Source organism: Acinetobacter sp. ANC 5054, from assembly GCF_002135295.1.
Lineage (GTDB): Bacteria > Pseudomonadota > Gammaproteobacteria > Pseudomonadales > Moraxellaceae > Acinetobacter.
On sequence record NZ_NEGG01000013.1, the window covers coordinates 1 to 57,671 of the forward strand.

The 57,671-nt window shown below is 39.7% G+C and carries 51 protein-coding genes and 1 tRNA gene; 21 read left to right on the forward strand and 31 right to left on the reverse strand.

The genetic code is table 11. The features are described from left to right. Positions 1-261: transposase family protein (locus tag B9T33_RS16400; RefSeq protein WP_143224016.1), on the forward strand; the 261-nt coding region annotated here is incomplete at its 5' end. Between the two features lie 102 nt (positions 262-363). Here the strand turns inward: B9T33_RS16400 and B9T33_RS12860 are convergent. The 8 genes from B9T33_RS12860 to B9T33_RS12895 all read right to left on the reverse strand — a co-directional run bounded on the left by B9T33_RS12860 (position 364) and on the right by B9T33_RS12895 (position 10,051). Further along, positions 364-951, reverse strand: a complete 588-nt coding sequence (locus tag B9T33_RS12860; protein ID WP_228145826.1) for a TetR/AcrR family transcriptional regulator — start codon at positions 949-951, stop codon at positions 364-366. Between the two features lie 147 nt (positions 952-1,098). Further along, entirely contained in the window at positions 1,099-2,442 is a 1,344-nt protein-coding gene (locus tag B9T33_RS12865) for a DcaP family trimeric outer membrane transporter (protein WP_086179306.1), read from the reverse strand. 136 nt (positions 2,443-2,578) lie between these two features. Next, positions 2,579-4,216 carry a cyclohexanecarboxylate-CoA ligase gene (aliA, locus tag B9T33_RS12870; protein ID WP_086179307.1) on the reverse strand — a complete coding sequence of 546 codons (1,638 nt, stop codon included), beginning with the start codon at positions 4,214-4,216 and terminating at the stop codon, positions 2,579-2,581. 143 nt (positions 4,217-4,359) lie between these two features. Continuing rightward, positions 4,360-5,517 carry a cyclohexanecarboxyl-CoA dehydrogenase gene (gene aliB / locus B9T33_RS12875; protein WP_086179308.1) on the reverse strand — a complete coding sequence of 386 codons (1,158 nt, stop codon included), beginning with the start codon at positions 5,515-5,517 and terminating at the stop codon, positions 4,360-4,362. A gap of 13 nt (positions 5,518-5,530) precedes the next feature. Then, complete coding sequence (gene badI / locus B9T33_RS12880) at positions 5,531-6,313, reverse strand: 2-ketocyclohexanecarboxyl-CoA hydrolase (RefSeq protein ID WP_086179309.1); 783 nt, start codon at positions 6,311-6,313, stop codon at positions 5,531-5,533. Between the two features lie 94 nt (positions 6,314-6,407). After that, positions 6,408-7,175, reverse strand: coding sequence for a 2-hydroxycyclohexanecarboxyl-CoA dehydrogenase (gene badH / locus B9T33_RS12885; protein ID WP_086179310.1), 768 nt, complete (start codon positions 7,173-7,175; stop codon positions 6,408-6,410). Positions 7,176-7,675: 500 nt separating this feature from the next. Beyond that, positions 7,676-8,872 (reverse strand): acyl-CoA dehydrogenase, encoded by a 1,197-nt coding sequence (locus B9T33_RS12890; protein ID WP_086179311.1) that lies wholly within the window; start codon positions 8,870-8,872, stop codon positions 7,676-7,678. 24 nt (positions 8,873-8,896) lie between these two features. Then, positions 8,897-10,051 (reverse strand): acyl-CoA dehydrogenase family protein, encoded by a 1,155-nt coding sequence (locus tag B9T33_RS12895; protein WP_086179312.1) that lies wholly within the window; start codon positions 10,049-10,051, stop codon positions 8,897-8,899. Positions 10,052-10,305: 254 nt separating this feature from the next. On the opposite strand from B9T33_RS12895, the gene B9T33_RS12900 reads away from it, so the two are divergent. The 4 genes from B9T33_RS12900 (at position 10,306) to B9T33_RS12915 (ending at position 14,901) form a co-directional block, all read left to right on the forward strand. Continuing rightward, complete coding sequence (locus B9T33_RS12900; RefSeq protein ID WP_086179313.1) at positions 10,306-11,085, forward strand: enoyl-CoA hydratase; 780 nt, start codon at positions 10,306-10,308, stop codon at positions 11,083-11,085. A gap of 55 nt (positions 11,086-11,140) precedes the next feature. Next, positions 11,141-12,661, forward strand: coding sequence for a 3-hydroxyacyl-CoA dehydrogenase (locus B9T33_RS12905; protein ID WP_086179314.1), 1,521 nt, complete (start codon positions 11,141-11,143; stop codon positions 12,659-12,661). Between the two features lie 35 nt (positions 12,662-12,696). Then, positions 12,697-13,905: a 3-oxoadipyl-CoA thiolase gene (locus B9T33_RS12910; protein WP_086179315.1), complete on the forward strand. Its 1,209-nt coding sequence runs from the start codon at positions 12,697-12,699 to the stop codon at positions 13,903-13,905. Positions 13,906-14,046: 141 nt separating this feature from the next. Continuing rightward, complete coding sequence (locus B9T33_RS12915) at positions 14,047-14,901, forward strand: IclR family transcriptional regulator (protein ID WP_086179316.1); 855 nt, start codon at positions 14,047-14,049, stop codon at positions 14,899-14,901. Positions 14,902-15,078: 177 nt separating this feature from the next. Here B9T33_RS12915 and B9T33_RS12920 read toward each other — a convergent pair whose 3' ends face one another. The 3 genes from B9T33_RS12920 to B9T33_RS12930 form a co-directional block, all read right to left on the reverse strand. Next, positions 15,079-16,011, reverse strand: a complete 933-nt coding sequence (locus tag B9T33_RS12920) for an electron transfer flavoprotein subunit alpha/FixB family protein (protein ID WP_086179317.1) — start codon at positions 16,009-16,011, stop codon at positions 15,079-15,081. A 17-nt stretch (positions 16,012-16,028) separates the two neighbouring features. Then, entirely contained in the window at positions 16,029-16,781 is a 753-nt protein-coding gene (locus tag B9T33_RS12925) for an electron transfer flavoprotein subunit beta/FixA family protein (protein WP_086179318.1), read from the reverse strand. 512 nt (positions 16,782-17,293) lie between these two features. Then, on the reverse strand, positions 17,294-17,899 hold the full coding sequence (locus B9T33_RS12930; protein ID WP_086179319.1) for a LysE family translocator: 606 nt from the start codon (positions 17,897-17,899) through the stop codon (positions 17,294-17,296). Positions 17,900-18,015: 116 nt separating this feature from the next. Between B9T33_RS12930 and B9T33_RS12935 the strand changes: the two genes are divergently transcribed. Beyond that, positions 18,016-18,510 (forward strand): Lrp/AsnC family transcriptional regulator, encoded by a 495-nt coding sequence (locus B9T33_RS12935; protein WP_086179320.1) that lies wholly within the window; start codon positions 18,016-18,018, stop codon positions 18,508-18,510. A gap of 56 nt (positions 18,511-18,566) precedes the next feature. Here B9T33_RS12935 and B9T33_RS12940 read toward each other — a convergent pair whose 3' ends face one another. From B9T33_RS12940 to B9T33_RS12970, 7 genes are all read right to left on the reverse strand, one after another. Further along, the gene (locus tag B9T33_RS12940; RefSeq protein WP_416202601.1) at positions 18,567-18,938 is read right to left on the reverse strand and encodes a hypothetical protein; all 372 of its coding nucleotides are present in this window, start codon (positions 18,936-18,938) and stop codon (positions 18,567-18,569) included. 285 nt (positions 18,939-19,223) lie between these two features. Then, on the reverse strand, positions 19,224-20,150 hold the full coding sequence (locus B9T33_RS12945; RefSeq protein ID WP_086179322.1) for a tyrosine recombinase XerC: 927 nt from the start codon (positions 20,148-20,150) through the stop codon (positions 19,224-19,226). 81 nt (positions 20,151-20,231) lie between these two features. After that, a complete protein-coding gene (locus B9T33_RS12950; RefSeq protein WP_086179323.1) occupies positions 20,232-21,056 on the reverse strand; it encodes an enhanced serine sensitivity protein SseB C-terminal domain-containing protein in 825 nt (274 codons plus the stop codon). Between the two features lie 75 nt (positions 21,057-21,131). Further along, complete coding sequence (gene dapF, locus B9T33_RS12955; RefSeq protein WP_086179324.1) at positions 21,132-21,977, reverse strand: diaminopimelate epimerase; 846 nt, start codon at positions 21,975-21,977, stop codon at positions 21,132-21,134. A gap of 13 nt (positions 21,978-21,990) precedes the next feature. After that, positions 21,991-23,235, reverse strand: coding sequence for a diaminopimelate decarboxylase (lysA, locus tag B9T33_RS12960; protein WP_086179325.1), 1,245 nt, complete (start codon positions 23,233-23,235; stop codon positions 21,991-21,993). Positions 23,236-23,259: 24 nt separating this feature from the next. Further along, positions 23,260-23,469, reverse strand: coding sequence for an LPS translocon maturation chaperone LptM (gene lptM, locus B9T33_RS12965; RefSeq protein WP_416202602.1), 210 nt, complete (start codon positions 23,467-23,469; stop codon positions 23,260-23,262). A 379-nt stretch (positions 23,470-23,848) separates the two neighbouring features. Continuing rightward, on the reverse strand, positions 23,849-25,252 hold the full coding sequence (locus B9T33_RS12970) for an amino acid permease (protein ID WP_086179327.1): 1,404 nt from the start codon (positions 25,250-25,252) through the stop codon (positions 23,849-23,851). 334 nt (positions 25,253-25,586) lie between these two features. Here B9T33_RS12970 and B9T33_RS12975 point away from each other — a divergent pair, with 334 nt between their 5' ends. Beyond that, positions 25,587-26,942 carry an alanine/glycine:cation symporter family protein gene (locus B9T33_RS12975; RefSeq protein WP_086179328.1) on the forward strand — a complete coding sequence of 452 codons (1,356 nt, stop codon included), beginning with the start codon at positions 25,587-25,589 and terminating at the stop codon, positions 26,940-26,942. A 136-nt stretch (positions 26,943-27,078) separates the two neighbouring features. Here B9T33_RS12975 and B9T33_RS12980 read toward each other — a convergent pair whose 3' ends face one another. Continuing rightward, positions 27,079-27,573 carry a hypothetical protein gene (locus tag B9T33_RS12980; protein WP_228145827.1) on the reverse strand — a complete coding sequence of 165 codons (495 nt, stop codon included), beginning with the start codon at positions 27,571-27,573 and terminating at the stop codon, positions 27,079-27,081. Between the two features lie 183 nt (positions 27,574-27,756). On the opposite strand from B9T33_RS12980, the gene radA reads away from it, so the two are divergent. From radA to B9T33_RS13010, 6 genes are all read left to right on the forward strand, one after another. Continuing rightward, a complete protein-coding gene (radA, locus tag B9T33_RS12985) occupies positions 27,757-29,145 on the forward strand; it encodes a DNA repair protein RadA (protein WP_086179329.1) in 1,389 nt (462 codons plus the stop codon). A gap of 123 nt (positions 29,146-29,268) precedes the next feature. Continuing rightward, complete coding sequence (locus B9T33_RS12990) at positions 29,269-30,258, forward strand: Tim44 domain-containing protein (RefSeq protein ID WP_086179330.1); 990 nt, start codon at positions 29,269-29,271, stop codon at positions 30,256-30,258. Between the two features lie 222 nt (positions 30,259-30,480). After that, the gene (locus tag B9T33_RS12995; protein ID WP_086179331.1) at positions 30,481-30,828 is read left to right on the forward strand and encodes a hypothetical protein; all 348 of its coding nucleotides are present in this window, start codon (positions 30,481-30,483) and stop codon (positions 30,826-30,828) included. A 1-nt stretch (position 30,829) separates the two neighbouring features. Further along, positions 30,830-32,575 (forward strand): PepSY-associated TM helix domain-containing protein, encoded by a 1,746-nt coding sequence (locus tag B9T33_RS13000; protein ID WP_086179332.1) that lies wholly within the window; start codon positions 30,830-30,832, stop codon positions 32,573-32,575. Next, positions 32,572-32,910, forward strand: a complete 339-nt coding sequence (locus B9T33_RS13005) for a DUF3325 domain-containing protein (RefSeq protein ID WP_086179333.1) — start codon at positions 32,572-32,574, stop codon at positions 32,908-32,910. The genes B9T33_RS13000 and B9T33_RS13005 overlap by 4 nt, the downstream gene beginning before the upstream one ends. Positions 32,911-33,004: 94 nt before the next feature. Continuing rightward, positions 33,005-33,526, forward strand: a complete 522-nt coding sequence (locus tag B9T33_RS13010) for a tetratricopeptide repeat protein (RefSeq protein ID WP_086179334.1) — start codon at positions 33,005-33,007, stop codon at positions 33,524-33,526. A gap of 66 nt (positions 33,527-33,592) precedes the next feature. Here B9T33_RS13010 and B9T33_RS13015 read toward each other — a convergent pair whose 3' ends face one another. From B9T33_RS13015 to B9T33_RS13025, 3 genes are all read right to left on the reverse strand, one after another. Further along, positions 33,593-34,117, reverse strand: a complete 525-nt coding sequence (locus tag B9T33_RS13015) for a cysteine peptidase family C39 domain-containing protein (protein ID WP_086179335.1) — start codon at positions 34,115-34,117, stop codon at positions 33,593-33,595. A gap of 67 nt (positions 34,118-34,184) precedes the next feature. Then, entirely contained in the window at positions 34,185-35,093 is a 909-nt protein-coding gene (locus B9T33_RS13020) for a DUF4424 family protein (protein WP_086179336.1), read from the reverse strand. A 67-nt stretch (positions 35,094-35,160) separates the two neighbouring features. Then, positions 35,161-35,841, reverse strand: a complete 681-nt coding sequence (locus B9T33_RS13025; RefSeq protein ID WP_086179337.1) for a hypothetical protein — start codon at positions 35,839-35,841, stop codon at positions 35,161-35,163. A 219-nt stretch (positions 35,842-36,060) separates the two neighbouring features. On the opposite strand from B9T33_RS13025, the gene ahcY reads away from it, so the two are divergent. From ahcY to B9T33_RS13055, 6 genes are all read left to right on the forward strand, one after another. Then, positions 36,061-37,443, forward strand: a complete 1,383-nt coding sequence (gene ahcY, locus B9T33_RS13030; RefSeq protein ID WP_086179338.1) for an adenosylhomocysteinase — start codon at positions 36,061-36,063, stop codon at positions 37,441-37,443. A 192-nt stretch (positions 37,444-37,635) separates the two neighbouring features. Then, positions 37,636-38,472: a methylenetetrahydrofolate reductase [NAD(P)H] gene (gene metF / locus B9T33_RS13035; RefSeq protein WP_086179339.1), complete on the forward strand. Its 837-nt coding sequence runs from the start codon at positions 37,636-37,638 to the stop codon at positions 38,470-38,472. A gap of 32 nt (positions 38,473-38,504) precedes the next feature. Continuing rightward, positions 38,505-39,218: a 16S rRNA (uracil(1498)-N(3))-methyltransferase gene (locus B9T33_RS13040; RefSeq protein WP_086179340.1), complete on the forward strand. Its 714-nt coding sequence runs from the start codon at positions 38,505-38,507 to the stop codon at positions 39,216-39,218. A gap of 187 nt (positions 39,219-39,405) precedes the next feature. Beyond that, positions 39,406-42,282 (forward strand): EAL domain-containing protein, encoded by a 2,877-nt coding sequence (locus B9T33_RS13045; RefSeq protein ID WP_086179341.1) that lies wholly within the window; start codon positions 39,406-39,408, stop codon positions 42,280-42,282. A gap of 142 nt (positions 42,283-42,424) precedes the next feature. Next, a complete protein-coding gene (locus tag B9T33_RS13050) occupies positions 42,425-44,704 on the forward strand; it encodes an NADP-dependent malic enzyme (protein ID WP_086179342.1) in 2,280 nt (759 codons plus the stop codon). 81 nt (positions 44,705-44,785) lie between these two features. After that, complete coding sequence (locus B9T33_RS13055; RefSeq protein WP_086179343.1) at positions 44,786-46,021, forward strand: multifunctional CCA addition/repair protein; 1,236 nt, start codon at positions 44,786-44,788, stop codon at positions 46,019-46,021. Positions 46,022-46,085: 64 nt separating this feature from the next. On the opposite strand, the gene B9T33_RS13060 is transcribed toward B9T33_RS13055, so the two are convergent. From B9T33_RS13060 to B9T33_RS13080, 5 genes are all read right to left on the reverse strand, one after another. Continuing rightward, the gene (locus B9T33_RS13060) at positions 46,086-47,240 is read right to left on the reverse strand and encodes a winged helix-turn-helix domain-containing protein (RefSeq protein WP_086179344.1); all 1,155 of its coding nucleotides are present in this window, start codon (positions 47,238-47,240) and stop codon (positions 46,086-46,088) included. 102 nt (positions 47,241-47,342) lie between these two features. Then, complete coding sequence (epmA, locus tag B9T33_RS13065) at positions 47,343-48,320, reverse strand: EF-P lysine aminoacylase EpmA (protein ID WP_086179345.1); 978 nt, start codon at positions 48,318-48,320, stop codon at positions 47,343-47,345. Next, the gene (locus B9T33_RS13070) at positions 48,317-49,384 is read right to left on the reverse strand and encodes a 4-phosphoerythronate dehydrogenase (protein WP_086179346.1); all 1,068 of its coding nucleotides are present in this window, start codon (positions 49,382-49,384) and stop codon (positions 48,317-48,319) included. Before B9T33_RS13070 ends, epmA begins: the two co-directional genes overlap by 4 nt. A gap of 106 nt (positions 49,385-49,490) precedes the next feature. After that, complete coding sequence (locus tag B9T33_RS13075; RefSeq protein WP_086179347.1) at positions 49,491-50,243, reverse strand: class II aldolase/adducin family protein; 753 nt, start codon at positions 50,241-50,243, stop codon at positions 49,491-49,493. 164 nt (positions 50,244-50,407) lie between these two features. Continuing rightward, positions 50,408-50,497: transfer RNA gene (locus B9T33_RS13080), tRNA-Ser, on the reverse strand. 370 nt (positions 50,498-50,867) lie between these two features. Here B9T33_RS13080 and hutC point away from each other — a divergent pair. Next, positions 50,868-51,623 (forward strand): histidine utilization repressor, encoded by a 756-nt coding sequence (gene hutC / locus B9T33_RS13085; RefSeq protein WP_086179348.1) that lies wholly within the window; start codon positions 50,868-50,870, stop codon positions 51,621-51,623. Next, positions 51,620-52,210, forward strand: coding sequence for a HutD family protein (locus B9T33_RS13090; RefSeq protein ID WP_086179349.1), 591 nt, complete (start codon positions 51,620-51,622; stop codon positions 52,208-52,210). Before hutC ends, B9T33_RS13090 begins: the two co-directional genes overlap by 4 nt. Before the next feature lie 66 nt (positions 52,211-52,276). Here B9T33_RS13090 and B9T33_RS13095 read toward each other — a convergent pair whose 3' ends face one another. The 4 genes from B9T33_RS13095 to hutU all read right to left on the reverse strand — a co-directional run bounded on the left by B9T33_RS13095 (position 52,277) and on the right by hutU (position 57,536). Further along, positions 52,277-53,548: a Glu/Leu/Phe/Val family dehydrogenase gene (locus B9T33_RS13095; RefSeq protein ID WP_086179350.1), complete on the reverse strand. Its 1,272-nt coding sequence runs from the start codon at positions 53,546-53,548 to the stop codon at positions 52,277-52,279. A gap of 27 nt (positions 53,549-53,575) precedes the next feature. Next, positions 53,576-54,511 (reverse strand): formimidoylglutamase, encoded by a 936-nt coding sequence (gene hutG / locus B9T33_RS13100; RefSeq protein ID WP_086179351.1) that lies wholly within the window; start codon positions 54,509-54,511, stop codon positions 53,576-53,578. Positions 54,512-54,567: 56 nt separating this feature from the next. Further along, positions 54,568-55,773, reverse strand: a complete 1,206-nt coding sequence (gene hutI, locus B9T33_RS13105; RefSeq protein WP_086179352.1) for an imidazolonepropionase — start codon at positions 55,771-55,773, stop codon at positions 54,568-54,570. Between the two features lie 86 nt (positions 55,774-55,859). Beyond that, positions 55,860-57,536: a urocanate hydratase gene (gene hutU, locus B9T33_RS13110; RefSeq protein WP_086179353.1), complete on the reverse strand. Its 1,677-nt coding sequence runs from the start codon at positions 57,534-57,536 to the stop codon at positions 55,860-55,862. Positions 57,537-57,671 lie beyond the last annotated feature (135 nt).

The window sequence follows — 57,671 nt, forward strand, 5'->3', positions numbered from 1 at the left end:
GATAAAGGTTATCAAGGAATTTATATGATTTATCCACATAGCCTATTACCGTTAAAAGCAAAAAAACGTTGTAAACTAGATCCTGAGCTAAAAACTTATAATCAAGAAATCAATAAAAGACGAATCGGCATTGAGCATGTATTTGGCAGCTTAAAAACCTTCAAAATCCTTGCAGAGCGTTATCGAAATAGAGGAAAAAGACTGGGTTTGAGATTCAATTTAATTGCTGGGATCTATAATTTGGAACTGAGCAAAAAATGATTTATGAAAGAGGTCTAATAATTTTAAATTTAGTTTAATAGGCTTTGTTGTACAAACCTAGCATAGACAACTAATTCAGCAATATACTTTCAAATTGAATAATTAAATACTTACAACCAACTCAATATAACTTTTGATTAATGTGTCTTTCTGTTTTGTCGAAAGCGTATTGTGACTAGAATTTAAATATAATGCAGCACCATACGTTATGCTCCAAATATAAGAAAAATAGTCACTCACTGATAGTAGGCTTTTTCGCAATTTTAGATGTGTCATTGCAATGCGTCGAATTGCCAAAATCCTTTTTTCACGTATTACATATAGCTCTTGAAACAAGGCTTTCAGATTTCTTTCTGTATTGGTAATTTTTTCTTCCAATTGGTGGAATTTAATTGTACGCAGGGCATCATCCAAATGAAATTTCATATATTTAGACAAATAGTTATGCATATCCCCATCATGTTGCATGGATATTTCAAGCAACCTTTTTTCATTTTTTATTAATATTTCAAGATATAACTGGTTTTTGCTTTTAATGTATTTATAGACAGTGCCTTTTGCCATACTCACTTGTTTGGCAAGGTCTGAAATCACAAGTTCGTGCTCATTATCAATGATGATTTGTTCTGCTACCTCTAAAATATGATGAATATTGGTCAAGTGTTTTTGCTGTTTATCTAAATTCATCATGAATAAACCACAATATTTATATAGGATTTTTTTCAGCAATTATATGTTTCAAACTCATTGATATATCCACCCTGCCATAAACCAGATATAAGCCTCAAACTTATAAGATTTATAGCAAGATGGATCATTTAATGAATAAAAGACCTATTAGAAATCATAAATTGCTGTGAAGTTAAGTCGGTTATCGATACCTGTTTTATCGTTGAAGGTTTTTCGCTCACCGTACATATATTCCAGACCAAAATTGACTGGTTTCACTGGGTTGTAGAATAAGTTAATCCAACCTTCTTTTAACTCAGCATTTTGAGTTTCATCATTATGTACAAGACGAGAGAATGCATTGTTATCATCTGCTTTCATATAGCCAAAACCTAAAGTTGAACGGATTTTAGGTGTGAGTTTTTGCGTTAAACCCACTGTAATGGCATCAAATTGATTGGCACGCATTTTATTATTATCATCAAACACATATGCCATGTTTGACCAAAGTAGATTTTTGGTATCGCCTTTTATGTGGTTATAGTCAACACGAACAAGGGTATTTTCTGTAGCTTGATATTTACCACCTAGCCCAACACCCCATGCCAAGAAATCATCACTTCCTGCATGGTTTGTCGCTTTTTGCGTGACAAAAGTACGTCCTGAAACGGCTGAACCATTATCAAACTTATAATTGATACGCCCCGTCGCTGATGGCAGTTTTAATTTTGCATCTGGGTCTGTTGTAAAATTCTGAGTACCTGTACGAGTTACCGTTTCGGCTTTAGAGTCTTCCAAACTAAATGCCAAATTCACATTTGGATTTACGGGAACCGAATATTTAATTTGTGGTACACGGGTCAGTGAGCCACCCACAGAAAGTGATGCATCCACCGTTTCAGGATAATATTCAACAGCGTTAAAGTTTGACCAAGTTTGACCCAATAACCATTGATCATAAGTCATATAAGCATGACGTATACGGAAAGTATCGCGACCCGCGCCACCGAAAAAATCCATTTCCACTTTACCGCCAACAGCATGATCACCCAGCTGTGGTGTTTTAAAATTAAAGCCGAAACGCGTGGCATTTAATGTACTTTGGAATTTATCTGAATTTTTACGCTCCTCAGCAGTGCCCTCTAACGGTACGCCGCTAATGAGGTTATACATAGTGCTTGGACCTTTCATTTGATAACTCATGTCAGCACGTACATTGCCATATAGTTCAAATTCAGCACCACCTTTTGTCGTATGTTGTAGTACAGGTGACGGCGCCTTTTGTGGTGTGACACTTTCAACCACTACAGGTGCAGTTGCTATTTTCTGCTCATTTAACTTTTGATCATAAACTTTTTGCTGTTGCTGTACTAACTCTTGCAAGGCTTGAACCTGTTGCTGCAATTGATCAACTTGCTGTTGCAAACTCAACTCTGCATGTGTCATTGATGTCAAAACCAACATTGACAAAGTGAGTGTGCTTTTAGCAAAAAACTGTACATTTTTTTTCATGGTAAAAATCCTTTTCTTCCCCAAATGATTTATTTCAGATATCCACGTTTTTCAGACCGAACAAAGCTATCGATAAACTCATTACAATTATTTATCGAATGGCAATGTTCGGTTTTTTAATACATCTTTTTAAGTATTAATTCGCCAATAATTCACGAATTTTGAATTTTTGAATTTTGCCTGATGGCGTCATTGGAAGCTCATCCCAAACTTCTAAGCGCTCTGGTAAATACTGATTGGCCAATTGGTGCGTCTTCAAAAATTCCAACAGTGATGGCAATGTCAGCTCATGCTCTGGATTTTTCAATTTCACAACTGCACATGCTTTTTCACCCATGCGTTCATCTGGATATGGAACCAAGGCAACAGTTGCGATCTCAGGATGTAAATAAATTAATGATTCCACTTCAGCGACTGGGATATTCTCCCCACCACGGATAATGACGTCTTTTTTACGACCTGCAATGCGGATATAACCTTGCTCATCCTGATAGGCAATATCACCAGTATCAAACCAATCCTCAGCATCGGTTTCATTCAAATGAGGACGTTTTAAATATCCGCCAAAATTTGAACAGCAACGAATCATCAGTGTGCCAGATTGCATAGGTGCAAGTGTTTCACCGTCATCACCAACAATTTTCACTTCAACTCCGGGCAATGGCAGACCATCGGTATTGAATGAGCGTTCGTCATCATCTTCTGGACAGGTCATGGTCACAGCACCGCACTCAGTCATCCCCCAAGCTGATATAACTTTAACCCCCATGTTTTGACGCGCTTTTTGCACCAAAGTACTTGGAATTGGCGCTCCAGCACATAAAAATAATTTCAAGCTATCGAGTGATTGATGCGATTCCATTACCGCTTCAGAAAGATCATTTAGAAATGGCGTAGAAGCCATGGTAAATGTCGCTTGGTGCTTATGAATCAAATCAATCGCAACATTGACATCCCAAACATCCAAGAGCACGGCTTTTGCTTTCAGCAGTACAGGCATAATTAAGCCATACATAAAGCCAGTCTGATGAGCCATTGGCGAACCCATTAAGATCACATCATCTTTATCTAAATGCAGACGTTTCGCATAAGGTACAATGTTGGAAAATAAAGTATTTGCCGTATGCATTACGCCTTTAGGTTCACCCGTTGTACCTGAGGTAAAGATTAATTGAGCAATATCATCTGCTGTAATCGTGACATCATTCAGTGTATTGAGAATTTGCGGATCTTTGTCTAAACCATGATTGAGCAGTAGTTTGTCAAAGCTGTTTTCACCTTCTCCACCAATGATAACAACATGCTCAAGGCTTGGTATATTACTTTGTAGCTGATTGGCTAATTTTTCATAATCAAATTTACGGAAAATTTTAGGCACAATAAACACTTTACTTTCTGAATGTTTCAACATAAATGAAAGTTCGCGCTCTCTGAAAATTGGCATCAGTGGATTCAGTACAGCACCAATACGTCGGCAAGCAATATACAGCAGTGTAAATTCCCACCAGTTTGGCAATTGGCAAGAAACGATATCTTGCTTTTGCACACCTAGTCGCTTTAAACCCAAAGCAATACGATTGACTGTATGCAGCATTTCCCGATAAGTAAAGCTGGTTTCAGACTGATTTTCCGTTTTATAGCTCACCAAACCAATTTTATCTGGATGCTGGTGTACTGCTTCATTTAATGATTGCAAGATGGTTCTATTTAACCAATAACCTGCTTGAATCATTTTTTCCCTGCGAGGGGGTAAAAGAACCGCATCGAAATCCATTCCGTAACTCCAATTTATAATTATCCAACCGTTTTACTTTAAACTATTTAACTGCAAGCTTTATGACAGCCTTTTTCTTTCAAACGTTGTCTATTAGCCAAAATAAACTTAGCTAATAGACATGTAACGCCTTTTGCTCTGCTTTATGCAGGAACAGCCTTACGACCTGCTTTATGTCGCGCAATAATGGTTTTCATAATTTGTGCAGTACCATCGCCAATTTGGAAACCGAGTACATCTCGCATACGTTGTTCCATTACACCGCGGTCATAACCTGCATGACCAAAGGTCAATAAGCATTGATGCACAACATCATACGCTAATTTTGGTCCCCACCATTTACACATCCCTGCTTCTACAGTATGTGGTAAGTGGTTGTCTTTCAACCATAAAGTTTGCAGACAAAGTAAACGTGCTGCTTCAACTTGGGTTTCATAGTCTGCCAATGGGTGAGAAACACCTTGGAACGCTGTTAAAGGTTTACCAAAAGCCTCACGCTGTGCCGCATATTCCCAAGCCTCGTCCAATGACACACGTGCGACTGCGAGTACTTGCAAACCAATCAATGCACGGGAAAAGTCAAAGCCTTGCATCACTTGAACGAAGCCCTTATTTTCCTCACCTAAACGGTGATTGACTGGTACACGTACGTTGTCAAAGAATATAGAACCTCGTCCAATGGCACGCTGCCCATGACAGTCAAAACGTGTTGTTGTAATACCTGGTAAATCCATAGGCACTAAAACTGCGGTTACTCCATGTGCACCAGATTCAATCGTACCAGTACGACCAAAGATGACTGATGCATCAGCCTGATCAGCCGCCGAAATGGAGGTCTTTTCCCCATTTAATACGTATTCATCGCCATCACGTTCTATTTTTAAACGCAGATTTCCTGCATCTGAACCGCCACGAGGCTCTGTCAATCCAATGGCAAAAATAGCTTCGCCCGCAGTCAATTTACGTAGCCAAGGCTCAACTACTTCAGGATCGCCATGTTCCGCCAAGATTTGACCATTTAAGGAAGCAAGCAAATTGATGTATGAAAAACTTAAATCTGCTTTGGCAACGGCTTCATGAATGATACCTGCCGCCAAACGTCCCATGCCTTGACCACCATATTGCTCTGGTAGCTCTGGAGCAATAAAACCCATTTCACCCATTTTTTTGACCAAATCACGATCAAAAATTCGGCTTTGATCACGCTCTAAAAAACCCGGTGCAATATATTTTTGCGCAAATTTTTCAGCAGTTTCGGCTAAGAATTCTAAATCTTCAGTGATGTAAGGATTTTTACTCATGGCGTATTCCTCCTTATTTAAAGAATTTACGGAATTCAGGTTTACGTTTTTCTTTCAACGCATTCACACCTTCACGCGATTCTTCTGTGTCGTAATACAATTTCAATGCATACATGCCCATGCCAGCAATACCCGCTTGATGTGCGGTATCCATGTTGAAGCTACGTTTAGCAATAGCAATAGCAGTCGGACTACGTTCACAAATTTCTTCTGCCCATGCTTGCACTTCTGCATCTAACTGATCTGCTGGTACACATTTGTTAGCTAGGCCAATATCAACAGCCTCTTGGCCTTTATAGCGGCGACATAAATACCAAATTTCACGCGCTTTCTTTTCACCCACAACACGTGCTAAATAAGCCGTACCAAAGCCCGGATCGACAGAACCCATTTTTGGACCAACTTGACCAAAAGTTGCATTTTCAGAACAAATGGTTAAATCACAAATCGTCGCTAAAACGTTACCACCACCGATTGCATAACCTTGTACGCGTGCAATGACTGGTTTAGGTACATCACGAATCGCCGTATGTAGTTCTTCCATTGGCAAACCAATCGTGCCACGACCATCATAATTACCATCATGTGCAGATTGATCTCCGCCTGTACAGAATGCTTTTTCACCTGCACCTGTCAGAACAATTGCACCAATTTGACGGTCATAGCCTGCTTTGTTTAGTGCACGGATAATTTCATCACAGGTTTGTCCACGAAAAGCATTCATTTTTTCTGGGCGGTTGATTGTGATCCATGCAACACCATTTTTTACTTCGTATAAAATATCTTCAAAATTCATGATCTTTTCCTTTCCTTGAAAACTACATTTAACTTTTACTGCATATTTTTGAGCGACTGAGAATGTTCTTCTTCCATCGTCCACAACAACTCACTTAACCATTCATGGTTAAACCGCCTGAAACGCTGAGTACTTGTCCCGTAATAAAGCTGGCATCATCACTTAAGAAAAATGCAATAGATGAAGCAAGATCATCTGGTTGACCTAAACGACCAAGCGGGATAGCACGAGTAAATGCTTCGCGAAGTTTTTCAGGGTTTGATGCACCTTCCGTAACACCTGCTAAAAGCGCGGTATCCGTTGGGCCTGGGCAAATTACATTTACAGTAATATTGTTGCGTGAATGCTCACGTGCTAGCGTTTTTGAAAATGCAAGTAGTCCGCCCTTACACGCTGCATAGACTGCTTCGCCAGATGAACCTACACGTGCTGCATCCGATGCGATATTGACGATACGCCCTTGGTTGCGTTCAACCATCCCTTTAAGCACTGCATGGTGCATATTCAACATGCCAACCAAGTTAATTTGGATCAGTTTTTCCCATTCTTCTGGTACTGATTTAATAAATGGCTTAAAGATATCCCAACCTGCATTGTTCACAAGACCATCGATTGGACCTAGCTCAGCTTCTGTTTTCTCAATCGCCTGATCGACGACTTGTTTATTGGTAATGTCGCACTGCACTGCAAATGCTTTACCACCCGCGTTTTGGATCTCTGTAACTAGTTTCTGTGCAGTGTCCATATTCATATCAAACACAGCGACTTTTGCGCCTTCTTGCGCTAAGCGTTTACAAGTCGCACTGCCGATACCACCAGCACCACCAGTTACAATAATGACTTTATCCTTTAGGCCTTTCATACCAGTATCCTTTCTTGTGTTATTCAGAACTATGATTTTCTAATCGATATATCCAACATAGACAAAAAGGAAATTAATTTCAATTATCCATTAACATATTTCGCTATACGAAATTAAAATAAATTTCTTTTTAACCAGATATCTCATTGTTATATATAGATATAGCTTAATTATTTACCATATATTTGCAATATTTTGTTACACATTTTGATGTAATATAAACACTTATAGCTAAAAATTGGAGAAAATCCTCTATTTCACAGTAATCAAAATCATAAATTAGCTTTTAATTACTTATGTATTTCGTATAGTGAAATACATTTATTCCAATTAAAAAATATTAATTTTCTGCTTTATCCATTTTCATCAAGCATAAAAAAAGGCACTACAATACATGTAATGCCTTTTTTAAATTTTATATTTTTTAAAATTGCGTTTACTTCTCCACTGTCCAACTAACAATGGAGAACCAAGAACGCTTTTGACTTAAAAAGGACTGATCAATTGCAAAATGCTGCAATGCCTGTTTGTGCTCGACCAAGAATCAGTGCATGTACATCATGGGTGCCTTCATAGGTATTCACTACCTCTAGATTCACCAGATGTCGTGCCACACCAAATTCATCTGATATACCATTACCACCCAACATGTCACGTGCAACTCGGGCAATATCCAGTGCCTTACCACAGTTATTTCGCTTAATCAGTGAAGTTCCCTCGACCGAAGCTATGCCTTCGTCTTTCATACGACCAAAGCGCAGTGCAGCCTGTAGACCTAGTGCAATTTCAGTTTGCATATCGGCCAGTTTCTTCTGAACCAACTGATTCGCTGCCAATGGACGTCCAAACTGTTTTCGGTCCATTGTGTATTGATGGGCTGTATGCCAACAGAACTCAGCTGCCCCCATTGCTCCCCATGCAATGCCATAACGGGCACTGTTCAAGCAAGTAAATGGACCGCGTAAGCCTCGTATTTCTGGGAAGGCATTTTCTTCTGGGACAAAAACATTATTCATAACGATTTCACCAGTGATAGAAGCACGCAGCCCAACTTTACCATGTATCGCTGGCGCGGATAGCCCTTCCCATCCTTTTTCTAAAATGAAACCTCGGATGTCACCAACATTGCCTTCTTGCGAAACTTCTTTGGCCCAAACGACAAATACATCCGCAATGGGGCTGTTGGTAATCCACATTTTGGCGCCTGTTAAACGATAGCCACCATCTACTTTTTTCGCACGTGTAATCATACTGCCCGGGTCTGAACCATGGTCTGGTTCGGTTAGACCAAAGCAGCCGATGTATTCGCCAGTTGCCAATTTTGGCAGGTACTTTTGCTTTTGTTCTTCAGAGCCAAATTCGTTAATCGGCACCATCACAAGTGAACTTTGCACACTCGCCATTGAACGATAGCCCGAGTCTACATATTCAATTTCACGTGCCACCAAACCATAGCTCACATAATTTAAACCCGCTCCACCATACTGTTCTGGAATCGTTGGACCAAGTAGACCCAGTTCACCCATTTCACGGAAAATTGAAGCATCGGTTTGTTCATGACGGAACTGTTCCAACACACGCGGCTGTAAACGGTCTTGGCAGTAAGCATGCGCAGTGTCTCGAATCATGCGCTCTTCTTCAGTCAGTTGCAGTTCCAATAAAAACGGATCTTTCCAGTTGAATTTAGTCGGTTTCATTTTGTTTTTCCTTCATTTATTGTGTTAAGCAGTCACTGACTTAATCATGTCGCGTGCAATAATAATTTGCTGAATTTGGGTTGTGCCTTCATACAAACGGAACAAGCGCACATCACGATAAAAACGCTCAATAGAATATTCACTGATATAACCAGCACCACCATGAATCTGTAAACAGCGGTCAGCTACACGGCCACACATTTCTGTTGCAAACATTTTTGAACATGACGCTTCTGTACTAATGTTCTCGCCCAAATCACGGCGACGAGCTGCATCTAAAACCATACATTTGGCGGCATATATTTCAGTTTTAGAGTCTGCCAGCATTCCTTGGATCAGCTGAAAGTTTGCAATAGGTTGACCAAATTGTTTACGTTCAATTGCATAATTTAACGCATCATCAAGCATCCGTTCTGCCATACCTGCGCTATAAGCAGCAATATGCAAGCGGCCTTTATCCAATACTTTCATTGCGGTTTTAAAACCAATGCCTTCAACACCGCCAATCAATTGGTCTTTATGTACACGGCAATTATCAAAAATCACATCACAGGTATAAGAACCTTTCTGTCCCATTTTCTTATCAATTTTACCCAGTGACAAACCTGCAGTGCCCGCTTCAACCAAGAACGCTGAAATACCTGCAGCGCCTTTAATTTCAGGATTGGTACGCGCCATAACAGTAAAAGTTTGTGCACGAGTTGCATTGGTAATAAACCGTTTAGTGCCATTTAGCACATAATAGTCACCGTCTTTCACGGCTGAAGTTTTTAGCGCTGCCGCATCTGATCCTGAATCTGGTTCAGTTAAACAAAAAGAACCAATAATTTCACCGCTAGCATAACGCGGTAAGTATTTTTGTTTCTGCTCTTCTGTGCCATCAATCAGAATACCGCTTGAACCAATACCATTATTTGTACCAATTAAAGAACGAAATGCAGCAGAGGTATGACCAAGCTCAAATGCCACACGCACCTCTTCTTCCATGGTAATACCCAAACCGCCAAACTCTTCTGGAATCGTCAAGCCAAATAAACCCATTTCTCGCATTTGCTGCACAATATGCTCAGGGATCGCGTCAGTTTCGTCGACTTCATGCTCAAGTGGACGCAATTCATTTTGTACAAAATCACGTAGTGTCGACAATAACTGCTCTAACATCTGTTCATCACGAATCATTTTTTTCTCCTAGTCCATTTTTAGGATTAGACTTCCTTTATTTATCAAAATAGTCATTTAATTTCGTTATACGAAACACGTTATCAACATTTCCTTATGGTGACAATTAAAATTCATCTAAATTATAAAAATAGTTACAAATTTTGGCCGTTTTCTGAAACATTTTATTTTTTATTGGCATTTAGATTGAACAATGTACAAAATTATCTTAAATTGTTTTGTGAATTAAGTTTTGCTATGCGGAATTTTAAAAAATGAACCAAAATTCAGTTGTTCAAATAGACTATGCTTTACCTTCCATTGCAATTATAAAAATCAACCGTCCTGAAGCTAAAAATGCACTGAACACCCAAGTGCGAAAATTGCTCGCAGAAGCCGTTGCTCAGCAAGTCGATAATGATGATATTCGCGTGATTGTATTGACAGGTGGTGATGACGTTTTTGCTGCTGGTGCTGATTTAACCGAGCTTGCGGAAGCAAGTTCTATGGATCTGTATTTACGCCGTACTGAACGTTATTGGCAAACGATTGCCAATTGCCCCAAGCCGATTATTGCCGCTGTCAACGGCTTTGCACTGGGCGGTGGATGTGAACTCGCCATGCATGCAGACATAATTATTGCCGGTCAAAGTGCTCAATTTGGTCAACCAGAAATCAAAGTCGGCATTATGCCTGGTGCAGGTGGCACCCAGCGCTTGGTACGTGCCGTTGGTAAGTTTCAAGCCATGCGCATGATCATGACTGGATGCTTAGTCCCCGCAGAAGAAGCGCTTGCCATGGGTTTAGTATCTCAAGTCACAGACGATGCTGAGACCTTAAATACAGCATATAAAATGGCTCAACAAATTGCCAAACTGCCAGCCATTGCCCTTGAACAAATTAAAGAAGTGGTATTACTCAGTGAAGATGTGCCATTAAACGCAGGACTATCACTTGAACGTAAAGCTTTCCAATTGCTATTTAGTACCGAAGATCAAAAAGAAGGCATGGCAGCATTTTTAGATAAACGCAAACCAAACTTTCAAGGTAAATAAATTGAGTTAGCTCGTTCTACTTCAACATTGTGGACAGCAGCTTATTGAGGTAAACATGGACAGATTAATCAAAAACATTGGGGTGATTGGTGCAGGCATCATGGGCATTGGGATTGTGCAAATTGCAATTCAATCCAATCATCAAGTCTATTTATACGATGCCCAGCAAGATGCTGCAAAAAAAGCATATGACAAACTCAATACCACACTAAGCAGATTGGTCGAAAAAAATAAAATTTCCCAAACCGACTTAGAACAATCATTAGCGAATTTACATATTGTTGAAAATATTCAGGAATTGCATATCTGTGATTTGGTAATTGAGGCCATTATAGAAAAATTAGACATCAAGCAAAGTTTAATGAAACAGCTTGAAGCTATTGTGCGTCCAGAATGTATCTTAGCGTCGAATACATCTTCCCTTTCAATTACTGAGATTGCAGCGCAATGTCAGCGACCAGATCGAGTGGTTGGTTATCACTTTTTCAATCCAGTACCATTGATGAAAGTGGTTGAAGTCATTCAAGGCTTACATACTGATACACAGATTATTGACCAACTCTCTGAACTCGCACGCTCGATGGGACATCGCCCTGTACGCACCAAAGATACGCCGGGATTTATTATTAATCATGCAGGTCGTGCATATGGAACAGAAGCACTTAAAATTTTGAGTGAAAATGTTGCATCGGTTGCTGAAATCGACCTCATTTTGAAAAAATCCTTAGGTTTTAAAATGGGACCTTTTGAACTGCTGGATCTGACTGGCTTAGATGTTTCCCACCCTGTCATGCTGTCAATTTACAACCAATATTATCAAGAGCCACGCTATCGCCCGAATGTATTAACGCAGCAAATGCTCATTGGGAAAAAACTAGGCCGCAAAACAGGTGAAGGATTTTATAAATACATTGATCAAGCCAAGCAAGAGATTGCAATTATTCCTAAGTACTCAGCACATCGTCATGATTTAAAAACAGTATGGCTTAGTACAGAATTTGACGATGATCATGAAAAACTCACCTCCCATTTAACACAAAAAGGGATTCAAATTAATCTCAATGCTCAGCCCAATAATGAAGACTTAATTCTAATTGCCAATTATGGCGATGACGCAACACATAGCGCACTACGTTTAGGCGTCAATCCTGAACAAGTTGTTTGTATTGATATGTTGGGAAATTTTGAGCAATGCAGCACTTTAATGCCTAGCCTGCTGACTCAGCCAAAAATGATTGAAGCTGCGCTGGATCTATTCAGTCAACCAAATGTTGAAGTCATAGTGATTGAAGAAAGCTCAGGCTTTGTTTCACAACGTATTCTTGCCATGGTGGTGAATTTGGCTTGCGATATGGCGCAGCAGCAAATTGCCACAGTTGAAGATATCAATGCCGCAGTGAAACTTGGACTTGGTTATCCATTTGGCCCGATTGAATGGGGCGATGTAATCGGCAAAGAAAAGATTTTAAGAATTCTCGAGCGTATTTCAAGTATCAGTCATGACCCACGTTATAGACCAAGTCCGTGGTTACAAAGACGCTGCAAACTAAATCTATCACTCAACTATCAACGCTAAATTTTTAGATTAAAAAACTTGAAGGAAAGAATGTTATGAATGCATATATTTACGATGGCTTACGCACGCCAATTGGTCGCCATGCAGGTAGTCTTGCCAGTATCCGTCCAGACAATCTTGCAGCACAAGTGATTAAATCTTTAGTGCAAAAAACGGGTATTGACGCCACTGATATTGAAGAAGTGATCTTGGGTAGCACCAATCAAGCGGGTGAAGATTGTCGAAATGTAGCACGCAATGCTTTATTACTTGCAGAGCTGCCTGTTAGTGTCGCTGGTCAAACTGTCAATCGATTATGTGCTAGTGGTTTAGCAGCTGTTATTGATGCAGCTCGCGCAATTCACTGTGGTGAAGGCAATCTATATATTGCTGGCGGTGTTGAAAGTATGTCACGTGCACCCTATGTTTTAGCCAAAGCTGAATCAGCTTATAGCCGAGATATAAAAATGTTTGATACCACCATTGGCTCTCGTTTTCCAAATCCGGCATTAACCAAAATGTATGGCAATGACTCTATGCCTGAAACAGGTGACAATGTCGCTGAAGCTTTTGGCATTAGCCGTGAAGAGTCAGATCGCTTTGCAGCAGCTTCTCAAGCAAAATATGAACAAGCCAAGCAAGATGGTTTTTTCAAAGATGAAATTTTGACTATTGAAGTACCACAAGGTCGTAAAGCACCGCCGAAAATTGTAGATGAAGACGAACATCCACGCCCCTCATCAAACTTTGAAGCATTACAAAAACTCAAGCCTTTATTTGAAGGCGGTGTAGTCACCGCTGGCAATACATCTGGGGTCAATGATGGCGCAGCAGCATTACTCATTGGCAACGAAAGTGTTAAACAAAAATATGGCTTACAACCACTGGCTAAAATTTTAGCTTCAGCTTCTTCGGGTATTGAGCCTCGTATTATGGGTGCTGGTCCGATTGAAGCTATTAAGAAAGCCTTAAAGCGTGCCAATCTCAGTCTTGATGACATGGATATTATTGAAATTAATGAAGCTTTTGCACCACAAGTTTTATCTTGTCTGAAAGGCTTAAATGTTGCATTTGATGATCCAAGGGTAAATCCAAATGGTGGTGCAATCGCAATTGGTCATCCATTGGGTTGTTCGGGGGCACGTCTTGCATTAACTGTGGCGCGTGAGTTAAAACGCCGTAATAAAAAATATGCAGTGATCAGCCTATGTATTGGAGTTGGACAAGGTTTAGCGATGGTCATTGAAAATACACAGCTAAACTAAATTGCATGAATTATGTGAAATTACAATTTTTATTGGTTCCGCTATACAGAAATTTAGGCTTCAAAGCCTCAAAAAGTTTTGTATAGCGAAATTTATTGTTATCATACATTGTGTATTGATTTAAAAAAGAACTGGAACACCATGAATCATCAAGATGAAATTGCTCTTGAGCAAACAGAAAAAAAAATAAATTTAGATGAAATTCGCCTTGATCCAATTTCACATATCCATCGCGAAAATAATCCGCAATTTATTGCTTCGCTTGCACGTGGCTTGGAAATTCTGCGTTGTTTTACCGCTACAACTCAAATTCTGGGTAACCAAGAATTGTCGCAATTAACAGGTTTACCGAAACCCACCATTGCACGTATTACCAATACCTTAGTTTCCCTTGGTTATTTGAAACAATTACCTAATTCAACCAAATACACCTTAGATACAGGTGTATTAGCACTCGGTTATGCTTCCCTTTCAAATATTTCTGCACGTATCCATGCGCGTCCTTATATGGAAGAAATGGCAAAGTATGCTCAGGCACCTGTCGCAATGGCAACACGCGACCGTTTAAATATGCTGTATTTAGATGTGGTACAGGCAGAATCGAATTTGACCATGCGCCGCCCGATTGGCTCGACCATTCCACTACACAATACCGCAATGGGACGTGCTTGCTTGGCTGCGCTACCAGAAACTGAACGCGAATTCATTATGGAAGCTTTAGCTAAACGCCATCAAGATGATTGGCCTATGATCAAACGCGGATTAGAACGTTCATTTCATGATTACCAAAACTATGGCTACTGTTTGTCTTTAAGTGAATGGCATAAAGAAGTGAATTCGGTAGCTGTACCAATGGTACATCCTATCCATGGTTTATTGGTCTTCAACTGTGGAGCGCCAAGCTATTTAGTCAATCAAGAAAAGCTTGAAAATGAAATTGGGCCACGTCTGATCTATATGGTTCAAAATATTCAAGAAGCTTTAAACGCACTTTAAAAAGATATTGTTTTATTCAGTCAAACATTCTCTTGAATAAAAAAACTAGTGCCTGTTGGGTTTGCTTCGTTTTACTTGATACATCCCAAATTAGTTTTCTTGACTCCATAGTGATCCATTAAAAAGCCAGACTGTATAATTACAGACTGGCTTTTTTATTTAGGTCTTCAAGTATCGTTAAATATGTGACACCAATTCAGGAACAACACTATTTAAGTCACCCACTAACCAGTAGTCAGCTACTGCATTAATTGGTGCTTCTTCGTCTTTGTTGATCGCTACGATCACTTTAGAATCTTTCATACCTGCCAAGTGCTGAATCGCACCTGAGATACCGACAGCGATATACAGTTCTGGCGCAACGATTTTACCCGTTTGACCTACTTGCATATCGTTTGGTACGAAGCCAGCATCTACTGCAGCACGTGACGCGCCTTGAGCAGCACCAAGCTTGTCAGCCAATGGGTCAAGTACAGTGTGGTAGTTTTCACCTGAACCTACACCGCGACCACCAGATACGACAATGCGAGCAGCAGTTAATTCTGGACGTTCAGATTTAACGATTTCTTCGTTAATGAACTTAGAAATACCTGCATCACCAGCAGAAGCAAGCGCTTCAACTGCAGCAGAACCGCCTTCCGCAGCAACTGGATCAAATGCAGTACCACGTACAGTTGCAACAACGATTGATTCGTCAGATTGAACTGTAGCAATCGCGTTGCCTGCATAAATAGGACGCTTGAATGTATTTGCTGAATCTACTGCAGTAATGTCAGTGATCATGCTGACATCAAGAAGTGCAGCTGCGCGAGGCAGAATGTTTTTACCAGTTGTTGTAGACGCAGCAAGAATGTGCGAATAGCCAGAACCGATAGAAGCAACTAACTTCGCTACGTTTTCAGCCAATTGGTTTTCATAAGCTGCGTCGTCAGCTAACAATACTTTGCTTACGCCCGCAACTTTAGCCGCTTGGTCAGCAACAGCTTGTGCGCCTGAACCAGCTACCAATACAGTGATATCACCACCGATTTTTTGCGCTGCAGCAACAACGTTTAAAGTTGCACCGTTTAGTGCTTTGTTGTCGTGCTCAGCGATAACTAAAATACTCATGATTTTATCCTTCTGTATTAGATCACTTTCGCTTCGTTTTTCAATTTTTCTACAAGCTCGTCTACAGACTTCACTTGTACGCCAGCTTTACGTTCTGCAGGCGCTTCAACTTTAACAGTCTTAAGCTTAGTTGCAAGGTTAACGCCATAATCAGCTGGTGACTTAGTATCAAGCGGTTTTTTACGCGCTTTCATGATGTTTGGAAGAGCTGCATAACGTGGCTCGTTCAAACGTAAGTCAGTTGTGATGATTGCTGGAAGTGCAAGTTCAACAGTTTGTAAACCACCGTCGATTTCACGAGTCACTTGTACTTTGTCGCCTTCAACTTTAACTTCTGAAGCGAAAGTACCTTGGCCTGCACCTAGAAGCGCACCAAGCATCTGACCAACTTGGTTAGAGTCGTCATCAATCGCTTGTTTACCAAGAAGGATCAATTGAGGTTGTTCAGCTTCAACAACACCTTTTAGGATTTTTGCAATTTCAAGTGCACCTAATTGGTTTTCGTCAGCTTCAACAAGGATACCGCGGTCTGCGCCAAGCGCCATAGAAGAACGGATTTGTTCTTGCGCTTCTTTAGGACCAATAGAAACAACAACGATTTCTGAAACAGTTCCTTTTTCTTTTAAGCGAACCGCTTCTTCCACTGCGATTTCACAGAATGGGTTGATTGACATCTTAACGTTAGTAAGGTCAACCCCACTATTGTCCGGCTTAACGCGAACTTTAACGTTGGCATCAACCACACGTTTTACAGCAACAAGAGCCTTCATGTAATCCTCGGCTGTTTTAGCAAAAGTAAATGTTGAGAAAAGTTCTTTTAAACTCTTCACTTTAAATTTTTTAGGTGCCCTATCTTGCAATGTGTTCGGCATTTCGGTCAAGTCACAATTACCGAAAGACCTGTAAAAAAGCGTAATTTCCTTGAACTTATCGTTCACATTTCTTAGAAAACGATGCAGTTATCTAAAATTCCTCATTATTTACTTATTTTTTAATCTTTGATTTTTATTATTTTTTTACTTGATTTAGCTCATCAAAAGATCTGATTTAATATCTATTTTCGATCAATCTTTTTGAAATAGAGCATTTTGACTACACATTCGGCAACATATCAGAACTTGTCATTTAGGATAGAAGCTCGATTTATTTTTGCAAAAAACCTGCTTACTGAGCCAAAAATTACAATTTATTGGCTTTCAATCTTTAGCAATGATTCTTTATTCAAAGAAAATTCATAAAAAAACCTCCGCATAACGGAGGTTTAAACGTTTAATACAGGCTATTAATTTGCAATAAGCCAACTTGCTGCTAATGCCAATAAGCCGCCTGATGTACCATCAATCCACTTTTGTTTACGTTCATCAATCTCTGTTTTTTGGGTAATTCGAGCAAAAATCAGACTCAAGCTACAATACACCACAAAGATTAAGCCGATAAATATAAATGACAGGATTAAACCTTGGCTTACGGTATTAGCTGATTTATCGATAAACTGCGGCAGGATCGCAAAATAGATCAGCATACCTTTAGGGTTCAACAATGCCGTGAAAAAACCTTTTTTTACTGGGTTACTCGCTGACTTCTCCTCAATCCGCAATGTGTTTTTGCTAAAGACAGAACGCAATAAATGCGCGGATAAATACAATAAATAAGCGATACCTAACCAACGAATGGTTTCAAATAAAATAGGGAAAGACACAATAATCGCGGCAATACCGAGCGCAACTAAAATTGAATGGACTAAATAACCTGAACACACGCCTACAGTTGCCATCATGCCCGCTTTTGCATCCTTACCCATCACTTGTGACAGGATAAAAAGCATATCTGGTCCTGGTGTGAAAATAAGGGGGATTACCGTTAAGGCAAACAATGCAAATACAGACATTTTCAATTTTCCCTTTCTATGTCTTGGAAAAGTAAAATTAGTATGTTTGAAAATGTATAAAATAGGATTTCAAATATTCTATAATAGACATTATATTTCGAATTAAATGCGAATTTATGAAGCTATCTTCTAAGTCTATTTCAGTAAAGCTTGATCGAATAGATAAAAGTATCATTCGTGAACTGCAAAATAATGGTCGAATGCAAAATAATGATCTTGCACGTGAAATTGGCTTATCCCCTTCGTCTTGTTTGCGCCGAGTCAAAATTTTAGAAGATGCAGGCGTAATTCAAAATTACACCACGGTTGTTGACCCACAAAAAATTGGATTTCAGCTCATTTTGTTTTCACGAATTTGGTTGGTTGGGCAAGATGCAGAAACTATTGATACCTTTATTGAGGCGATGAAAGAGCTTCCACAGGTCATGGAGTGCTATATTATTTTAGGTGAATGTGATGCCATGCTCAAAGTGGTGGTACCAGACTTAGAAAGCTATCGAAAATTCCAGTCGACGCATCTCACCAAAAAAAATGGTATTACCAGTGTTAAAACCGATTTACCGAGTCAAATTATTAAACAAAGTTTCCAATTGCCTTTGGAAGACTTGTAAAACTGAAAAAATATAAAGGCACCTCTTTGGTGCCTTTGGGTTCATTTTCAACAATCTTAGACTGTTTGGCTTTCTAAAAAATCACGATGTACATGACTAAGATCAATAAGTTCATACTTTTGTAAATCAAAAATACGCCAAATCGTTAAAGCATCTTCTTTACTGTCTACTGTTGGCGTCGCTTTGTTGCTCAACTGCCACTGCTTATCAGAAATCCAAATGTAGTACTCGCCTGTTTCAGCATTATATGCCTGACCTTTACCATCCGCATTAATTCCTTGAACCTGTGCACCTTTTGGTAGAAGCGCTTCTATTTCAGGCAAATTAATTTCAATAAAGTGTTTGATTTGGCGTAAACCATATCCTGCAAAAATTTCTTTTTGCTGAGTGGTTAATTGGTCATATTTTTCTTGAATATCTGAAATCATGGTGTGGCCTATATATTTTTAAAACAGTACAGCGTGCACAGTAAAAGTTGAATCAAATACATAAACTTTACTGTTATTTAGTTATGGACGATTTTTATACCCGAAAAATCGATTTTTTATAATGCGACAATAGTTCAAAACGCTTGTCAAATTTACCAATATATTTTCACAAGCTTATTTAATTTTCATGAAGCTCAATACTTGAGCTACTGTACCTCTTCCAATGCTTATTTATAGACTAGCAAAACCAATGCCAAATTGAATGCGAATTTAAATAATTTAACTTTATGACTGCTCTTTATGTTGTGCACGTGGGTGTGCTTGATCATACACTTGCGCCAAACGATCAAAATCAACATGCGTATAAATTTGTGTAGTCGTTAAATTAGTATGTCCTAACATTTCCTGTACTGCCCGCAAGTCACCACTGTTTGACAACATATGACTGGCAAAACAATGACGCAGTAAATGCGGATGCAAATCGACATTCACTCCTGCACGCTGTGCTTGAAATTTCACTCGATTTTCAATTTGTCGTACCCCCAAAGGATTTCCCTTTTGTGTAATGAACACTTGTGCTTCAGGGACAAAATCACCATGCCATGCTGGATAAAGTTGCAACCAATGCATCAATGCATCTTTGGCCTTTGAACCAAAAGGGACAATCCGAGTTTTATTCCCTTTACCTGTAATCCGCAAAAGTTGCCGATTAAAATCGATATCGCGAATGCTCATACTTTGGACTTCAGCCAAACGTAGTCCACTTGAATACAACAGCTCCAAAATCGCTTTATCGCGAATCCACAATTGCCGTTGTATCTCTGATTTAGGGTCAGGCTGTTCCATAATTTGTTTGATGGTTTCAATATTAACCAAGCCCGGTAAAGGTCTAGACTGTCGCTTAAGTTGAAAATCATCCGCAGGATTAAACTCAAGATAATTTCCCTGTTCAGCCCATTTCATAAATTGGCGAATCGAGGAAAGCATACGCTGTAAACTACTCGGACTTAACTGAAATTGTTCAACTTTATAAGCTATAAACTCACGCAGATCGGTTTTTTCCACATCATATAATTGAATATTTCGGTCTACACAAAATTGAAAAAAGTCATTTAAGTCACGTTCATATGCCTGCAAGGTATGTTGTGATTGGTTTTGAATTTCACGTTCTTTGAGCCACATTATTAGTAACTGACGATTATCGATGGTCATCTCTACTCCTAAACCCAAATACCAATCCCGCCTTTACTAAAGAATTTAATCAAAACTGAAGCTATAATTTATGCATACAGTTTATGAGAACAGTCTAGCAAAAAGCCCTTTTTTCTTTCCATTATTTCTTAAATAAAAGGCCTTGGTTTCATTGACGAGATAATCTACAACCCCTTCACTTGAATCGTGCTGCAAATGAATTAGGTCGATGGCTTGTTTCTCTGGCAAGCTATCATAAGTCACACGACCAATTTTACTGTGCAATTCCTGAATGAACTTTTCAGATAATCCTTCCTCTAAATCCAGACCAATTAACAAGGTCGGCTGGGTATCTCGTGCTTGATTAAATATTTGCGCCAAATAAGCAGCTTTTACGCTCGGCTGACTGCCAAATAAAATGATCAATTGGTCTATCATAAATTGAGGATATTCATTAGGTTGCCCGATTAGTACCTGTGTATCCTCTTCAACTTCATAATTTTCTACGGGTGCAGAAAACTTACCTTGTAGTAAATATTGAATTTCATCTGGGATGAAGTCTTTAGTGGCGTCTGGTGATTGTGGGTTAAGCACCAAGCGTGCTCCCAATGTCATCTCGAACAAGGCTTTCGTGGGCAGACATATAAAAGGTTCTTCTTGATCCATCGCTAAACGCATTTTTTCCAAAGAAGTAAAAAATGGAATGACGCAATCATAAGTCTCATCCTCCCAACTTTTTAATTGTACGGATGCACCACTTTCTAACAGATGCGTACTGATACCATCTTGTGCATTCACCTCAGCAGAAGATCCGACACAATACACATTGGCAGACATTAATTGTTCTAAAAATTCAGGACGATAAGCAGGTTCATGTACCGCTTTCACAAAAAAACTTTCCAAAATTTCTTCTTTAATTTTATCCATGGAATTCGCCTTTTTTATTAAAATTTATTTTTATACATGTGCTAAAAAAGCCCTGAATGAATCAGGGCTTTTATTTTAAGCTTGGAAATAGCTTAGATCCAAACGACCTTCATAGACATTTGCAGTTGGGCCAGTCATCCACACCACATCGCCTTCTTTCCATTCGATTTGCAGTTTGCCACCCGCCAATTCAATTTCAACCGCATTTGCCAATAAACCACGGCGCATACCTGAAACCGCTGCAGCACAAGCACCTGTACCACATGCCATGGTTTCACCCACACCACGTTCAAAGACGCGTAAGCGCGCATGCTTTTCATCAATAATTTGCATAAAACCTGCATTGACACGTTGTGGGAATCGCTCATGTGATTCCACTTGCGGACCAATTTTGGCAACATCTGCAGTAATAACATCAGGAACAATCGTCACTGCATGTGGATTGCCCATGCTGACCACATCAATGGTGAGCTCTTCATTATCCGCCAAAGCGATGTCGTACAAATTTTCAGGTTCTTCCGCAATAAATGGAATTTCATGTGGCAAGAAACGTGGATACCCCATATTGACACGAACCCAACCATTGGCACCGAGTTCAGGTTCAACTATGCCCGATTTGGTCTGCACTTTGATTTTGGTTTTAGTCGTCAGCTTACGCTCATGCACAAAACGTGCAAAACAACGTACACCATTACCACATTGCTCAACCTCAGAACCATCTGCATTGAAAATACGGTATTTAAAATCAACATTGGGTAAATCTGGTGGCTCAACAATTAACAATTGATCAAAACCAATACCAAAGTGACGGTCTGCTAAACGTTGAATGGTCACAGTATCTAAATACGCACGTTGGCTAATGAGATCCACAACCATGAAATCATTGCCCAGACCATGCATTTTGGTAAATTCTAATAACATCTCGAATTACTCCTTAAGGCAATAAACGCTCACGTTCCCACAATGATTCAATCGTTTCTCGCTCTCGAATCAAATGTGCTTGGTCTTCATCTACCATCACTTCTGCGGCACGACCACGGCTGTTGTAGTTAGAACTCATCACGAAACCATAAGCACCAGCACCCAATACAGCCAGTACATCATTTTCTTGAATTGCAAGCTGGCGCTCTTTACCTAAGAAATCGCCCGTTTCACAAATTGCACCAACCACGTCCCACTCTTTGCGCTCAACATCCGCACGTGGTGTAACTTCTTGAATATCCATCCATGCTTCATAAAGCGCAGGACGAATTAAGTCATTCATTGCTGCATCAATAATGGCAAAGTTGCGGTGATTGGTTGGTTTTAATAGATCTACCTTGGTTAAAAGCACACCTGCATTTGCAGAAATACTTCGCCCCGGTTCCATATACACTTTGAGTCCTAGTTTTTCTAAAGCTGGACGTAATGCATTGGCGTATTCTTCAACTGTAGGCGGTACTTCGTCTTTATACGTTACACCTAAGCCTCCACCAATATCGATGTGCTTTAACTCAATACCTAGTTCTTTGAGTTTATTGATCATCACAATGACACGATCAAGCGCATCAACAAAAGGTTGCGTTTCAGTCAACTGTGAACCAATGTGGCAATCAATCCCAACAATCTCAAGATTCGGTAAAGACGCAGCGTATTGATACGTTTCAAAGACTGAATCTGAAGGAATACCAAATTTATTTTCTTTTAAGCCCGTTGAAATGTACGGATGTGTTTTTGCATCGACATCTGGATTTACACGTAATGAAATCGGGGCTTTTTTACCAACGGCAGCCGCAACTTTTTGAATGCGATCGAGTTCAGCGTATGACTCTACATTGAAACACGCAATCCCAACTTCCAATGCTTTTTGGATATCTGCTTCTGTTTTACCTAAACCAGAAAATACGATTTTTGATGCTTCACCGCCAGCTTTCAGCACACGTGCCAATTCACCACCAGTCACAATATCAAAACCTGCACCCTGCTTGGCTAAGACGTTTAACACCGCAATATTAGAGTTTGACTTTACCGCAAAACAAATTTGATGGTCGATAAAGCTAAATGCACGATCCATATCTAAATAATGCTTTTCAAACGTTGCTTTTGAATAAACATAAAGTGGTGTGCCATATTGCGACGCAAGCTGTTGTAGTGAACATCGCTCTGCGTGCAATACCCCATTAATACGGGTGAAACTCATGAAGGTATCCTTTCTATTAAAGCATTAAGGTGTTGGGTTTGAATTTGATGATTCAGTTTCAGCTGAAACCTTGTCGGCTTCCTTTTTCTGCTTCTGCTGTGCAGGCGTATCTGGATAAATCAAATATTTCGCACGTTTATCTGCATTTGCATCTGAAGGCAAATGTAATGCACCAGATTGACCACACGCACTCAGCAATACGGCACTTAAAATCACAGCGATTTTATAATTCATAAAACGATACATAAACGTACCTAATGAAAAGATTTTTCCGAGTATAACGTGATCAACACACGGATTAAAGAAAAGCCCTGAAATTCATCACCTGCTCAATTCGACCCTGCATCAATTTTAAACAAAATGTCATCATCACATTGAGCAGACGCTATTTTGCTTCATTTTGGTGATTGTTCCACATTGATTTTTCTGACATCCCTTATCAATTCATACACTATAAATATTTTTTTAAAATGTGGTTTAGGACTGAAATGCTCTAAAAATTGAAGCAACTCATTTATAAATATCTAGGGAAATAATGAGTGAAAGCGCCTTAAATTTGCATAAAAAAAAGCTGCTCATTTGGGAGCAGCTTTTTTCCATTTATTGAGCAGAATTATTTTTGCTTTTTCTTATAAAAACCAAAATAACCAATCAACAAAATAACAAACCAAATTGGGCTGACCATGAGTGCTTTCATGGTGTCAGCTTCTAATGACAGGACGTAAATCATACCAATAAAGAAGATGATCACAATCCAACATGTCACTAAGCCACCTGGTAATTTAAAGGTCGATTTAGCATGTAACTCTGGACGAGTTTTATAGTAAACGATATAGCTCCAAATGATCATGAGCCATACACAGATAAATAAAATCGTAGAAAGTGTGGTTGCTAAAGTAAAGGCTTCAACCGTATTTGGCACGAAGTACTGTAGTGCTGCACCTAAAAGTAAACACACTGCTGAGAAATACAATGCATTTGCAGGTACTGCACGAGAGTTCAAATGACCAAATGCTTTAGGTCCTTGCTCTTCACGAGACAAACCGAACAACATACGTGAAGTAGAGAACACACCACTGTTCATCGATGACATTACTGACGATAACACCACCAAATTCATAATAATCGCCGCAGCAGCAATACCAGCTTGGCTAAATAAATTTACAAATGGTGAAATACTTGGATCAATGGTATTCCAAGGCGTTACTGACATCACAATAACCAAAGCCAACACGTAGAAAATAATGATACGAATTGGAATTGAGTTCACTGCTTTCGGCAAGTTGTGCTCTGGATCTTTAGTTTCAGCAGCAGTTGTACCAACCAATTCCACGCCGACAAAAGCGAAAATGGCAATTTGGAAACCTGCTAAGAAACCTGTCACTCCAGTTGGGAATATCCCATTATGTGACCAAAGGTGGGTAAAAGACGCAACCTGACCTGTAGATGAGGTGAAGCCTGTGAAGATCATCCATAGACCGACACCAATCAGCACCACAATCGCAATAATCTTAATCAGCGCAAACCAGAACTCAAGTTCACCGAATAATTTCACGGTGACGAGGTTCAAGCCCATGATAAACACAATGGCGGCGATACTAATCATCACCCCTTCTTCTGGCGAGAACGGGTTACCTCCATTAAAGAATTGAAGGTAGTAAATGATGGCTGACAGATCGGCAATACCTATAGTGATCCAGCACAACCAATAAGTCCAACCGACAAAATAACCAGCCCAAGGACCAATCAAGTCAGTTGCAAAATCAATGAATGATTTATATTCAAGATTGGATAATAGCAACTCGCCCAATGCACGCATGACGAGAAAAACCATAAAACCAATGATCATGTAAATAATCAAAATGGACGGGCCAGCTAGGCTGATGGTCTTTCCTGACCCCATAAATAAACCTGTACCAATCGCACCACCAATCGCAATCAATTGCAGGTGTCGGTTGGACAAGCTTCGTTTCAAATCGCCGCTATTCGCATGCGATCCATGAATTTCATTAGACATATTTTTTAATTCAACTTCGCGATCCGATTGCGACAAATTAACTTAAAAAATTAATAAAATACAAAAATATTTTCTACTATCTATATTTTCTGATTAATTGACAAAGTTAATTTATTTTTCTTATATATAAAAAACTACACCAATACACCATTTTTGTATGATCAATAAAACAACATTATTCTTGTAAAAACTTAAATTTCATGTAAAAAATATTTCTCAAACGATAAAAACATCATTAATAAATCATGGAAGTTTCAAACAATGGCATGTCCATTGCTTTATTTAACTGAAACGAAGCATTCATTCACTCAGAGCTAATAAGAAGAAAGATACTATGGAAAATTTACACAAAATCATGGAGACACTCAGTGGCTGGGTCTGGGGCCCATACATGTTGGTGCTCATTGTAGGTACAGGTGTCTTCCTGACCTTCCGTTTATTATTTTGGCAGTTCCGCATGTTGCCTCTGGCCTTTAAACAGGTATTTGGTAAACACGAACATGCTCACTCGCATGACGGCGACATTTCACATTTTGCATCCCTCATGACCGCGCTTTCAGCCACAATTGGTACAGGTAATATTGCAGGTGTTGCAACTGCCTGTGTACTGGGTGGACCCGGCGCTGTTTTCTGGATGTGGATGACCGCACTCTTCGGTATGGCAACCAAATATGGCGAAGGTGTACTCGCAGTTAAATACCGTATCAAAAATGAAAAAGGTGAAATGAACGGTGGCCCGATGTATTACATCGAGCGCGGTTTAAAGTGGAAATGGCTCGCTGTAATTTTCGCATTATTTGGCACATTGGCATCCTTCGGAATTGGTAGTTCAGTACAATCCAACACGGTTGCTCTCGCTATTGAAAATAGTCTTGGAATTGAAACATGGATGACAGGTATTGTGATTACCGCATTCTCAGCATTAGTGATTCTGGGCGGGATTAAATCCATTTCAACTGCATCTTCATATATCGTGCCGATTATGGCCGTGGGTTATGTGGTTGGTGGCTTGATCATTATTTTAAATAACCTTGAACTTGTCGTTCCTGCACTAAAAATGATCTTCACTTATGCATTTACGGGTGAAGCGGCTATGGGTGGTGCAATTGGTGCAGCGATTCGTTATGGTGTTGCACGTGGTGTCTTCTCAAACGAAGCAGGTATGGGTTCAGCGCCGATAGCCGCGGCTGCTGCAAAAACCGACCACCCTGCTCGCCAAGGTTTAGTCTCCATGACAGGTACATTTATTGACACGATTATTGTCTGCTCAATCACGGGTATTGTTTTAGTCATGGGCTTTATTGTGGCAGGTAATAGTTTTGGCGACCAAACTGGAGCAGTACTCACGATTAGCGTTTTTGACAAATTATTACCGGGCTTTGGCGGTTGGATTGTCACCTTCGGGATCGTGTTCTTCGCTTATTCGACCATTTTGGGTTGGAGCTATTATGGTGAAAAATGTTGTACCTATTTATTAGGTGAAAAATCTGTCTTGCTTTATCGCCTCATTTATATTGTTTCAGTATTTGTGGGTTGCGTCGCAACACTTGATCTAGTTTGGCTATTTGCCGATACCTTTAATGGTTTAATGGCAGTGCCAAACTTAATTGCATTGTTATTACTTTCGGGTGTTATTGCCAAAGAGTCCAAAGACTTTATTGCTCGCCGCAAATCAGGTGAGTTGTATTGATTCAACTTTAAGACTCAATCACACCCTATAAAAAAAGCCACGTAGATCGTGGCTTTTTTTTTCATCTTTTAAAGACTAAAAATAAATAATTGAGTTATGTCGTCAAGACAATCACCGCAACCACCCTAAAATCATTTTAAGATTTTTTATCATTCATTGGCTCAAAGTCTGCTTCATTTTGAGCTTCTGGATTTTCGATAAAACCCTCACCAAACTGATCGCCAAACTCTTCTTCGTCGAGATATTCAATTTCAATCTCTTCTTCATTTTCACGTTCTGCTTCAATTTCCAATGCAATATCCAAAGCCAATGAGAAAAACAGCACACCGTCTATTTTCATATTGCCTTGTTCATCTTCAAGCAATTCACTTAAGGTTCTATAAGCTGGATTTTTCGCATCAAATGGCACATCGACATAAATGTCACCACTATAGCTACTCAGCACAGCTTCACCTTCAAGCCCCATACATGGCGTGTATTCAATATTTTGTAAATCCAACCAATCTAATACTTTATTACGCGCGGTATTTTTTTCAGGATGTTCATGGTTATATTCTTCAAAATGTACAAACAGCACATCACGATTTTTTTCACGCGCAATCGCATCAATATGTTGCAATAGTAATGGCATGATTTGTTCCATCTAAAAAATAACTGAAGCACTATTATAGAACCTGAAAATCACTTTGCAGCATGTTCTCTATTTTTAATTCATTGTACTGACTAAATCTGGTTTATTTTTATCTGAAGCCTTGGTTTTTTGACAGTGACACCGCTATGCTGTGTCTCAATTTCGGTATGTGCAATATGGATTATGGCTAAAGCAAAAAGTATCTATCGCTGTGAACAATGTGGGGCCGATCATCCCAAATGGGCAGGTCAATGTGGCGAATGCGGTGAATGGAATTCATTGCTCGAAGTGAGTATTGCCCCCGCTGTTACCCATCGTGCTCAGCCTAAAATGGGTGGAGGTTATGCAGGTCAAGCTGCGGCAGTCACAACTTTAAATCAAGTTTCGGTTTCTACCGAATCTCGTTTGGCTACGGGCATTGGCGAATTTGACCGTGTACTGGGTGGCGGTTTGGTCACAGGTTCTGTGGTACTGATCGGCGGTGATCCCGGCATCGGTAAATCCACGATTTTGCTGCAAACTGCAACACATATGGCAACAGATAAAAGTGCTGCACTCTATATCACGGGAGAGGAGTCATTATCGCAAGTTGCTTTACGTGCACAGCGCTTAGATTTACCAACGGATCAGCTCAAAGTCATGGCTGAAACCTGTGTAGAACGTATCTGTGAAGTGCTTGCCCATGAACGTCCTGCGGTTGCCATTATTGACTCCATTCAAACCATTTATACTGAAACATTACAGTCTGCACCGGGTGGTGTATCGCAGATTCGTGAATCAGCAGCTTTACTGACCCGTTTTGCCAAAAATAGCGGCACTGCCCTGTTTATCGTAGGTCACGTGACCAAAGAAGGTTCATTGGCAGGTCCACGTGTTTTAGAACACATGGTGGACTGTGTCTTGTATTTTGAAGGTCAATCCGACTCGCGCTTTCGTATGATCCGCGCGGTGAAAAACCGTTTTGGTGCAGTCAACGAATTGGGTGTTTTTGGCATGACCGATAAAGGTCTACGTGAGGTATCCAATCCATCAGCCATTTTCCTCAGTCGTTATGACGAAGCCATTCCCGGTTCAATTGTGATGATTAGCCGTGAAGGAACTCGACCACTGTTGGTTGAGGTTCAAGCATTGGTGGATGATGCGCATGGGCAACCGCGCCGTGTTGCACTGGGTTTAGAGCAAAACCGACTCAATATGTTACTCGCAGTAATGCACCGACATGGTGGTGTGCAAACTGCTGGGCAAGATGTCTATGTCAATGTAGTGGGTGGTCTAAAGATTACTGAAACAGGTTCCGATTTGGCTGTACTGCTCGCCTGTGCCTCAAGCTTACGTGGCAAAGCCCTTCCTCAGCATTTAGCTGTCTTTGGTGAAGTTGGACTTTCTGGTGAAATTCGTCCAGTGCCAAATGGACAAGAACGGCTGAAAGAAGCCATTAAACATGGTTTTAAATACATCATTTTACCGCGTGGCAATGCCCCGCAAAAACCAATTCCGGGTGTACAAATTATTTCGGTTGCGCGTCTACACGAAGCCTTGAGTCAAGCAATTACACTAACGGATGAAACTTAATCTAAAGTTATGTTTTATTTTGAATGAATTTTCAATTTTTTACTGATGTTCTATTGAAATTCGATACAAATGGCGGCATAACTAGATGGCTATTTTTACTTTTTATAGATATAGGAAAATTTAATGGAAGTTCGACAGCGTGGTTTGATGACTGCTCTTTTAACAGCAGCCCTTTTGGTAACTCCGTTTGCAGAAGCGAAACGTGCTGGTGGCGGTAAAAGCCATGGTATGAGCCGTCAAGCAGCTCCAACTCAGTCTTATCAACAACCTCGTCAATCTGCTCCAGCTCAACAACCTGTTGCACCTGCAACAGCACCTCAAAAGTCTGGTTCTAATGTTGGCGGTATGGTTGCTGCTGGTGTTGCCGGTGCTGCAATTGGTGCAGTTGCTGCAAATGCGATGGCTGATGACAACAATGGTCAAGCAGCATCTGAAGCTCAAGCACAGCAACAGGAAGAAAAAGGCGGTATTCCAGGTTGGATCTGGATTTTACTTGCAGCAGCTGTAGCCTTCTTTATTTTCCGTAAGATGGGCGCAAAAAAAAAACTAGCCGCTAACAACCCATACGCACCAAATAGCGGTGCTAACAATGCACCGTTTGGTCAGCAAACTGCTGCTCCACGTGCGGGTAATGACAGCACCAATATTTTTGGTAACTCAGTAGGCGGTAACTCTGCTGCATCAAATGCTCCATTTGGCGCAGCAGCAGCTGGAGCTGCGTATACCAATAGTGGTAGTCAATTGCCAGATGGTACTGAGCCTGCAACATTCTTACGTGTTGCACGTCAGCGTTTTAACCACATTCAATCAATGAATACAGCGAGTAACATCTCTGAAATTCAGCGTTACTTAACACCAGATCTTTACCAGTCAATGTATAACGACATCATGACGAATAAAGATGAAGACGTTGCTGAGTTCTCGAACTTAAATGCAATGGTAGTTGATTCTGCAAATGAAAATGGTCAATACGTTGTAAGCGTACGCTTTACAGGTACAGTAAGTGAAGATCTAAACAGCCTTCCACAGCCGTTTGCTGAAGTATGGCATTTTGTAAAACCTGCCGGTTCACAACAAGACTGGTTGGTTGCAGGTATCCAACAAGAGCAATAATGTAAAAATTTAAATATTTTTGCATTCTAAAATAGCGACTTCGGTCGCTATTTTTTTATTCAAAACAAGCCCCCATTCCTCACTTCTTTTCAGCAAATTTATCTCAAAAGCCATTCTATATTTCTGAAAGATCAAAAGATTTGATCGTTGAGCATTTAAATTATAAATAATAATTGTTATCATTTAGATTATATTTAACTCAATTGCACGCACTTATTTCTTATGAACAATTCTCCACCTGAGGCGATACTCACCACGATCACGCCAAAATCATCCAAAATAATTAAATCCCAAACCGCATTATTCCTTTATCGTGGCATGATTTTTTACCGCTTCTCCCTTGCATTGGTCGGTGGTTATATCCTTGCCATGTTGTCTGCGATGGTCATTGCAGAGCTGTTTCGTGAAGACCGTGGCAGCGCAGCCATGAGTGCAACCCTTGTGGCATTTACCCTGTGGAGCTGTGCATTTATTTGGGTCTTTATGGTGAATAAAACTCGAAAAGCGACACTAGGGATTTTAATTCCTGCGCTATGCCTTTATCTGATCTTAAAAATGATAGGGCAATAACATGCGCGTAGATGCAAAAGTTGAAGGCCCACGCCAATCCATGTCTTGGCTGCATACTTGGGCCAGTTTAGTTTTAGGTTGGTTGCTGTATGCCATATTCCTTACAGGTACGCTGAGCTTTTTCAAAAATGAAATTACCGTCTGGATGACGCCAGAACTACATCAATCTGTACCTTACAACAGTCAAGTACAGCAAACTCAAGTCGCCTTAAATTATTTACAACAGCAACATCCTGATGCTGCTGCGTGGAATATCTTGCTACCCAACTCACGACAAAATGCAACGCTCATTACTGTACGTAAGCAAGGCGAAGACCCACGTGCACGTCGTGGCGGTCAGCAAATTTACATTGACAGTGTGACAGGCGAAGTCCTAAAGCCGCGTGAAACTCGTGGCGGCAATTTTCTTTATCGCTTTCACTTTGAACTGTATGGCTTACCGCGCGTTTGGACACGTTGGTTTGTGGGTATCGCAACATTATTAATGCTCGTGGCAATAATTAGCGGTGTGATCACCCATAAAAAGATTTTTAAAGATTTCTTTACTTTCCGCTCAGGCAAAGGTCAGCGTTCATGGTTAGATGCGCATAATGCCACAGCGGTATTCGCACTACCCTTCCACATCATGATCACGTTTAGTGGTTTGTTGCTTCTGCTTTTCACCATTATGCCGTGGGGTGTAGAGCGCATTTATGAAAATCGTGGACAATTCTTACAAGAACAAAATCGTGCTCTCGTTCAGGACAATAAGTCTGAAGGACGTGAAGAACGTGGTGAACGCCCACAGCAAGGCCGTGCTAAACCTACAGAAAATCAAGGCGAAAATCGTGCTGATGGTCGTGGTGAAGGCAGAGGAGATCGTAGATCTAAACGTGAAGAACAACATATCGTTGCTGCTCCATTAACAGATTTAGCGCCTATTGTGACTGCAGTACAAAAGGAGTGGAAAAGTAACCCAATTAGTACCATTAGCATTATTGCGCCAAACACAGATCAGGCAAAAATCGAACTGCGCGCCTTACATGGCGAAAGCGTCGCCTATCGTAATGTCTATGCCAGCAAACAGTTTGATGGCGTAACAGGCAAAGACTTAACTGACGAAAGTGCCAAGTTAAAGAACCCTTCTGTGCCGATGGGCATTTACAATGTAGTGACAACCCTACATGAAGCACGCGGTGTGGATCTTGCACTACGCTGGTTATTGTTTATTTCAGGTATCGTTGGGACAATGATGGTCGCGACAGGCTTGATTTTATGGTGTGTTAAACGTGCACCTCAGCAGCAAAAGCAAGGTTTTAAATCCTTTGGTTATCGTACAGTTGAAGTGACAAATATCGCAGCCATTATTGGTTTACCGATTGCCTGTGCAGCATTTTTCTATGCCAACCGTTTTATTCCTGTGCAGTTGGAAAACCGTTTGGAATGGGAAATTCGTAGTTTCTTTATTGTTTGGCTACTGACGCTAGTTTATGCGATGTTGCGTAGCCATCGTCAGGCTTGGCTAGAACTTTTGGCTTTCGCAAGTGTCATTTTTGCCTTATTGCCGATCCTTAATTTTATGACTGGTGGGCAGCCACTATGGAATACTATTGTGAATGGGCAATGGCTGATTGCCTCTTTTGATTTAGCCATGTGGTTACTGGCACTTTTATTTGCCTACTCATTTTATAAAGTGAAAAAGTATCAAGGTTTGCCAACTAAAAAAGCCAAAGTGTCTAAATCTTCTGAACAGGAGGCTGAAGCATGATCTTTTTTCTCCTAATTTGGTCACTGAGCAGTTTAGGCTTTTTTGCATTAGCCTGTTCAATGTCTAAGCATCAGAAACAGTTTTTTCAACATGAACTCAGTGTCGGAAAAACTCGCCTTGCGACATTGGTCGGCTGGTGCTTGCTGATTCTTGCCCTAATGCTCTGTCTATCCTTAGGCACACCAAGCAATGACATCAGTTATTGGTTTGGTGCTTTGACCATTGCGGCATTGTGTGTCGGTTTATGTATCAGTTATTTCGCCACGTATTTTTGGAAGATGATCGGTACATTAGTGGTCATCTTTGTCTTGTCGTCCTTAATGCTGAAATACTGATTAGAACGAAAATGTTTTTAAAAGCTGATCTTCGGATTGGCTTTTTTAATGCCAACCGATTAGGCTATGCGCATTCTGCTTTTTTGGATTTCTCATGTCTGACCTTCCTATTTCTCCCGCTTTGTATAACCGTGCGATGGCCGGCAATAAAGATGCTCAATTTGAATTGGCTGAAATTTACATGCAAAGTGAAAATGATGAGCATGTCGAACTTGCTGAAGAATGGGCATTGAAAGCTGCACAGCTGGGTCATATCGAAGCCATGTATTGGTTGGGCGAAGGCTATGCGGTCTATGCCAAAGACTTACTGGAAGAAGATCCTGAAGAATCTAAGACTTATTTCGAACATGCGCACCGTTGGTTAGAACAAGCTGCTAAGCATGATCACCCTGCTGCAATTTTAGAATTGGCCAATTTTTACCGCCGTGGTGATGTAGTGGAAAAAGACGTTGCTAAATCTATTGAGCTGGTTGAACAGTCTGCCAAACTCGGTGAAGTCCAAGCCATGCGTGATTTGGCTTTTATTTATGCCAATGGTTTAGGTATAGATGCTGACGAAGAAAAAGCAGATTACTGGAATGAAAAAGCCAATGTGGCTGAACAACCAGAAGCTTAAAACTTAAATAAAAAAGCCCATCCAATGATGGGCTTTTGCTTTTAGAGCGGTGTTTAGTTAACTGTGCTAATTTGCAAAATACTGATTCGCATCGACTGTTATTACTTGACTGCAAATGCCTTCAGCTCGACGCTGCTGTTCAAAAACCTTAGCTGGCATAGCATCGAAACTGTCAAAGAAACTAATCTCGGTTTCGTCAATGTCATACACTAAGGAATGATTACCTACACCTTCTAGAGTGTCGTAATACACAATCACAAATTGATTTTGCTCAAAAGCTTGCTGAATTTCGGCATAGCTAATGGCAGGTACTATTGGAAGTTTTAATTGTTCCGCTTCTGCATACTGACGCTTTTCACTATCCTGCAAATCAGGGTCTGGTGCGGTAGAAAACTCCACTTGAAAACCAAACTTTTTCAGTCCAAGCGCTAGACCAATGGTGGTTGTGCCATGCCCTGCTTCGTAGCCACAGACTTCTATCAGTTGTTGAATCTCGGCATCTATACCTAAATGCTGTAACAGCATCCAAACTGCATAAATCCCGCCATTGGCTTCAAGATCGGCTAATTCATCTGGGATTTGGACTGACATAGTGGAAACTCAAATTTTTTACATGTAGAGATGATAAACAAATTGGCTCATATTTTCCTGTGATAATTCATTGTTCACGGCTTGGTACATAGACAAAAATAATGTCCAAATCTTGTTTCGGTACAAAATTCTTTTCAATCATTTGAAATTGCGTTGCGCTCATTTTTTTCACTTTGCCTGCCCAGCAAAAAGACACCAACTCGTTAGCATCCCGCTCGAGGGTCAGCTTAAAATCTTGAATGGGTTTCGCCCAATTAGCACCTGTTTTTAAGATATAACCCAAGGCTTGAAATGGTGCATGCTGTGATTTGGCCTTTCTTAGACCTGCCTTAAAGTTCTGATCCATACAGTACGTTTGATTGTCGTCACTTGGATACAAAGCCACAGAGCCGCCTACCAGCGGTGCATATTGATGCTGTACGCGAGTAAACGCATTGGCTTTAAAGGTTTGCTTCCAGCTGTAAATCACTTGAGACGACCATGAAATGACTTCATTCGGATCTTTGGGCAATACCTTTTGCAACGCTGCATTTTTACAGTTTCTGAGCTTCACCTCGAAAGTTTCATATTCATAATCTTGGCGGCTCCACGGATTCAGCATGTCTTTTTCCGTAAATCCGCATTGCTTAAAGCTCTCGGTCATATCCACTAGTGCTTTATTTTCATCTTTATAAATAAAAGTACGCACATGCATTGCAGGCTGAATCGATTTTCCATTCACCTGTACTTTAAAACTTTTGAGCAATTTTTCAGTATCGGCAAAATCAGATTCAAAGAAATTTTCAACTATTGGTAGCGGAAACAAGACGGTTTCGGTCACATCTTTATTGCTCAGATTTTTAAACTGATAATCGACCTTTATCATTTTTTTACTTATAAATAGGTCTTCGCTAAACATTTGAATGTCTTTATTTTTGAGGTACTGCACCCCTCCCGTTGCGACATAGCCTGTTGAATCGTTGGCTATTAGTGCCATAGAAACCACCCCAAACCCGAACCCTAAAACCGCATCAAAAATTCTCATAAATTCGAATACCTAAATATTATTTATCGCATTTAAAATCATCTATTAAACTTAAACGAATACTCCTAATTTTCTCAGTTAGAAAATTAATTTGATAGACATGATAAAGAACATATGAAAAACCATTTTCAGGCAATACCTTGTTATTTAATTCTTTTTTGAAATATTCATCTTTGTAAAATTCTGATTTTTCTTGTCTTATCTGATTATAGAGTTTATTCCAAAACACTCCATCATAAGAATAAAACAACACAGAATTACCTTTCTGATGCCAAATTGGAATTGCGTGAGCTATACGATCTCTCAATTTTATTGCATCTGATATTGTTACAAGTTTTTTTGGAAGTTCCTCTTCATCAAAAATATTAAGAGTGATTAAAAACCTTTCTAATTTCTTATCTTTATTTTTGAATAATTCATTTAATGTTGTATTTATCCCTTTACTATTTGAAGATACATCTCTTTCAATTCCTAAACTTGTTTTAAACATTTTATCAACTGTAGAATCTAAAATATTATATTCCACAAGAAAGTCATACAATTTGATTTTTATTGTTTCTGGAACATCTTTTCCGCTAATAATTAAGCTTTCTAACTCCGTATGAGGCAATTCCCCTATTTCTTTTGGTAACTTTAGTTGCCTTTCAGCTATCTCATTATAACTAAATATTTCTTTTTTCCTTTTTTTCCAAAACCACATAGCACAAACCTAATTTTATTGCTTCGAATCTAATCAATTTATCATTGGAACAAAATCCATTTCCAAGTACAATAGCCCGCTAGTCGAGGGATGCTGCGACTTTTTCACAGGCACATAAATGTGAAATCGCTAGGCTCGACGATTCGGTTCAATACTCTATTGAATCAACAACGGCATCCGCGAACATAATGATCAATTGTTTTTATTAAGGAGATCGTGATGAACGCGGTTAATGCTTCATTTACAGATTATAAAGTTGCCGATATTTCCCTAGCAGACTACGGCCGTAAAGAAATCAAACTTGCTGAAGCAGAAATGCCAGCACTTATTGGCCTTCGTAAACGCTATGCAGCAGCTAAACCGCTTGCTGGCGCGAAAATCCTTGGCTGTATCCACATGACCATTCAAACTGCAGTTTTAATTGAAACTCTAGTTGAATTGGGCGCTGAAGTTCGTTGGACTTCTTGCAACATCTTCTCTACTCAAGATCACGCTGCTGCTGCAATTGCTGCTGCGGGTGTTCCTGTATTTGCTTGGAAAGGCGAAACAGAAGAAGAATACATGTGGTGTCTTGAACAGCAAATCAATGTAAACGGCACGCCTTGGGATGCCAACATGATTCTGGACGATGGCGGTGACTTAACAGCACTTGTTCACGAAAAATACCCAGAAGTGATTGCTAAAATTCACGGTATTACTGAAGAAACAACAACTGGTGTTCAACGTCTTTACGAAATGCACCGCGATGGCACTTTAAAAGTTCCAGCGATTAACGTAAACGACTCTGTAACTAAGTCTAAAAACGACAACAAATACGGTTGCCGTCACTCACTAAACGATGCAATCAAACGTGGTACAGATATGCTTTTATCTGGTCGTCGTGCGCTTGTAATCGGTTATGGAGACGTAGGTAAAGGTTCTGCTCAATCACTTCGTCAAGAAGGCATGATTGTACGTGTAACTGAAGTTGACCCAATCTGCGCAATGCAAGCATGCATGGACGGTTACGAAGTTGTAGCTCCGTACAAAAACGGCGTACAAACTGGTAAGAAAGAAGACATCAACCTTGACCTTCTTCAAAACACAGACTTGATCGTAACAACAACTGGTAACTACCACGTATGCGACGCAGCAATGCTTGATTCATTAAAAGCTGGTGCTGTGGTTTGTAACATCGGTCATTTCGACACTGAAATCGACACTAACTACTTACGTGGTTACAAGTGGGTTGAAGTTAAGCCACAAGTTCACCAAGTGTATCGTACAGAAAATGAAAACGATTACTTAATCCTTCTTTCAGAAGGTCGTTTGGTTAACCTTGGTAATGCAACAGGTCACCCTTCACGTATTATGGATGGTTCTTTTGCCAACCAAGTATTGGGTCAAATGCACTTGTTCGCTGAAAAATTTGCTGATCTTCCTGAAGATCAAAAACAAGCAGCAATTCGCGTAGAACTTATTCCTAAGAAATTAGACGAAGAAGTAGCTGCTGCGATGGTTGCTGGTTTTGGTGGTGTTTTGACAACTTTAACTCAACAACAAGCAGATTACCTTGGTGTTCAAGTTGAAGGTCCGTTCAAAGCTGAGGCTTATAAATATTAATTGCCCTTACCCCATCCCTCTCCCATAGGGAGAGGGTGACAGCTTCGTTAAATTACATTCAAGATTAAAATCATATCAATTTAACGAAGCTGGGTGTCTAACCCTGCATAATTCAGTAATGAATACTCCTCTCCCTTTGGGAGAGGTCAGGGAGAGGGTAAACAAACAGTATTTATAAAAAAGGATTTGAACATGTCAAAACAGATTCCTATTTCTTTTGAGTTCTTCCCGACCAAAACTGATGCTGGTGCGGAAAAACTTAAAGTTGTACACCAAGAACTTCAATTATTAAATCCTGAATTTTTCTCTGTAACATATGGCGCAGGCGGTTCTACCCGTGAACGCACTTTGTCTACATTGAACGATTTCAATGGTAAAGGCACGCCTGTTGCCCCTCACTTGTCTTGTATTGGCGACAGCAAAGAACGTATTGCAGAATTGCTCGATTTATATAAATCACAAGGCATTGATCGTATTGTGGCGCTTCGTGGTGACTTACCTTCTGGTCAAGTGGGTTTAGGCGAATTGCCTTATGCAACTGACCTTGTACGTTTCATTCGCGAACATACTGGTGACCATTTCAAAATTGAGGTTGCTGCTTACCCAGAAATGCATCCGCAAGCGGACAGCTTTGATCTAGACATCAAACGTTTCTGCGACAAAGCCAATGCAGGCGCGAATGCTGCACTCACCCAGTTCTTCTTTAATCCAGATGCATACTTCTACTTTGTAGAACGCATTCAAAAAGAAGGCGTGAACATTCCAGTAGCTCCAGGCATCATGCCAATTACCAATGCAAGCAATCTAATTCGCTTCGCTGATGGTACAGGTGCAGAAATCCCACGTTGGATTCGTAAGCAATTGGCAACATATGGTGATGACACTGCATCGATCAAAGCATTTGGTCATGAAGTGATTGTAAAACTTTGCGAACGCCTGATTGCTGGCGGCGCGCCAAGTCTGCATTTCTATACCATGAACACCACAGACCCTACACGTCAACTTGTACTAGACCTCGGTCTTGCATAAGCCATTTACACCAATTTGAGAGTAAAACTTTAATGCCACGTTTTTTTATTGAAGCTGATTTAACCGTTGCCACAACTGTTGAATTGACGGAGACAGTGTTTCATCACTGGGTAAAAGTTTTACGCGCTCAAGTTGGTGAAACCGCCACTTTGTTCAATGGACAAGGCGGTGAATATGCTGTGGAACTGGTTGAAGTTGCAAAAAAATCCGCCGCTGTAAATGTACTGTCTTTTAATCCTGCAAATCGCACGCCAAAATTTAAAGCCTTACTCGGTCAAGTGATGAGTAAGGGTGATCGTATGGATTATGCAATACAAAAAGCCGTTGAACTCGGTGTCGCTGAAATTCAATTGCTCACTTCTGACCGCTGTGAGATGCGTCTTAAATATGATCGTGATCAAAAGAAACTCGATCATTGGCAAAGCATTGCCATTGCAGCTTGTGAACAGTGTGGACTTAATATTATCCCCAAAATATTACCTCCACTTTCACTGGAAAAATGGTACGAGAGTCCACTTCCTCCGACAAAACTGGTTTTAGCACCCAATAAAGACGAAGTCGATGTATTAGAAAATGTCAATAATGAACTATGTTTACTGATTGGTCCAGAAGGTGGTTTAAGCGAAGCAGAAATTACCACTGCCAATGATCATGGCTTTGTAAATTGGTGTATTGGTGAACGTGTACTGCGTACTGAAACAGCACCAGTCGTTGCATTGTCAATTTTAAATTACAAGTTTATTTAAAATAAATTACTCTATAGTTCATCTGAAATTAGACATTTTGGAATCCTTTACATTGCTTTTTTTTTGTAACACAATTAATCTAAGTTAATAAAAAAGAATGAAGTGTTACTAAAACAAACAATTATCCTCAAAAACAACACTACTAGCATGCTGTTTTTGATTGACTTTAATTAAGGTATTTATATTCATGAAGTATGAACAAGATGAATATATTAAGCAGTACAATCATACTGCTCAAATTGCGAACACGCTTCGCCATAGCCGTTATTTTTTAGTCAGTATCCTGATTATTTGTTTATACATCTTCTCGATTTATCAAATTTTCTATAAAACTACGAGTTTATATTTCAATATTTGGTTTATTTTTACTGAAGTTTTTGTCAGTCTTTGCTGGCTCATCAGTACAGTTTATTTTAAACCAGAACAATACTCCTTAGACATTGCACATCGCTGGTTACAGTTCCAATGTTTTTCTGTAGGCACCCTTATTGCTAGTGGTATCTTTTTAATTTTCTATTATTTACCGTCGACAAATGAAAGTTTTGCACCTATTCAAGCGCTAACACTTTCGGCACTTTTATTAATTGTGTCTCAAACCTTTGGATTGACCTATTTAACGCAAAAGCTCAATTATTTTTGTCTGGCTTTCTTGCCATCAATTGTGCCCTACCTTGTTGCGCAGTTCTTCTTTTTAGATAGTTCCAACCACTTGTTTAGTCTGTCGATTAATTTTGGACTGATCGTAATTTTAATGTGTGCAATGACCTCTTATCGCATACACCGTCGCATTTCCACACTGTATGCAAAAAATAATTTATTGGTTGATAGTGCCAAACAACAAGTTAAATGGACCGATGAGCTGTGTCAGCAGCTACAAAATGAAGTCAATAAATCACGTGATATTGAATTACAACTGCAACTGGGCAACCAACTCCTCGAGCAAAAAGTAAAAGAACGCACCTTTGACATCGAAAAGATGAACAAAGATTTAGAAGATCAGCAAGAAAATCTTGTTCTTGCACATGAGATTGCCGGTCTACGTCCTTGGGACTGGAACGTTAAAGAACGCAAAATCATTTTCACCAACTACAAACAAGAAAAAACTATTCGTCATTCCAAAGAGCATCAGGAAAAATTACAGCATGTCATTCATCCCGATGATATTGCTCATTTTAAATCGACAATTACCCGCCATTTACGTGGATTTACTGATCGCTATGAAGCAACTTATCGCATTCAAAACAATCAAGGGAAATGGGGTTGGGTGCATGATATTGGACGTGTGATCCAACGTGATCCTATATCAAAAAAACCATTACGAATGGTGGGTATTCGTCGTGATATTCATCAAGAGCGGACTTCTCAAGAACGCCTAAAACTGGCAGCAAGTGTTTTACAGCAAGCGGCTGAAGGTATTTTCATTTTAAATGAAGAACTGTGCTATATCGACGTCAATCCTTTTTATGAGCAATTAACAGGTTTTAGTCACGAACAAATTATTGGTAAACATTTATTTGATATCACAGCGAATTACAAGTCTATTCAACGCAGTACCCATTACTCAATCATCAAACAAGTATTGAAAATTGGTGAATATGACGGTGAATTACATGAAAAATTCCTCTCTGGCAAAGAATTAACATTGTGGATGCATATTAATGCCATCACCGATGACCAAAATCGTGTCACCCATTATATCGGTATTGTTTCGGATTTAACTGAACGAAAACTCCAAGAACAGCGTCTGTCTTATTTAGAAAACTACGATACCTTAACGGATCTACCAAATCGTTTTTATTACAACTATCAACTTCATCAGTACTTAGTTTCACAACAGGATTCTATTAAAGCACTTGCCGTAATTCGTTTAAATATCGATAGATTCCGCCCTTTAAATGAATATCTCAGCAACAATGGCGGAGATGAATTATTACGTCAGGTTGCACAGCGTTTACGTTTAACCAATGCCGAAGCCTTATTCGTTGCACATTTAAATGGCGATGATTTTGCGATTGTGTATGAAATTTCACATATTCGACCTTCAGTACAAGAGCATTGTGAACGAATTAGTAAAGCCTTCAGTTTACCATTCAACATCTTTGGTCAAGACCATGTGATTACCCTATCGATGGGCGTTGCCTTCTACCCAGAGCATGGTCGCCAACTCGATTATTTGAATAACTGCGCTGAGCAAGCTTTAAGTGAAGCAAAAAATCTCGGTGGTAACGCTACTCGCTATTATTCCAATGAAAATACAGCTCTACTAGAACAGGGTATTTTCTTAGAACGTGACTTGCGTAAAGCCATTCAAAATAATGAATTGGTCGTGTATTACCAACCGAAAATTAATTTCCACAATAAAAATATTTATGGTTTTGAGGCACTTGTACGTTGGAATCATCCTGAAAAAGGTCTAATTCCGCCGGGTCTCTTCATTCCACTTGCAGAACAAACTAGTTTAATTTCCGATATTGGTCGTTTTGTATTACACCAGACAGCGAAGCAAATTCGTTTATGGAATAACTTGGGCTACAACAATATCTGCGTATCGGTGAACATCGTCGCGCAACAACTGCGTCGTGGTCAGTTACTCAATGACCTTGATGAAGCCATTGATGCCAATCAAATTGATGGCGCAAGTCTTGAACTTGAGATTACCGAATCTTCATTGGTTGAAAATTTAGATTCAGTCCGTGAACTTCTGAGTGAAATTAAGAAACGTAAAATCAATATTTCATTAGATGATTTCGGTACTGGTTATTCATCGCTGTCATATCTTGCTGACTTCCCAATTGATATCTTAAAAATTGACCGTAGTTTCGTCTCTAAAATTGGTGAAAATAAACAACAAGCCATTGTCCGTGCCATGATTGCTATGGGCAAAGCTATGGGCATGACAGTTGTGGCTGAAGGGATTGAAACTGAACAGCAAATGCAATATCTGCAAGATTTAGAATGTGACATCGCACAAGGCTACTTATTTTCAAAACCTTTGCCACAAGAACAAGCGACTGTATTTCTCGAAAATAATATTTCATCTTCATCTTATACCTATTTAATCTAAGTTCATTGGCTTGAGTTATAAGATAGTTGGAAATATGGCACTTTAGCGTATGGGCTAAGTGTCTAACTAATGTTATATTCATGCTGATAAAGCAGACTGAACTGCCTTTATTTTGGATAAACAAAACATAATCGAGATACAGATGGACGATCAATCTTTAAAACAGCAAGCTTTGTATTATCACGAATTTCCAACACCGGGGAAAATTAGCGTTACACCAAGCAAACAATTGGTCAACCAACACGATTTAGCACTTGCCTATTCACCTGGCGTTGCCGCACCTTGTTTAGAAATTGAACGCGACCCATCTACTGCTGCCCTTTACACAGCGCGCGGTAATCTTGTTGCAGTAGTCAGTAACGGTACAGCCGTACTTGGCTTAGGTAACATTGGCCCATTAGCGTCTAAACCTGTAATGGAAGGTAAAGGTGTACTGTTCAAAAAATTCGCTGGTGTCGATGTCTTTGACATTGAAATTGCTGAAAACGATCCAGACAAAATCGTAGATATCGTTGCAGCTTTAGAACCTACTTTTGGTGGTATCAACCTTGAAGACATCAAGGCCCCAGAGTGTTTCTACATCGAGCAAAAACTTCGTGAACGCATGAATATCCCTGTGTTCCATGATGACCAACACGGTACTTCAATCATCGTTGGTTCAGCACTTCTAAATGCTTTGCAATTGAACGGCAAAAAAATTGATGAAATTAAAATTGTCGCTTCAGGTGCAGGTGCTGCTGCCCTTTCATGTTTGAATCTACTTTGCGCATTAGGTGCAAAAAAAGAAAACATCATCGTAGCGGATTCACGCGGTCTATTGACAACTCAACGTCAAGGCTTGGACGAATCTAAAAAAGCGTATGTTCAAGACATCCAAGGCTCACAGCTTGCTGATGTCATGGAAGGCGCAGACATGTTCCTTGGTCTTTCAGCGGCAGGAATTTTAACCAAAGAAATGGTTAAAGTGATGGCAAAAGATCCAATTATCTTTGCCCTTGCAAACCCAGACCCAGAAATTTTGCCTGAACATGCACATGAAGCACGTCCTGATGTGATTATGGCAACAGGTCGTTCGGACTATCCGAACCAAGTAAACAATGCCCTTTGCTTCCCTTACATTTTCCGTGGTGCGCTTGATGTTGGTGCAACCACAATTAATGAAGAGATGAAAATCGCTTGTGTACATGCGATTGCACGTATGGCACATGTTGAAGCTGATGCAGCATCTTATGGTGAAAAATCTGCTTCATTTGGTCGTGACTACCTCATTCCACGTCCACTCGATCAGCGTTTAATTCTTGAAATTGCACCAGCAATTGCACAAGCCGCGATGGATTCTGGCGTAGCTACACGTCCAATCCAAGATTTCTCTGCTTACCGTCAACGTTTATCTGAATTCGTCTATAACTCAGCGTTTATGATGAAACCAATTTTTGCTCAAGCAAAAACAGATCCAAAACGTATTGCTTATGCGGAAGGTGAAGACTTACGTGTTCTACGTGCAGTGCAAATTGCAGTCGATGAAGGTTTAGCAAAACCAATCTTAGTTGGTCGCCCAGCTGTAATTGAAGCAAACATCAAAAAATTAGGTCTTCGTCTTGAAAATGGTGTGAACATCACAATCGTCGATCAAGAGAAAAATCCTGATTACGATAAGTTTGCAGATGATTACTACAGCATCATGCAGCGCAAAGGCGTTACACCTGAGTACGCACAACGTGAAGCACGTCGTCGTTCTACACTGATTGCCGCAATGTTGGTTCGTCATGGTTTAGCGGATGGTATGCTGTGTGGTACGTACTCAAGCTACGATATTCACTTAGACTTTGTCAGCAACGTGATTGGTTTGAAAGAAGGCCGTAATAATTACTTTACTTTAAATGCATTAATGCTTGAAGACCGTAACTTATTTATTGCCGATACCTATATCAACCGTAACCCAACAGCTGAACAGTTAGCAGAGATGACCATTTTAGCTGCTGAAGAAGTGCGCCGTTTCGGTATTACGCCGCGTGTTGCACTACTTTCTCACTCTAGCTTTGGTTCAGATCAAACTGACCCAAGCGCGCAAAAAATGCGTAAGGTTTACGACATTTTGTCAAAGATTGCACCAGAACTTGAAGTTGAAGGTGAGATGCATGGTGATGCTGCACTTGACGAAAATATCCGTCAGTTTGCTTACCCGAACTCTCGTTTCAAAGGTTCTGCAAACTTACTGATCATGCCAAACCTTGATGCAGCAAACATTTCATTCAACTTATTGAAATCTACATCTGGTAGTAATGTGACAATTGGTCCAATCTTACTTGGTGCAGCAAAACCAGTTCATATCTTAACCCCGACTGCAACAACACGTCGTTTGGTGAATATGACTGCATTAACAGTTGCTGAAATTCAGGAAAATGAAAAATTAGCGCTCTAATTTAGTTTCCCTGAACACACTTTGTGACTTGAGAAAACCTCTGTTCTGTAGCATGATTGCTATAAGAATAGAGGTTTTTTCATGCAAGTTTATTTAGTAGGCGGTGCAGTTCGAGATCACTTGCTCGGACACCCCTATCACGAAAAAGATTATGTCGTTGTCGGTGCAACGCCGGAACAATTACTTGCTCTAGGTTACCAGCCTGTGGGTAAAGATTTCCCTGTTTTCCTTCATCCTGAAACCAAAGACGAATATGCCCTTGCTCGTACAGAACGTAAGTCTGGACACGGCTACCACGGCTTTGAATTTCATACCGATATAAGTGTCACGCTCGAACAAGATTTAATTCGTCGAGATTTAACCATCAATGCGATAGCGATGGATGATGCAGGTAATGTCTATGACCCCTATGGCGGTCAACGTGATCTCGAACAGCGTGTCCTTCGTCATGTGTCTCATGCATTTGTGGAAGATCCACTCCGTGTACTGCGTATTGCACGTTTTGCTGCACGTTATAAAACACTTGGTTTTAAAGTTGCAGATGAAACCTTAGCGCTCATGCAAGAACTTGCTGAGTCGGGTGAACTTGAAGCATTGACACCTGAACGTGTTTGGAAAGAAACCTCTCGTGCCTTAATGGAAGATCATGCCGATGAGTATTTTGAAGTCCTACGTGCTTGCGGTGCTTTAAAAGTTTTATTTCCCGAAATTGATGCACTTTATGGCATTCCACAGCGTCCAGAATACCACCCCGAAATTGACTGTGGTATTCATACCATGATGTCTCTACAACAAGCCTGTCGTGCCAATTATTCACTTGATGTGCGCTTTGCAGTCTTGGTACATGACTTGGGCAAAGCGTTAACCCCAGTCGATGAATTACCACGCCATATTATGCATGAAGAACGTGGTGTCAAACCTGTGACTGAAGTTTGTGATCGTATGCGTGTACCCACCAATACCAAACAACTTGCGATTTCGGTGTGTAAAGAACATTTAAAATGTCATCAAGCGTTATCACTTAAACCCGGTACACTATGGCGCTTATTGCAACGTATGGATGTACTACGCCGCCCTGAACGCGTCGAAGCCTTTATACAAGCTTGCGAATGTGATTCTCGTGGTCGCTTAGGTCTTGAAGATCGTGAATATCCTCAGGCGCAGTATGTTTTGAATGCCATGCAAGTAGTACGCAATATTAAGGCGCAAGATTTACCACCTGAGATTCAAGGACCCGATATTGGTGAAATGCTGATTGAACGTCGTATTGATGCTTTAGCCGAGTTAAAGCAGAACTATATTGTCCAGACGGTATAATCTAAACATTCAATATTGTCCTCTAGCATATTTAACTAGAGGACAATATTTGGAGTGTAGAGCATTAATTAAAGTTTAATTTTTGCTGAAATTGCAGATCCAATACACAATGATTAAATGCCGCAAAGCGCTCCAGCTCTGTACTTAAAAGCTCAATAAAATAGGCTTTATTTTTTATAATTGCTTGCAGATGAAAGCTCAGTATTTCTAAAATCCCTTTCCCACGATGCGCCTTGCAATCGATTTTTCCCACTAATTCAGTACCATACAATATCGGTAAACAAAAATAACCATATTGCCGTTTTTCAGGTGCCACATAGCATTCCAAACGATAATCAAAATTAAATAAGGCCATTAGGCGGTCACGATGAATAACCAAATTATCAAATGGAGAAAGAATTCTGACGCTTTTTTCATGTACATTAAATTGATCTATTTTTTCTAAATCAACATAGAGCCATTCACCTGAATCTAACTGAACTAATTCAATCATTTTTGCATCAATTTGTTCATTTAGGATTGAACGCATTGCTATTTTTAATTCTGTACCCGATTTTAAATGCAGCAATTGTTTCCATGTAAATACGCCATGTGACCTTTTTACCGTTTCAAACAAGTAACGTGCATATTCTTCTACACTGGGCTCCGTCAAATCCAGTCCTAAAGGCAAGCAGTTTTCTGCAAGTGCATAAAATTTCTCAACACCTACACGCTTGCAGACCATCAAATCGCCTTGCATATAAAGTTGTTCAATAGACTTCCGCACAATGCTCGATTTCCACCAACCTTGTGCAGCCTTTTCATTTTTGTTCAGAAAATCGCGAGAGCACACCCGAACTTCGGATTTTGCTTGCGCCAATATCTCTTGCATAAGGTGTGAGTCACCTCGATTAAAATATTTACTTTCTCCACGTCTGACAGAATTCATCTGCCTCAGCGCATATCGATAGTCACGCATTGGGATATACGAAGCGGCATGAAACCAATACTCAAATATTTTTTGATCTGCCAATAAAGTATTTAAATGTTCTTTTTCATAGTTTTGAACACGATTCCAAAGTGTATGATGGTGCGCGCGCTCAACCACTGAAATCGTATCGATTTGCACATAACCTAAATGCTCAATCACATTCAAGCTATCGATCATTCCTCTTGACGGGACAGGATGAGGATGAAGCAATGAACTGTTAATCGCTAATTGTCTAAATTGAATATCCATATTGTGCTGTAATATTTTATTTATAATGTTGAATTACATCGATTTAACGTATTGAGAGTTGCCCCTAAACACAGCAACAAAGTGCATTTGGGGGCGAATAATTTACGATAGCGCTGCAGGAAAACTAATCACTTTTTCAAGTTTCATTTGCTCGGTTGCAATCATGAGTAACCGGTCAATCCCTAAGGCAATGCCCGAACATTCGGTCATATGCGGCAATGCTGCAAGCAGATATTCATCAATTGGCATGACATGTAAGCCCAATGATGCCCGCTCCGCATTATCTGCTGCAAATCGACTGCGCAATACCTCAGCATCAATCAGTTCATCATAGGCATTTGCTAGTTCTAAACCTTCAATGTATAGCTCAAAACGCGCCGCAACCAATTCACCATCATCATCCACGCGTGTTTTCGCTAAAGATGCCATTTCTGGTGGAAAGTCAGTTAAAAATACAGGTGTGTCAAAACCTAGACTTGGCTCCACAAAATGAGAAAATAATAAGTCGATATAACCCAATCGATCATCGCCTAAATCTAAACTCAAGCCCACACGACGACAGCAATCTTTCAAATCTTGCAGATTGGCTTGTAAGGGATTCAAATCAAGTCGATCCATAAAGGCATGTTTATAACTCAAAATGGTCGGTCTAAGCTCTCCAAAGCGCTGCTTTAAGGTCACATTGAGTAGATCTGTCACTTCAAACATCAAGTCTTTTAAGCTAAAACCGGGTCGATACCATTCCAACATGGTAAATTCGCTGTTGTGCTTACGCCCATGTTCATCATCTCGAAAGACTTTGCAGATTTGATAGATCGGACCACTACCACTTGCCAACAAACGTTTCATGGCAAATTCAGGCGAGGTCTGCAAGTAATGCGTCTGTTTTTGACCATTCACATGACGCTGTGCCTGCACCGAAGCCAAATGTACATCCGTCACACCTGCTTGCGATAAAACTGGTGTTTCAACTTCTAATACTTCACGATCTGCAAAAAAGTGCCGAATTTGTGCGTACATTTGTGCACGTGCACGAATGGCTTTTAAATCACATGTTGGCTGAAAGTTAATATCGCTCATGCCGCAGGGCCTCCATGTGCTGCCCATTCACGGCGTAGTGGATAGGTTTTACGCAAATAATCAAAGGCTTTCTGATCAACCTTTCCGTCCTTTAATGTTGCTCTTAAATTAGCATCATCACGGGCGATGTCATAAATTTCTGCTAGATGCAGTTTCAATACAGCCATTAATGGCTGACTGGCAAATAAGGCATCACAAACTGGTAGTTGCGTTTCAAAACGTTTTGTCGCGGTGTGATTGAATGTTTTGCAAAAAGCATCGTAGATCATTTGCGTACCCCGTGCTTTGCCTTCCAAGCTATAACCAGCAATATGCGGTGTTACGAGTGTGATTAACTTTAATAAGGCTTCTGATATTTCAGGCTCATGTTCAAATACATCTAAAACCACTTGGCGCTGTGTATTTTGAATATCCAACATTAAAGCAGCTTCTTTGACAACAGGCCCACGCGCTGAATTGATCAAAATTGCAGATGGTTTCATAGCTGTCAAAGCTTGTGAATCAATCAAATGATAAGTCGGATGTGCGCCAGTTTTAGTTAAAGGCACATGGCAACTGATTGCATCGGCTTGCGCAAGCAATTGTTCAAATTCTACTTTCACTATATGTTCACGTTGAACGAAAGGATCAAAACCAATGACATTCCAGCCTAAAAACCGCGCCATAGTCGCCAAACGCGAACCGACATTTCCTAGGCCGATAATACCAAGTGTAAATGTTGAATTAGCATCAATTAGTTCGGGTTTTAAATGCAATAGAGCCGTAATCACATATTCAGCTACAGCCTGTGCATTACAACCTGCAGCGTTCGACCATGCGATATCCTGTTGTTCCAGCGCTGAAATATCCAAATGGTCTGTGCCGATCGTTGCACTGCCAACAAATTTCAATGCGGTATTTTCAATTAGTGCGGAGTTCACTTTAGTGACGGAACGCACTAATAATGCCTCAGCATCAGCAACATCTGCATGCGTTAATGTCCGCCCTGCTGCATGTTGAATTTCTCCAAACTCAGCAAAAAAATAGTCGGTAAATGCGAGATTTTCATCTGCAACGATTTTCATAGTTCATCTCTTTATTCCACTGTGAACATGATAACGCGTTACATGTGACATGACTATTATTGAACGATTTAGATGAATAAGCCTGCACTGGGCTAAAGCGTAACTTTTATTGGCAATAATCGGCTAGTTGATCTTCAATTAAACTCAGTGCAGCTTGCCAAGCCGCCTGTATGATCGGCTCTGCCATCGGACTTTCAAATTGTTGAACGGTGTGTTCACACACTTGGGGATTCGGATAATGTAAATCACGACTCGAAAGCGCTTTCACTTGAATTTGACATGCGCGTTCTAAAAAATAAATCTCATGAAATGCACGTGCCACGCTATTTCCCGTCGCCAACAAACCATGATTACGTAAAATCATGCAGCGAAATTGCCCCATGTCTTGGACTAAACGCTCACGCTCATCCACTGAAAATGCAATTCCTTCATATTCATGGTAGGCAATGTTGTTATAAAACTTCAACGCATGTTGTGAAAGTGGTAATAAGCCTTGTGATTGGGCTGAAACTGCAACACCATCAGCCGTGTGTGTATGAATCACACAATTAATGTCTTCGCGTGCATGATGCAAAGCTGAATGAATCACAAATCCCGCCACATTCACCATTTTTCCCGCATCATAAGTTTCAATAATTTTTCCTTCATGATCGATTTTCACCAGATCTGAAGCTTTCATTTTATCAAATGTAATCCCATAACGATTGATCAGAAAATGCTGTGGTTCATGCGTCAAACGTAAACTGATATGCGTATCAATAAGATCCGTCATTTTATAATAGGCAATCAAGCGATAGAGAGCTGCGAGTTCACAGCGAGCCTGCCATTCCTGTTCATGCATGCCGTCTGGTCTAAGCATCATAAAAATCCTTTTTATAATCTTGGTTAAATTTATTTTTATTTACAGATCTTTTATAGCAAGTTGCAGCTGTGCTGTATATTCAGAAACATAAATGAAGAAAGTAGTAATAAAATTTACGGGCAATAAAAAACCCCAATTGTTAAATTGGGGTTTTTTGAATTTGGCGGAAGCGGTGAGATTCGAACTCACGGAGGACTCGCGCCCTCGTCGGTTTTCAAGACCGGTGCATTAAACCGCTCTGCCACGCTTCCATGGCCGCTATCATATAAATAAAAACTTTGAATGGCAAATATTTTTCCCTGTTTTTATTCAATTCACGCATCGTTCATACAAATTTTACGCAATTCTAAATATTAATTCGTGTTCCCACTCTCACATGCCAACATAACAGTTAAAATATTATCTATAAAAACTAGAACCAATTCACATTTTAAATTTTAATTTCGCTAAGAGATCAGATTCAAATTTTCTGCCAACATTCATATAGAGAATCTAAATATTTAATTAACTATATATTTTATTTAAATTTTTTAATTTTATTAAAAGAATATCCAGATGTATATACAAGTTAAAAAATTAAAAGTAAAATTGTATAATTAGTCTTAATTACCCGAGTGAACAATGGTTCAAATTAATCAAAATAATAAAAATGCTGATTTGACATTTGATGAAAATTCTCCGATCCCCATTTATATGCAAGTTAAACATTTAATTAACAACAATATTAGCAATGGGACCTGGACGGTAAACACAAAAATTCCTTCGGAAAGTGAGCTGGTCAAGTTACTTGGCTGTAGCCGAATGACTGTAAATCGAGCCCTAAGAGAATTAACAGCTGAAGGTGTTTTAGTTCGTGTACAAGGAATTGGTTCTTTTGTAGCCGAAGAAAAGCGTCATACTGCGCTTTTTGAAATTAATAATATTGCTGATGAAATAAAAGCGCGTAAACATAAACATCGCGCCCAAGTTCTAGTATTGGAAAGTTTAAAAGCCGATTTCACTCAAGCACAGACTATGCAAATACGTGAAGGCGAAACACTATTTCACTCCATTATTGTTCATTTTGAAAATGAAATTCCTGTGCAAATTGAAGAACGCTTGGTAAACGCAGCAATTATTCCAGATTATCTTGAGCAAGATTTTACTGAACTTACACCAAATGCTTATCTTATGTCACTTGCTCCAATGACTGAAGGTGAACATACCGTTAAAGCTATCTTAGCGTCAGCTCAAGAATGCAAATGGTTAAAAATCACTAAAACTGAACCTTGTTTATTTATTCAACGCCGAACTTGGGCGAAAAATAATGTTATTTCAAGTGCTCGATTGATCTATCCAGGTAGTCGTTATCAACTTGAAGGAAAATTCACTTCATGAAGATAAAAGTCTTCAACACTTCTGAATATTTGCGGATGCCTTGGAAAAATAAACAAGGTTATACATTACAACTGGCGTCTAGCCATTCCTCGCTGGAAAACTTTGATTGGCGTATATCCATTGCGGATGTAAATCAAAATAGCGCTTTTTCCAAATTTGACAATAAGTATAGATTAATTAGCTTATTAGAAGGTAAAGGATTTATTTTAGATAACCAGTTGACTCAAGATAAAGTCAATTTAAAGAAGAATGAAATTTATCATTTTTCAGGTGACGCATTCATTGCCTCTGAATTGATAGATGGTCCTATTCGTGACTTTAACCTGATCTATAATCCTACCCTATTCAATGCGACCATGAACTATCATTCAAAGGACTTGAATATTAGTGTAAAAGATAACTTAAAAATAATTTTTATTTTCAATGCAGACAAATCTGATTTGATAATTAAAGTAAATCTGACCGATTTTTGCTTAAAGGAATATGAACTATTAAAAGTTGAAACCGAAGATTTATCTCAGATTAATTTTCAAATTTCAGGAGATTACCTTTCGTATTACATTATTCAAATTCACTCGATGTATTAAGGATACAAAGTGCATAAATGAATGCACTTTGCTGAATCTATTTCAAAGCCTAAACAATTATTAGGTTTATCCAGGGAAAATCCCTCGCTCTTTTCTTGCAGTCAAAATCCGTTCACAAGCCAAAATATAAGCTGCTGTACGCAAGGTGCAATGGTTTAATGTAGCAGTGTTCCACACTTCATTCATTGCATTAACCATCAATGTATCCAGTTTTTGGTTAATTTCTTCTTCGGACCAAAAGAAACTTGAAATATCTTGAACCCACTCAAAATAACTCACAGTTATACCTCCAGCATTGCAAATCACATCAGGAACAATAGTTTTGCCACGCTCAATTAATATGTCATCTGCTTCTGGATAAGTTGGACCATTCGCTCCCTCTAAAATAATAGAAGCCGTAATTCTTTTAGCTCGATCTGATGTGATTTGACCTTCAAGTGCTGCTGGAATGACGATGTCAGTTTCTACATCCCAAAACTCTTCATTGCTCAATTCTGTAGAATACTGAAAGCCCGATACACCACCAAACTTTTTAATATATTCATTTAATTGAGGAATATCAATACCCTGATCATTAAAAATAGTTCCAGTATGATCTTGTATTGATACTATCTTAGCTTGTGACATATAAAAAAGTAATGCCGCTTCGCTACCAACATTGCCATAGCCTTGAATTGAAACTTTTGAATTTTTTAATTCCAACCCTATTTTTTTTGCTGCCTCTACACCACAGATATATACCCCACGACCTGTTGCTTTAATTCGGCCCAAAGATCCACCTAAATGTACAGGTTTACCTGTGACAACACCTGTAACCGTATACCCCTGACTTGATGAATACGTATCCATAATCCAGCCCATAACATGCTGATTGGTCCCAACATCTGGTGCAGGTATATCTTTTTGCGGGCCAATGATATGTCCAATTTCACTGGTATATCGCCGGGTAAGTCGTTCTAATTCTCTAGGAGATAAACTTGATGGATCTACACGTACCCCACCTTTTGCACCACCAAATGGCAAGTTTAATACTGCAGATTTAATCGTCATCCAGGCAGACAGCCCCATAACTTCATTTAAATCTACATCTGGATGAAAACGAATTCCTCCTTTACCCGGACCACGCGAAAGATTATGTTGCACACGAAATCCTTCAAAATGACGAATTGATCCATCATCCATCACAATCGGCACATCAACAATCAAAGCGCGTTTTGGTCGTTTTAGCGTGTTGATATAATCTTTTAGATGCTCCAAATAAGGTGCAACTCGATCAACTTGCGCTAAATATGTCTGCCAAGCACCTGAACTTCCATTTAAATAACTCAATTCATTCATTGAGTATGACTCCCTAAGATTTATTTCTTATTTAAAAATGTAGTTAAAAATGATGTAAGCTGCTAATTTCGCAGTATGTTGATCTATGTCATAACGTGGATTACATTCAGCAATATCCAGTAATCGAATTTTCCCAGATGAGTGGATAAAACTAAAAAGTTCATCGAAACACGCTACATCTATTCCCCTGACAGCAGGAGCGCTCACACCGGGTGCAATTGCAGCAGAAAAAACATCTAAATCGACTGTCACATATAAAATGTCTACTCGATCTATAAAATTCTTTATTGTGCTCAATACTTGTGAACTAGAAGGTTGTCTTAATTCGTTATCGTAAATGTATGTGCAATTTAATCGATCTGCAGTTGAAAATAACTCTTTGGTATTGGAATGTCGTGCTACGCCCAAGCACAAATAATTAAAGTTTTGATTAAATTCTTGACTCAGTTTTGCTGCTTGTAAAAACGGCGTGCCTGATGTTGCAACACTGTGATTACGCAAATCAAAATGTGCATCAAAATTTATAATCCCGATTGTTTTATGAGGTTCATTTTTTTGAACAAAATCAAAAAGACCTTTAAAACTGCCATAAGCAACTTCATGCCCTCCGCCTAAAACAATCGGCGCATGACCACTTTCTAGTAGATCGACTAACTCAGCAGATAAAAGTGTTTGTGCTTGTTCTAAATCGCCGTTGAGACAAAAAATATTACCTCGATCGTGCAAAGCAACTTCATGCACTATAGGCAAACTTGCCAATTGCTTTCGTATTAAATCAGGAGCTTCAGCCGCACCCACACGTCCAAAATTTCGATTAACCCCCTCATCTGAACAAAAGCCGACGAGTGTATAGGTGGGTACGACCATGTCAAAGCAATTGCTTTGATTCATAATTTGATGAATTCTTAATTGTGATGGATCACTGCCATCACATCTTCCAGTCCAAATAAAGTTGTTTTCCATAACTTATATGCTCGAATAAACTGTAATTTTAAAAAATGATTCGAAACTTTATTTCATTAGAATTTGCGCTCTTGGCCTTGATAGATCGTGCGTTTATCAAGATCACCGCCGAGCCAATAGGTAATTTCAGATGGATGTTGAATATCCCATGCTACAAAATCTGCAACTTTACCAACTTCAAGACTACCGTGAGTTTGACCGAGCCCTAATGCATGTGCAGCATGAATAGTTACACCTGCTAAAGCCTGTTCAGGATTCAGTTTAAATAATGTACTGCCCATATTCATGATTAAGCGAAGTGACAAAGCTGGTGAAGTTCCGGGATTTAAATCTGTAGATAAGGCAATTCGAACATTATGCTTTTGCAATGCTGCAATATTGGGGTGTTTGGTTTCTCTCAAAAAATAAAATGCACCTGGCAATAGCACAGCTACAGTGCCAGATTTAGCCATTGCTTCGGCATCACTTTCAGTCAAATATTCCAAATGATCTGCGGATAACGCTTTGTATTGTGCAGCTAATGTTGAGCCGTGCAATTCTGATAATTGTTCTGCATGAATTTTGACAGGAATATTTAGTTTCTGAGCTACCTGAAATACTTTTTCAACTTGAGCTGGTGAAAATGCCAAATGTTCACAAAATGCATCTACCGCATCAACCAATCCCTCAGATATCAGTTGAGGAAGTAAAGTCTCACAAATAAATTCTATATATGCATCACTATCATTCTTATATTGATTCGGTAAAGCATGTGCAGCTAAACATGTACTCTTAATAGTTACAGGCAAAATGGCTGAAATTTGCCGTATAACACGTAGCATTTTTCTTTCATTTTCTAAATCCAATCCATAACCAGACTTAATTTCTAATGTGGTCACGCCTTCTCTAAGCAAGTTACTTATGCGTTTGATCGCCAGTTCACGCAATTGAATTTCTGAAGTCTCACGTGTAGCTTTAACTGTACTTGCGATTCCGCCACCTTGTGCAGCAATCATCTCATAAGATACACCTTTCAACCGTTGCTCAAATTCGACACTACGATTACCGCCAAACACACTATGCGTATGACAATCTATTAAGCCCGGTGTGACCCAAAATCCATCTAAATCCACGTTGATGGCATTTAAATTTTTAGGTAAATCTGCAACTGATCCGATCCACTCAATTTTACCCAGATGAGTCACAATAGCAGCATCTTCAATGACTGAATATTGAGCATCTACCATTGTTGCAATGTGACAATTTTGCCAGACCGTTTTCATTCAAATCATCCTGATTTATAAAGATTAAAGATTAATTGAATTAAAAAGAGGTTATTCACTTGCATGAATAACCTCTTAATTTGTTCTTAAACCATAGGTAGATTTAAGTTTTGCTCTTTCGCACAATCAATCGCAATTTGATAACCTGCATCTGCATGACGCATTACACCAGTCGCCGGATCATTGGTGAGTACGCGCAAAATACGCTCATCTGCTTCTGCTGAACCATCACATACAATAACTACGCCTGAGTGTTGAGAGAAGCCCATACCCACACCACCACCATGATGTAATGATACCCATGTTGCACCACTAGCAGTATTTAACAGAGCATTCAGTAATGGCCAATCTGACACTGTATCTGAACCGTCCTGCATGGCTTCAGTTTCACGGTTAGGGCTAGCTACAGAGCCTGAATCTAAGTGATCTCGACCGATAACAATCGGTGCTTTTACCACACCTTGACGCACCATTTCGTTAAAAGCTAAACCAAGTTTTGCACGCTGACCTAAACCTACCCAACAAATACGTGCCGGTAAACCTTGGAAGCTAATACGCTCTTTAGCCATATCTAACCAATGGTGTAAATGATCATCATCAGGAATGAGTTCTTTCACTTTTTCATCAGTACGGTAAATATCTTCTGCATCGCCCGATAGCGCAACCCAGCGGAATGGACCAATACCACGACAGAATAATGGACGTACATAAGCGGGAACAAAGCCTGGGAAATCAAAAGCGTTTGCTACGCCTTCTTCTTTTGCCATTTGACGAATATTATTACCATAGTCAAATGTAGGGACACCTTGTTGTTGGAAAGCAAGCATGGCTTTTACATGTTCAGCCATAGATTGTTTAGCGGCTTTCACTACATCTGCAGGTTGTGATTTAGCTTTTTCACGGTATTCATCCCATGTCCAACCCACAGGTAAATATCCATTCAATGGATCGTGTGCACTTGTTTGGTCTGTAACCATGTCTGGACGAACACCACGGCGTACCATTTCAGGTAAAATTTCCGCAGCATTTCCGCAAAGTGCAATTGAAATTGCTTTACCTTCTGCCGTGTATTTTTCAATACGAGCCAAAGCATCGTCGAGATCAGTGGCTTGTTCGTCTACATAACGCGTACGTAAACGGAAATCAATACGTGACTGCTGGCATTCAATATTTAAAGAACATGCCCCAGCTAAAGTTGCCGCAAGTGGTTGAGCTCCACCCATACCACCCAGACCTGCTGTAACAACCCAACGGCCTTTTAGACTGCCATTATAATGCTGACGACCTGCTTCAACGAAGGTTTCAAAAGTTCCCTGTACAATGCCTTGACTACCAATATAAATCCAAGAACCAGCGGTCATTTGACCATACATCGCCAATCCTTTCGCATCTAATTCATTAAAGTGTTCCCAATTTGCCCAGTGAGGAACAATATTCGAATTGGCAATTAAAACACGAGGTGCATCTTTGTGCGTTTTAAACACACCGACTGGTTTACCTGATTGAACAAGCAATGTTTCATCATTTTCTAATTCTTTAAGTGTTTCAACAATTTTGTCAAAGCATTCCCAGTTTCGTGCGGCACGACCAATACCACCGTAGACCACTAATTCTTTTGGATTCTCAGCAACATCTGGGTCTAAATTGTTCATTAACATGCGTAAAGGTGCTTCCGTTAACCAACTTTTAGCATTGAGTTCTGTACCACGTGGCGCACGAATTTCGACATCACGAAACTTAGTAGCATTTGCTGAATTAGTCATTGAATCGACTCCTTTCTATTGACTATAAATAATTATCTTTAATGTATGTACTTGTATATACATTTATATACCAATCATTTTGCCTTATGCAATAGTTAATTTTAAAAATATTAAAAAATTAAACCTAAGATATTG

What these genes read in the sequence shown, in the direction of transcription:
- B9T33_RS12860 (WP_228145826.1), bottom strand. Translation starts at nt 951, where the DNA reads ATGATGAATTTAGATAAACAGCAAAAACACTTGACCAATATTCATCAT.
- B9T33_RS12865 (WP_086179306.1), bottom strand. Translation starts at nt 2,442, where the DNA reads ATGAAAAAAAATGTACAGTTTTTTGCTAAAAGCACACTCACTTTGTCA.
- aliA (WP_086179307.1), bottom strand. Translation starts at nt 4,216, where the DNA reads ATGGATTTCGATGCGGTTCTTTTACCCCCTCGCAGGGAAAAAATGATT.
- aliB (WP_086179308.1), bottom strand. Translation starts at nt 5,517, where the DNA reads ATGAGTAAAAATCCTTACATCACTGAAGATTTAGAATTCTTAGCCGAA.
- badI (WP_086179309.1), bottom strand. Translation starts at nt 6,313, where the DNA reads ATGAATTTTGAAGATATTTTATACGAAGTAAAAAATGGTGTTGCATGG.
- badH (WP_086179310.1), bottom strand. Translation starts at nt 7,175, where the DNA reads ATGAAAGGCCTAAAGGATAAAGTCATTATTGTAACTGGTGGTGCTGGT.
- B9T33_RS12890 (WP_086179311.1), bottom strand. Translation starts at nt 8,872, where the DNA reads ATGAAACCGACTAAATTCAACTGGAAAGATCCGTTTTTATTGGAACTG.
- B9T33_RS12895 (WP_086179312.1), bottom strand. Translation starts at nt 10,051, where the DNA reads ATGATTCGTGATGAACAGATGTTAGAGCAGTTATTGTCGACACTACGT.
- B9T33_RS12900 (WP_086179313.1), top strand. Translation starts at nt 10,306, where the DNA reads ATGAACCAAAATTCAGTTGTTCAAATAGACTATGCTTTACCTTCCATT.
- B9T33_RS12905 (WP_086179314.1), top strand. Translation starts at nt 11,141, where the DNA reads ATGGACAGATTAATCAAAAACATTGGGGTGATTGGTGCAGGCATCATG.
- B9T33_RS12910 (WP_086179315.1), top strand. Translation starts at nt 12,697, where the DNA reads ATGAATGCATATATTTACGATGGCTTACGCACGCCAATTGGTCGCCAT.
- B9T33_RS12915 (WP_086179316.1), top strand. Translation starts at nt 14,047, where the DNA reads ATGAATCATCAAGATGAAATTGCTCTTGAGCAAACAGAAAAAAAAATA.
- B9T33_RS12920 (WP_086179317.1), bottom strand. Translation starts at nt 16,011, where the DNA reads ATGAGTATTTTAGTTATCGCTGAGCACGACAACAAAGCACTAAACGGT.
- B9T33_RS12925 (WP_086179318.1), bottom strand. Translation starts at nt 16,781, where the DNA reads ATGAAGGCTCTTGTTGCTGTAAAACGTGTGGTTGATGCCAACGTTAAA.
- B9T33_RS12930 (WP_086179319.1), bottom strand. Translation starts at nt 17,899, where the DNA reads ATGTCTGTATTTGCATTGTTTGCCTTAACGGTAATCCCCCTTATTTTC.
- B9T33_RS12935 (WP_086179320.1), top strand. Translation starts at nt 18,016, where the DNA reads ATGAAGCTATCTTCTAAGTCTATTTCAGTAAAGCTTGATCGAATAGAT.
- B9T33_RS12940 (WP_416202601.1), bottom strand. Translation starts at nt 18,938, where the DNA reads ATGATTTCAGATATTCAAGAAAAATATGACCAATTAACCACTCAGCAA.
- B9T33_RS12945 (WP_086179322.1), bottom strand. Translation starts at nt 20,150, where the DNA reads ATGACCATCGATAATCGTCAGTTACTAATAATGTGGCTCAAAGAACGT.
- B9T33_RS12950 (WP_086179323.1), bottom strand. Translation starts at nt 21,056, where the DNA reads ATGGATAAAATTAAAGAAGAAATTTTGGAAAGTTTTTTTGTGAAAGCG.
- dapF (WP_086179324.1), bottom strand. Translation starts at nt 21,977, where the DNA reads ATGTTATTAGAATTTACCAAAATGCATGGTCTGGGCAATGATTTCATG.
- lysA (WP_086179325.1), bottom strand. Translation starts at nt 23,235, where the DNA reads ATGAGTTTCACCCGTATTAATGGGGTATTGCACGCAGAGCGATGTTCA.
- lptM (WP_416202602.1), bottom strand. Translation starts at nt 23,469, where the DNA reads ATGAATTATAAAATCGCTGTGATTTTAAGTGCCGTATTGCTGAGTGCG.
- B9T33_RS12970 (WP_086179327.1), bottom strand. Translation starts at nt 25,252, where the DNA reads ATGTCTAATGAAATTCATGGATCGCATGCGAATAGCGGCGATTTGAAA.
- B9T33_RS12975 (WP_086179328.1), top strand. Translation starts at nt 25,587, where the DNA reads ATGGAAAATTTACACAAAATCATGGAGACACTCAGTGGCTGGGTCTGG.
- B9T33_RS12980 (WP_228145827.1), bottom strand. Translation starts at nt 27,573, where the DNA reads ATGCCATTACTATTGCAACATATTGATGCGATTGCGCGTGAAAAAAAT.
- radA (WP_086179329.1), top strand. Translation starts at nt 27,757, where the DNA reads ATGGCTAAAGCAAAAAGTATCTATCGCTGTGAACAATGTGGGGCCGAT.
- B9T33_RS12990 (WP_086179330.1), top strand. Translation starts at nt 29,269, where the DNA reads ATGGAAGTTCGACAGCGTGGTTTGATGACTGCTCTTTTAACAGCAGCC.
- B9T33_RS12995 (WP_086179331.1), top strand. Translation starts at nt 30,481, where the DNA reads ATGAACAATTCTCCACCTGAGGCGATACTCACCACGATCACGCCAAAA.
- B9T33_RS13000 (WP_086179332.1), top strand. Translation starts at nt 30,830, where the DNA reads ATGCGCGTAGATGCAAAAGTTGAAGGCCCACGCCAATCCATGTCTTGG.
- B9T33_RS13005 (WP_086179333.1), top strand. Translation starts at nt 32,572, where the DNA reads ATGATCTTTTTTCTCCTAATTTGGTCACTGAGCAGTTTAGGCTTTTTT.
- B9T33_RS13010 (WP_086179334.1), top strand. Translation starts at nt 33,005, where the DNA reads ATGTCTGACCTTCCTATTTCTCCCGCTTTGTATAACCGTGCGATGGCC.
- B9T33_RS13015 (WP_086179335.1), bottom strand. Translation starts at nt 34,117, where the DNA reads ATGTCAGTCCAAATCCCAGATGAATTAGCCGATCTTGAAGCCAATGGC.
- B9T33_RS13020 (WP_086179336.1), bottom strand. Translation starts at nt 35,093, where the DNA reads ATGGCACTAATAGCCAACGATTCAACAGGCTATGTCGCAACGGGAGGG.
- B9T33_RS13025 (WP_086179337.1), bottom strand. Translation starts at nt 35,841, where the DNA reads ATGTGGTTTTGGAAAAAAAGGAAAAAAGAAATATTTAGTTATAATGAG.
- ahcY (WP_086179338.1), top strand. Translation starts at nt 36,061, where the DNA reads ATGAACGCGGTTAATGCTTCATTTACAGATTATAAAGTTGCCGATATT.
- metF (WP_086179339.1), top strand. Translation starts at nt 37,636, where the DNA reads ATGTCAAAACAGATTCCTATTTCTTTTGAGTTCTTCCCGACCAAAACT.
- B9T33_RS13040 (WP_086179340.1), top strand. Translation starts at nt 38,505, where the DNA reads ATGCCACGTTTTTTTATTGAAGCTGATTTAACCGTTGCCACAACTGTT.
- B9T33_RS13045 (WP_086179341.1), top strand. Translation starts at nt 39,406, where the DNA reads ATGAAGTATGAACAAGATGAATATATTAAGCAGTACAATCATACTGCT.
- B9T33_RS13050 (WP_086179342.1), top strand. Translation starts at nt 42,425, where the DNA reads ATGGACGATCAATCTTTAAAACAGCAAGCTTTGTATTATCACGAATTT.
- B9T33_RS13055 (WP_086179343.1), top strand. Translation starts at nt 44,786, where the DNA reads ATGCAAGTTTATTTAGTAGGCGGTGCAGTTCGAGATCACTTGCTCGGA.
- B9T33_RS13060 (WP_086179344.1), bottom strand. Translation starts at nt 47,240, where the DNA reads ATGGATATTCAATTTAGACAATTAGCGATTAACAGTTCATTGCTTCAT.
- epmA (WP_086179345.1), bottom strand. Translation starts at nt 48,320, where the DNA reads ATGAGCGATATTAACTTTCAGCCAACATGTGATTTAAAAGCCATTCGT.
- B9T33_RS13070 (WP_086179346.1), bottom strand. Translation starts at nt 49,384, where the DNA reads ATGAAAATCGTTGCAGATGAAAATCTCGCATTTACCGACTATTTTTTT.
- B9T33_RS13075 (WP_086179347.1), bottom strand. Translation starts at nt 50,243, where the DNA reads ATGCTTAGACCAGACGGCATGCATGAACAGGAATGGCAGGCTCGCTGT.
- hutC (WP_086179348.1), top strand. Translation starts at nt 50,868, where the DNA reads ATGGTTCAAATTAATCAAAATAATAAAAATGCTGATTTGACATTTGAT.
- B9T33_RS13090 (WP_086179349.1), top strand. Translation starts at nt 51,620, where the DNA reads ATGAAGATAAAAGTCTTCAACACTTCTGAATATTTGCGGATGCCTTGG.
- B9T33_RS13095 (WP_086179350.1), bottom strand. Translation starts at nt 53,548, where the DNA reads ATGAATGAATTGAGTTATTTAAATGGAAGTTCAGGTGCTTGGCAGACA.
- hutG (WP_086179351.1), bottom strand. Translation starts at nt 54,511, where the DNA reads ATGGAAAACAACTTTATTTGGACTGGAAGATGTGATGGCAGTGATCCA.
- hutI (WP_086179352.1), bottom strand. Translation starts at nt 55,773, where the DNA reads ATGAAAACGGTCTGGCAAAATTGTCACATTGCAACAATGGTAGATGCT.
- hutU (WP_086179353.1), bottom strand. Translation starts at nt 57,536, where the DNA reads ATGACTAATTCAGCAAATGCTACTAAGTTTCGTGATGTCGAAATTCGT.